This window comes from Vibrio sp. 05-20-BW147, from assembly GCF_013369385.1.
Lineage (GTDB): Bacteria > Pseudomonadota > Gammaproteobacteria > Enterobacterales > Vibrionaceae > Vibrio > Vibrio floridensis.
Genome location: NZ_SZTO01000012.1, coordinates 1 through 57,671, shown reverse-complemented (window position 1 = coordinate 57,671; position 57,671 = coordinate 1). Strand labels below are relative to the sequence as shown.

Sequence of the window (57,671 nt, the reverse complement as noted above, 5' to 3'; positions counted from 1 at the left end):
GCCGTCGTGTTTTCCGGTAATCGCGCACCAGTGAAGAAAAAGCTTGAGCAAATTCATAAAGAAGTTTCAGGACAAGCACTGAAAAAGAAAAATCGCAAAGTTGAAAATACATTGGAGTCCCTTACCCCGATCATGGTGGGGAAAAGTTCGAAGGAGAAAGAAAGCATACGCAGCCAGTTAATGCATGCCGGTTTCCACAATCGAGATGCCTTGACGGTGTTTTACATTATCAAGGCTGTTTTTGCTGTGTTGGGCTTTACTGGTGCGGCGCTGGTTTTCTTTTTGTTGCCTGACATGGACAACAGTTCTATTGCTATCATCGTGTCAATCGCAGGCGGTCTGTATATACCTAATATTGGACTCAACCACTTTGTCAAAAAGCGTCAACGTATGATTCGTGCAGGTGTTCCTGATGCACTGGACTTATTGGTCGTGTGTACCGAATCCGGTTTAGGTTTTAATGCGGCATTGCGAAAAGTGGCCGATGAGTTGGCCATCTCTCACCCTGAGTTTGCCGATGAGTTGGATACGGTATGTGCCAAGATCAAAGCAGGGGTCGAAATGTCGACCGCGTTTGAGGATTTGGTGACTCGCACTGGGCTGACGGAAATCAATGGCCTCGTGACCATGCTGGCTCACGCCTCGAAAATTGGCGGCAGTTTGTCACAAACGTTGCGTGATTATACGGAAGATTTCCGTGACAAACGTAATCAGGAAGTGGAAGAAATTGCAGCAAAAATTCCGACAAAGATGATTTTTCCGCTACTGTTATTTATATGGCCTTGTTTCTTTATTGTTGCCGTTGGGCCAGCATTGTTATCGCTATCGGATGCGCTAGGGTAAGGGGAAAAGGTATGAAAATGACAAAAACGCTACTCGGGTTGCTGGTGGTCGTAACGCTTTATGGATGTGCCAGCCAAGAGCCGAAAGGCCCACAGTATGATCTTAGTTTGTATGATGGTCGCCCCATCGATACATTAACCTCTGATGTGATGCCAGTTTCAGAAACCGAAGCGATCACACGCGGTGATGTGGCATTACGTAACAATAACAATGATCTGGCGCTTTATGAGTACATCCGTGCACTCTCTTTCCCCGATGCACAATATCAAGACAAAACCTTGTACAACATCGGCCGTATTCACGAATCGCGCGGCAATATCGCCTTGGCGGAGAAAGCCTACACCATGGCGGTGGAATACAATCCGGACAATGTGAAAGCGCTGGAACAGTTAGGGGCAATTTACAGCAAACAAGGGCGAGTCGATGAAGGAAAAAGCTATTTCTTGCGTGCCTTGAATGCAGACCAAGTGCGCTTGAAAAATGGTAAAACTTTAGCTGGCGGTTTGATTATGGTGCAAGATATCAACCAGCTTAAAGTCGACAAAGCCTCTCCAGCGATGGCATACATGGGGCTTGGCGTGCTATCGGATGTTGATTCTCAGCACACGTTGGCCGAAGCCTATTACCTTAAAGCATTGGAGATCAAACCCAATTCGATGAAAGGGATGATGAATCTCGGCTATTCCTATTACATGAGCGGCCAGTATGACAAAGCCGAGCGCTACACCTTAGCGGCGCTGGAAAAAGATCCCAATAATCAAAAAGGGCAAAACAACTTAGCTCTGATTTATCTTGGCAAGAACGAAGTGAAGAAAGCCATCAACATTTTCATGCGCAGCATGGGGGCACCGGAAGCGCTGAACAATGTTGGTTACTTCTTGATTCTGCAAGGTAAGCCGGACAAAGCGATTCCCTACTTGCAACAAGCGATTGATAAAAAGCCGTCCTATTACAAGCTGGCGAATGAGAACTTAGAGCGTGCTTTGGCGATGGTTCGTGAAGAGCAAGAAAACGCGCAAGGTGAGGTCTCGACAACCATGGTGAAGCCTTAGCAAGATGATTTGAGGTTTCACTTCATGCCATAGTGGTTATCCTCAAGCAACAAAGCGAGCTCAGGCTCGCTTTGTGTTATCTAAAAACGTGGCATTCGAAGTGGCGCATGCAGCAATTACAGCATGCCCAGCGTGGCTCCTGAGAGCATGAAAAACAGCACCAGAGCCAAGATAGGTACTTTGATCTGCTTTTGCAGATAGAAGCCAATGAGAATCAAGCCCACATCCAGCCCGCTACTCACCGCGCTACTAAAGACAGGTTGATACAATGCGGCGACCAGCAAGCCAACCACCGCAGCATTGACGCCTTGCAACGCTCCTGAAACGCGAGGATTAGCGGCTAACAGCTGCCAGTTTTTCAGCACGCCCAGCATCAACAAGAATCCAGGCAAAAACACCGCCAAAGTCGCGACAATCGCGCCAAGAATGGGCGAACTTGGATGCAGTACATAACCAATATAAGTGGCGAAGGTAAACATCGGCCCCGGAACCGCTTGGGCAGCAGCGTAACCAGTTAGAAACGCATCTTGGCTGATTTGCTCTCCCACGATGTTTTGCAGCAAAGGCAGCACCACATGCCCGCCACCAAACACCAAGCTGCCCGCTTGGTAGAATTCGTTGAACAGTCGTACCAACGGCTGAGCAGTGGTCAGCAGCGGCAACAGCAGCAACAGAGCAGCAAAGATCACCAGTGGGGTCAGTGATGGTGTAAAGCCGTGCTCAGTGGCTTTGTTTTCACCTTTGAGTGCAATCACCCCAATCAGCGCCGCGAGGATCAGCACGGCCATTTGCGTGGCGATGCCTGAGAACACCAACAAGGCGACAGCGGTGGCCACGCAGATGCCAACGGTCAGCGGCGAGCGGCAAAAGTTTTTATACATCCCCCAAGCCGCGTCGGCCACGACCACCACGGCGAGCAGTTTTAAGCCGTGTACGACATTTTGAAATAGTGCGGTGTCGGTCACTTGGCTGCTAACCAGCGCCAGTAGCAACATGATCACCACCGAAGGCAGGGTAAAGCCTAAGAATGCCGCGCAAGCGCCGGGTAGGCCGCCTTTCTTGTAGCCCAAACCAAAACCGACTTGGCTTGAGCCAGGTCCCGGTAGAAACTGGCTCAGTGCAACCAACTGAGCGTATTCTTCGTCGCTAATCCATTTCAATTTTTCAACAAAGGTGTGGCGGAAATAGCCAATGTGCGCCGCAGGACCGCCAAAGCTGATCCAGCCGAGCCAGAAAAAAGTCTTAAAAATTTGCAGCATGTTGTACATCTCAACAAAAAAGTGAGTTCACTCTACGAAAGAACCTATAATGATTCAAATTGATAGTTTTCATGATTTGTATGAATTGTATGGGATGAAGTGTGGACGAGATTAATTGGAAGAACATCGACCTCAATTTGCTGGTGGTGTTCTCTTACCTATACCGTTATCGCAGTGTCAGCGTGGCGGCGGAAAAAAGCTTCGTCAGCCAATCGGCGATGAGCCACAGTCTCAATCGTCTGCGCGGTTTGTTTGATGATGTGCTGTTTGTCCGTAAGGGCCACAAGATGGAGCCCAGTGAGCGAGCGCATCAGGTTGCGCCACAAATTCACCAGCTGCTCAGCGTGATTTCGGGTGAGTTGTTGGCAAAGCCGCCTTTTTCACCTCAGGCGTTTGACGGTGTGTGCCGCATTGGGATGACGGACTATGCCGAGTTTATTTTCGCCCCTAAGCTGTATGATGCGATTCGCCAGCAAGCCCCTAAAGCGCAGGTCAGCTTTATCAACGTCAATCGCAATAACTACGTCAGTTTGATTGAACAGGAAAAGCTCGATGTGGTGATCGGCTCGATTCCTGTACTGGAAGAACCATTTGAGGCGCAACGCTTATACACCGAAAAGCACGTGTGTTTGTGCGATCCCCAGCAAGTGGATGTGACGCGGATGAACATCGAACAGTTTGCCGCTATTGAGCAGGCGTTAGTGAGTCCAGATGGTCAGCTCTCCACTCAAGTGGATAAGCTGCTTGCCAGCCAAGGTTTAAGCCGCCGAGTAACGGTGGCCTCGCGCAACTTTCTTACCATCCGCAACCTGTTATCTCATCGCGCTTTGATTGCCATCGTGCCGGAGAGAATGGCATTGGCACAAGGCTTTGATGATCGTCTAACCTCGTTTGAACCGCCAATTGAGGTGGCAGATTTTGATATCTCGTTGGTGTGGCATAGCGCCACTGGCAACAGCGAAAAGGGTATGTGGTTACGTGAGGTGATTTGCCAGCAAATCCATTAAGGCTGCCAAGGTTTCGCTAAGCAGTTATACCCCAACCAGAATTGCGTTTTGATGATCACCTCGCTGCGGTAAACCGGATAATTGTCCAATCGCTCCAAGGCGCGATAACCGACGGACACACTACAACCGATAGCGACAATCAGTATCACGCCGTGCGCCCACCATGGGTGTGGTTTGTTGGCTGGCAATGGTAATGAAGCAGACGCAAGCGAGCAACGTGACCAAAACAGTGCGCAAGCGACAACCGCCATCAGTTGACTTAAAGGTGAATCGAGCACTCCAGACACCAAGCTGTACGCGATGCCGCTGAGCAGGCTGACGCCAAGCAACTTATTACGTAACGAACGCTGCCTAATGGTGAGGCGCAACAGTGAGGCGATCAACGCTAGGTAACACAGAGCGGCCACCACGCCCCAATGCACCAACACGTTGAGAAGAGAGTTGTGTGGCCGACCGTGGTTGACCTCTTCGCAGACAAACGCATCCCCGCCCAATCCGGTAAAGGTGAAGATTTGCCAAGAGTGTCGCCACAGCGCTAAGCGTCCGGAGCTCTCTGTTCGAATGTTGAGCCACTCAATCGGCCCACCCAAAATCATGCTGGGAAGTGGGGAAAGCAGCGCGAGTTTCACCAATGCGCCAACCACAGCGCTTTGCCACAACAGTCTCCACCAAATAGAGCGCAGATCTCTGGCGCAAAGCATCAGCAGCGTGAATCCACCCAGTATGGCCACCAGTGGTCCTCGCGCATTGGTTGCAAAACAAATGGCGAAATCGATCGCAAGGATCGCTCTGGGCACCACGCCACGTTTGCCGCGTTTCATCGCTATCGCGGCAAGATAAACGACCGGGAAGATGAGCCAAATATGGATCTGGTTGAGAAAACGGGGGTTAGCAAAGCCAAACAGAGTGAAGTTGTTGACGTTCAACTGGTGCACAATGCGGATCCAAAACGCCAATGCAATGCTCAAAAACAGAAACGCACTGAGCCAAAGAGAGTATTCAAACCATCGGGCTTGCCGCTGTTTCACTACATCACGCAGTACAAACAGCATCAAAACCAATCCTGCCAAATAAAACCATTGCAAAACAGCGGCCAGTGGATAGCGAGCAAGCCACGTGGCCAGTAAGCTCGAAGCAATAAAAAGGCTCAGTAAACCTCGGTGGAGGAACGTGAGTGAGCACCAATGATCGATGATGCGCTGCCGTTGTTGAGTAGAAAACAGCACGATAAGCGTGGTGATCTGCAACAGAAACAACACAAACAGGCGTTTACTGTCGTAAAGTGGCAGCAGATCGTTGCGATCGAGAAACGGATTAAAACTAAACGCCACCAATCCTAACAGGAGCAGTGTCAATAAGGCACGCGTGTAAAATGGCGAAGATGGCATCACTCCATAGAGCCCTTTAAAACGATCAGCGATATTTAGAGTCTAGTCTTAGTGACTGGTTTTGCTTGTTTTTTTATAAAAAATGCCCTTAGCTTGGCAGCCAAGGGCATTGTCGCTGGTTGGTTTTAGCTGGCAGTAATACTTATTCAGCAGTAAAGAAATCGTTGTACAGCATGTACAAGTGCGCCGCACTCCAAGAGAAGTTTGGCGCGCCTTGCTGCTCACCCGTGAGCGGGTTGTAGTTCTCACGAATTGGGCCGTCTTGCACTAAGCCGTCAGCATGGTTGAAGAAGGCGCTGGCCATCGCCACCGCATCTTGGTGATAGCCGTATCGCTCCATGCCTTTTAAGCCAAAGTAGAATTGATCGACCCAAACGCGTCCACGCCAGTAAATGTCGGGGCCAAATGCCGGGCTAGACAGCGCCGCCGTACCTAATGGCACATAGCTGTTGAATTCTTGCGGATCTTTCATCACTTTCACCACCGCATCGGCGTGCGCTTGGGTTGCAGCGCCATTAAAGAGCGGTGACCAACCTTCCGGCCCTTTGCCACGCTCGACAATGGGTTGGCCTGCACAACCGTTAGCCAGTGGTTGGTCTTCAATGCGAATGTCGTAAAAGAATCCCGTGCTCTCATCAAACATACAAGTGTTGATGTAGTCAGCAAGCTTGTCTGCTTTGGCGCGAAACGTTTTTGCTTGCTCTGGCTTGCCAAGAAGATCGGCCATTTCCGCCAGATATTGGTTGTCACTGTACATGTAGCTGGCTTGGTCTACCGATTCTTGCAGTAGCGAGTAACCCAGTAAGGTGTCATCTTCCGAGCGGTTTTGCGCGAACTTCACCACCCAATCTGAGCGCTGGCCGCCATTGGCAAGGTAGGTTTCGAGCTGATCTTGGTCGATGAAGCCAAATACTGCCGCATCATCTCGACCCGACTCCCAAGAGGCCGCCGTTTGTGCTGGGCTTTCAATGCGATCGTAATCGCCTTGCTTGAGCACTTTCTCATACGCCGCTTGGCCAGTGATGGTGGTGGTGCGATCGCCTTTGATGACCTCAAAGTACATCTCTCCAGCGGCGTTATTGTGGGCTTTGTCGCGCGCCGCGCCATACTCAGGTACGCCATTGCCATTGTGGTCTCGATTACGTAGCCACCAATCGTGGTAAGCGACCAGTTTCGGGTACATCTCCTCAAGCCACGCTTTGTCTTGGGTCGTCTTGTACACTTCCATCACCGCCCATGCCGCGAGGCTGGGTTTGGTGTTGCGTTCATTCCAGTTGCCGCCATCGCCGCCGCGCTCTGGGCTTAAGTTGTAGGCCAATAGATCCGGCACATAGCCTTCATCCCAAGGGCGAACAGGATCGTCTGCTTGAATTTGATAAGCGAACATTGCGCGAATGTTGTCTTTCGCGACATCTGGGTTGAAGTGCGCCATCGCATAAGCTTGCTTCCATGTGTCCCAAGGCCAAGTTTGGTTGCCGGAGAACCAACGTGCGGTCACCGATGGCGTCACCGAGTCAAACTTCATCGCCCCAGCAACGCCGCGCCAGTTGCCGTTCAATGTTTCCATTGCTTTCACCGCCACGCGTTCTTGCTCTGATGTGGCGTGAGGATTGGTTAAACCTTGGGTGAGATAGCCTTCCCAACGCTGCTCAGAAGCCGAAAGGTACGCTTGTGGATTGGCTAAAATATCTTGAATCTTCGCTTGTTCCGCTTGATTTTCTTTGGCCGTCAGCACATGGGAGTAGGTGGTGTAAATCTTGGTAGAAGCGTTGATTTTCGCCGTCGAAGTAAATTGGTGGCCATTTACTTGAGTGTTCATCTTTACGGACTTGTGGATTTGGTACTCAGACTCACCAGAGGTCAGCAGATCCCAGGTTGAGCGCACTTTGCCAAATGTTACCTTTAAGCCGTCATCCGTCGCGATGATAGTGCGGTTGTAATCTGGGTATTGCTCGTCGATGGTTTTATCGGATTGCGATTTGCCCTCTTTGGCGTGGTATTTTTCAAGCAGTTGCCCATCCCATACGAGCTTAACAGGGGTGTCTGTCGTAATGCTGGTTTCCAACAGAGATGTGCGGTCAGAAGCAAAGCGCAGTGTCATCTCCACAATGACATCATCGGAGATTAGCTTTTGCACCAATGCGCCCGGTAAGCTGTACGCTTCCATTTTGAAGGCGACTTTTTGGTCATCTTTGTACACGCTTAAGCGATCAAAGTAATTGGCCATAAAGTTGATGTATTCTTCCGTCAACAGCGCTGTGCCGGGGAAGCCACCCATGCCTTCTGCATTGTCAGGCAATAGGTGGCCGTGCCATGCGCCCATATCGAAAAATGGATTAAAGCGTTGGTGATCATCAAAGTCGTAATCACGCATGTATTCTGGAGAGCCTGTACGGTCAATCACATTCTGAAATTCGCTCGCTTGCAATGGAGTTTCAGAATGTGTGACGATCTGACACCCAGATAGTGTCACCGCTGAACCAACGGCTAAAGCAATTAGAGTTTTACGTAAAGTCATGTGTGGCTCCTCGGTTTACCAGTAGAAATATTGCATTGCGAAAACTTGAGCATCGCCAGTCACGTTGTCATCACCGACAGCGAAGCGGCTATCAAATGCGGTTGCCCACTTACCATTGCCATATTCCCACCACACACCAGCGTTGATGTAAGAAGTGATTTCGTCTTCAGCGGTGTCTGATTCAAAGTTGGCGTAGTTATAGGCCGCTGATAGATAGACGCCCGGAGCAGCTTCATACCATGCACTGGTCATAAAGCCTGATTCACTGCCATTAGAAACTTGATTGCCTTTATCGGAGTCGTGCCATACACGAGCGGCAACGTTTTTGTATTCCACGCCAAGAAGGAACAGTTCACCACCGTCGTTGTTACGAACTTCGGCGCCACCCATAAGCGTTAAGTGCTCTGTGATATCGTATTGGATGTAACCATTGACCATGGCGTTCTTATCGTTCCATTGATCAGCAAATCGGTCGTATTTGCCAAAGTTGACCCAAGAATCATCTTCCGAAAAATCCGACTCAGGAGCGGCAGAAATGCTGTAGCGGAAATTACCTTCAAGGTTTTGGATTTTTGCGCCTAAGAACAGGTCTCGAGTATTGGAGATTGCGTAGCCATATTCAACCGTTGCATCGCCCCACCATTGAACGTCATCCAGAGAAGAGTCAATACGGCCAATCATAAATTCGGTGTTGCCATCGGTGCGATAGCCTGCGTAGACACGGTTAAAACCACCTTCGAAGCCTCCCCAACCATGGCCTGTCGCCCAAGCATTGCCATCGTCATCGGCTTGAACAGTCCAACCTTCCATATAGGCAAGAGCGAACCAGTTACCGTATTGGACAGCGAGGCCACCTTCGATGTAAGTGCCGTCTGCGTAGCGGCCTTTATTTTCACCTTCTAACGCGACATGACCACCAACGCCTAGTTCGCCGTAGAAGTCGAAGATGACTTCTGCGTCAGATTGAGGAGGTTGAGTAGGGCTATGATTCGCTTGATTTTCAGATGCATGGGCGTTGACAGCAGCAAGAATCAATCCGGACAAAATAGTTTTAGTAAAACAAGTCTTCATTTTAATCACTTCTTAATTGAGTAGAATTTATCGTTTGCTAACCTGGCTGAATTTTTGTGGGGGTGCTCTAAAGGCTTAATGGGCAGCTCGTGTGCAAACTAGGGCTGATGTTATCTTTCTATCCAGAAATAACTAAATAAAAAGTAGTTAAAATGTGATGTTGATTTAGTAAAGTTTTACCTTGGGTATATTTAAATTGTTAGCGTGTATAGGAAGGTTTTCAATCATAGATTTATTAGGTAATTGAACAGGATTAACTGAATTTGTCGGAGCAGTAGACCCTAGTCATCCTTTTCTACTTGTTTTTAGTAAAAAAAAGAGCATCTCGAGGATGCTCCTTAGTGTGATATGTCAGGTTTATGCTTGAGTAATAGGATTGGAAGTTTGCTCTTTAAGCGTCTGCTTCTTCTCAAAGCGAGAGATCCACCACCAAGCGAGGCCTGAGAACACAGCGGTCATAAAGACGTTGATAAAGAAGGCTCTGACTAAGTCAACCCCGGTTGGGAAGGCAGATGCCGTCATGCTGATAACAAAGATGGCAATCAGCACGGATACGATGCTCATCCCCACTTTGCGCGAACCCATGCGGAAATCTCGTGGGGTATCGTCGAACTTCAATCGGAAGACAAAGTACGCCACCATGATGAAAATAGGTGGAAGCATCGCCGTTCCTGCGGTGAGGTTGATCGCTTGATTCATCATGTCTTGCACCGACTCCGAACCAAAGCCATTCACCACCAGCATCACGAACACAAAGGCAAACTGCCACCACGCCGCACGGACAGGAACTCCGTGTTCGTTCAGCTCAGTGGTTTTCTCGCCGTACACGCCTTTTGGAATTTCAGAGAAGTGAATTTTCACCGGAGCGGCGGTCCACATCATCATTGAGCCAAACATCGCAATGAACAAAATGATGCCAACGAAACGGCCAACCAAAGTTGGCGAGATGCCAAAGTAATTCGCCATGCCAGTGAAAATTTCCACCATGCCGCCAGCGTAAGTGAGGTCTTCACGCGCAACAAACACGTTGACCAAGAGCGAGCCGATGGCGTACATCGCACCGATTACTACACCGGCGATGATGATCACTTTGATAAAGGATTTATGGCCGCCTTTGACGTCGTTAAGGTAAGCGGCAGCGGTTTCTGCACCACCTGCGGCTTGGAAAATCCAACACATGATGCCAAGGGTTGCCCAGTTAATGGTTGGGGTCATCGCTTGTAACGTGATGGGCTCGGCGGGTGTGTGGTCACCACCAAGGGCCATCAGCGCGCCTAATACATAAATGGCAAACAAAGCAAACACGCCATAAGCAACCATTTCAGAGATCTTGCCCAACCAGCTCGCGCCTTTGGTAGAGATGTGAGTGGCGACGGCAAACAACACAATCGAGATGAGTGACGTCACCATGGGAGAGAAGCTGTATTCGTAACCCAACATGGCGTAAGACGCATAGGCAATGACGTTAGGCAGTAAGGAAACAAACCAGAACAGGTTCACAAACCAGTAGAGAAACGAGCCCAAATAAGCGGCTTTGCTGCCCAAAGGCTTTTTCAACCAGTCATACATGCCTGATTCTGAGTTCTTATTGGCGGAAACAAATTCGGCAATAATGAACACGAATGGAATGAAATAGACCACGGTTGCTAAGAGAAAAATGGGGGCGGAGCTGAGCCCCAGTTCGATGTTGTTGTTGACGATATTGCGCACGTTAAAAACCGCGGCAAAGGTCATCGACAGCAAGGCAAATTTGCCTATGGTGCCACGCAGTGATTCAGACATAGTTCCTCCCGTATCCGTCTGCAGTAAAACAAAAAAATGGATCAGTGAATGAAAATAATCTGCCAGCCATTAGAGTTGTTATGGGGGCGGGCAGGGTGAAGGGCAGAGCGTTTTTCTCTGCCCAAGTTTTCGGTCATCAACCTAGACTGGTTGAGCGTCATTTATGGAAGGACGGCGCTTGGGCTGGCCTCTTTCGCGCGTTCTTCACTGTTGAGTGACTTTTCGTACTGGCTGTATTTCCACCAAGCAAAGCCAAGGAAAATCACAATGCCGCCAACGTTGTAGAAAATGATGGTCATGATGTCGGCCCCGGTTGGGAAGGTGGATGCCAAGAATCCAACCGTGAAGATGCCAATCAGAATCGAGACTGCGACGATACCCGTCATACGAGAACCCATTTTGAAATCGCGCTCGAGATGGTCGAGCTTGAGACGCAGATTCAGATACGCCAGCATGATGAACAGCGGTGGCAGCATCGACGCAGCGGCAGTCATGTTGATCACGGTGTTCATCAGATCTTGCGCAGTGTCTGAGCCCAATGTTGGGATCACCATGAGCGGTAGAACGATGGCGTATTGAATCCAAGCGGCACGTGCTGGTACGCCGTTTTCATTCAATTCCACCGTTTTCTTACCAAAAATGCCTTCTGGAATCTCAGAGAAGAAGATCTTCACTGGGGTTGCGGTCCACATCAGTAGCGAGCCAAACATCGCGGTGAACGAAACCAAACCAACAAAGCGATTCATCATAATTTCAGGTAAACCAAAGTAGCTCGCTAACCCTTCAAACACTTGCACGGAGCCGCCAGTGAATTTCAGCTCGCTGCTGGAAACAAACACGTTAATCAACACGGAAGCAACCGAGTAAAGCACACCGATGAAGATGCCAGCCACGATGATCACTTTGACGAACGATTTTGAGCCGCCTTTCACATCGTTGACGTAGACCGCGACCGATTCCGCGCCGCCGGCAGCCATGAAGATCCACGTGGTAATGCCGAGGAAGGCCCAGCTAAATTCTGGCACCATCGCTTCCACTGTGATTGGGTCTGCCGGTTGCACGCCACCTAGCAGCGCAGCGCCGGAGAGCAAGATGTAAGAGAGCGTTAGGAGCAGCATCAGTGAAGAGGTTACTGAAGTGATGGGACCCAACATTTTCGCGCCATTGGTGGAGACGTAAGTGGCAAAAGCAAACAACAGCATGCTCAATGCGGTGGTGGCAAATGGGGTAAGAATGTACTCGTAGCCTAAAAACGCGTAAGACGCATAGGCGATGACGCGCGGCAGCAACGAGGTAAAGAAAAACAGGTTAACAAACCAGTAGGTGTAAGCGGAGATGAAAGCCCAGCGGCCGCCCAGTGAACTTTTCACCCAAGCGTAAACCCCCGCTTCGGAGTTTTTATTGAGCGAAACGAATTCCGCGATGATCAAACAGAAAGGGATGAAGTAAAAAATGGTCGCTAAGAAGAACATCGGTGCTGACGCCAGCCCGATCTCGATGTTGTTGTTAATGACGTTATTGAAGCTAAACACAGCGGCAAATGTCAGGGACAATAGGCCGAATTTACCTATGGTGTTCCGTTTAGTATCAGACATGTTTTTTCTCCGAAGAGGCACGTTATTTTGTAGGGTGGAGCGACAGTTCATGCTGTCGCTCTCGTCTTTATTTATCTTTATTGCTCTATTTTCTGCCGTGGCAGAGTTTATTTATTGAGGAAGTAGCCATCCTCGATCGTCACTTTCAGCACCACCTTTTTCACCGCTTGGTTGCCGCAAAAACGGTAGGCTTTGTCGTTTTCAAAAATGGCCACTTGACCTTGTTGTAGCTGGCGCGTTTCTCCTTGGCCTTGCAGTTGCTCGCGATCGGTTTCATCACGATAAGGGGTAACGGTGTCGAGTTCGGATTTGGCGGAAAACTCTACGGTTTCAGTGCCTTCGAGGTAGTAATGCACATCAAAGTAACGACGGTTTCCGGTAAAGGTTTCACCGCTTTGAGAGCTGCCTTCCACCAGCATATAAACCAAGGAATCACCAATCGAATGCATCACCCCAGGTTTGATGTGGTTGAGGTTATTAATCGCTTCCACACAGCGGTTCCATTTACGACCGTTGCGATATACCTGTTTGAATTGCTCTAAGCTGTCTAACACGATCATGGGTTACGCCTCGTTAACGATTTTGGTATCGGTTGAAGTGAAAAATGCGTTGTCGAAATCATGGTTTGCCATGACTTGCGCGCTGCAATCGCCTGCTTGCAATGGCATCAGAGTGAGGCCGTAGCGGAACGCATCCATATACACGCGGTACGAGTCGAGCACTTCACTGCCCCAAGAGTTTGAACCCAAGCCCATCACTTGATGGTCAAGGTTAAGGGTGATGTAGCCACTCTTTTCTAGCTCAATCGTATGTTGCGCTTGATGCAGGTTTTGGTTGGTGTAGAACCACGCGCTCAAGTTGATCTCTTGTTGAGGTTTCACCAATAACCCTGTGCCATGACGGTTGGTGAGTGAGGCCCAGCGCACCTGTTGACGGTTGCCGTTGTTTTGCGGGAACGGGTAGTTCTCGAACATGTCCTCGACAGTGCTGTGGTAAAAATCAATGAGGTTAGCTTGGCGGCTGTCTTGGTAGTTTTCTTCAGGGCCGCGACCGTAGTAACTCACTTGATCAAAGCTGCCGTTAATGCCTAAATCTAAGCCAATCACCGGAATCACGTGAGGGTAGTCGCCGTAGCGCTCGCCACTCAGTTCTACGTTCAAATGCCCTTGCGCGTTGATTTGGTAGCGATAAGTACAACGCATGCCAAAATCAAACACGGGCGGTGCAACAATGCTGGTGGTGGTGATCAGGATGGCATCTTCGCTCGCTTCCACGCTCAGCGTGCGGAAGTGTTCCTGCATGATTTGCAGATGCGCAGGGTGCCACAACCCTTCGTACTCTTGTTTGTGGTTATCAATCATTGGTTTGAAGAAGTTCAATCTTGGCTCTGATTGAATCAACTCTTCACCATTCACACGCCATGAGGTCAGTTTGCCGTTTACTTTCGAGAAAGTGAGCGTGAAGTTATGACCTGTGATCACGTGCTCTAGGCGGCTTTCTTCAAGCACCAATGGTTGAACATTGTGGTTGACTAACGCAGGCAACGTGGCGGTGTTTTCTTTCAGTTGGAACTGGTACACCGCAATGTCGTGGTTGGCCTCGCTATACAAGGTGCGGCTGTCTTTACGTACGGTGAAGTTAATGAAGGCTTCGCGCTCATCCAATTCTGGCAAGTCAATGCTCACTTCACGAGCGCTGTTGGCGGCCAGTGCTTCGACTTTAAACGGCACGCTACGCAAGGTGTCGCCTTCAGCGCGAATTTCAGCAGTGATGGTGTAGTCATCGAGGTTGGTGAACCACAGTTTGTTTTCAACGATGAAGCGGTCATTGCCCCCCTCAACGGCGCGGATTTTCACCGGCGCAATCACTTGCTTGTATTCTTTCAGGCCTGGGCCTGGGGTTTGATCTGGGTAAATCAGCCCATCCATACAGAAGTTGTAGTTGTTTGGGTAATCGCCGTAATCGCCGCCGTATTTGTAGAACTCTTGACCGTGTTCATCACGCGCTAGAATGCCGTGATCACACCATTCCCACACGTAGTGGCCTTGAATGTGGTCATGCGCGTAGAACACGTTTTGGTATTCGGTGAGACCACCCGGCCCGTTACCCATCGCGTGGGCGTATTCGCAGATGATGCGCGGTTTTTCGTGTGGATGCTCACCAAAGTAGTTCATCAGTTGCGCGCGCGAGTACATAGTGGAAATCACATCCACCACTTCGGCATCGCGGTCTTCTTCGTAGTGCACCAAACGGGTGTCATCAAGGGTTTTGGTTGCGGCGTACATGGCGCGGATATTACAACCGTAACCAGACTCATTGCCGAGTGACCACATGATGATCGATGGGTGGTTTTTCTGTGCATGCACATGGCGCACTGCGCGATCAACAAACACCGCTTCCCATGCTGGATCGTTGGTGATGCGGCTGAGGTCGCCAACGTTGGCAAAGCCGTGGGTTTCCACATCGGTTTCTGCCATCACAAACAGGCCGTAAATATCACACAGCTCGTAGAAGCGTGGGTCGTTCGGGTAGTGCGCGGTGCGAACTGAGTTGATGTTGTGCTGCTTCATCAACATCAGATCTTTTTCCACGCGGTCCATGCCTACTGCACGACCTTTTAGGTGGTCGTTGTCATGACGGTTGACACCGTGCAGCATCACGTATTGATTGTTGATGTAGAACAGGCCGTCACGCACTTTGATGTCACGGAAACCCACGCGTTGTGGGATCACTTCCACGACCTTTCCTTGGTGATCTTTTAAGGTGATGAACAAGTGGTAAAGGTAAGGGTTTTCTGCTGTCCAATGCGTTGGGTTCACCATATCAATGGCGAAGCTGGCTGAATGGCGGTTTTGTATCGTCAGTGAATCGCATTGACCACTGGCTACGACAGTGCCTTTGTCATGCAGCGCGTATTCCAGCGTGTAGCCAGACGCGATAGCGGTGGAAAGGTTTTCCAATTCGACTTGAGCACTGAGCGTCGCACTTTGGTAATCGTCGGCGAAATCAGTACGAACAGTCAGATCTTGGACGTGAACCGGCTCTTTGCCGACAAGGTAAACATCACGGAAGATCCCCGCCGTCCACCACATGTCTTGGTCTTCAATGTAAGTCGAATCGGCCCATTGCATCACGCGCACAGAGAGTAAGTTTTCACCTGGTTGTGCGTAGGCAGAAATGTCGAACTCTGCAGTAAGACGGCTGCCTTTACTAAAACCGACATAGTGGCCGTTGACGTACACCTCGAAGTAGGTTTCCACACCATCGAACTTGATGATGGTCTGTTTGTCGTCCCATTGAGGGCCCAAAGTGAAAGTGCGCTGATAAGCGCCCGTTGGGTTGTCGGTGGGTACAAAAGGTACGTCAATTGGGAATGGGAAACCTTCGTCTGTGTATTGAAGATCGCCGTGGCCTTCCATTTGCCACATGTTGGGTACGGTAATGTTCCCCCAATCGCTCATGGTTTGTGAGTAAAACTCATCAGGCACCAGCATTGGGTTGCTAAAATAATGAAATTGCCACTGACCACTTAGCAGCATAAAGCGGCTGCTCAACTCACGCTGAAAGGTTTGAGCTTGTTGAACGGTATCATAGGAGAAGAAGTACGCACGCGGCGCCATTCTGTTCTCATGTAAATGGAGGAAGTTTTCCCAGTTGTTCACGTTTTTTCTCCCCTCGGCGACTTCGATCAAAGGATCCGCCGACGTTCTGTTAAATAGAGATTTGGATATCTGGGAAATATATTAGTAAAACTTTTACTAAATAGAATTGGTGAAAACGTTTTACTTTAACCTGATCACGAATTCTACGTGGGGAAGAGTGAAAGGTGTGATCCGAGTTAAAGAATAATGTTTAACCAGATTGAGCGGCTTTCGCTTGGCTAATGGGGTGTTACGTGAAGAGGAGAAACGGCAGTGAATGAGAAAGGGTTTGAACTTTAGTTGTTGAAAAATAGAGATAAAAAGAAAGCACGCTCAGCGTGCTTTGGATAAAAATGGTGTCACTGCTTTATGCCGCAGCGAAACGAGCGTCCAGCATTGGTGTGAGCACCGAAAGCCATTGCGCGTAAGCGTGCGAGTTGAGGTGTAAGTCATCGCAACTGCAATCAAGAGGCAGTGTCTGCTCTGGGCAGAGCGTGGCGTTGAGATCGATAAAACGCAGTGATTGCGCCTGACATATTTGCCCCAATTGACGATTTAACTCGCTGACCAGTGGGTTCAATGATGACATTCGCTCGCCCACATACAGCGTGGACTGCACCCACACTTCAATGCCCTGTTCTTGCCAAATGGCCAGCATTCGACGGTAATTTTCCACGACTTGCTGCACCGAGTAGCCCTGCGCTAAATCGTTAATCCCTGCCATGATGCACACCAGTTTCGGCTGACAGACCAACGTGGTGTCAATGCGTTCAAGCATGCCTGCGGTGGTGTCCCCCGCGAGCCCGCGATTCGCGACTTGAAAACCAGAAAAAGCATCGTGCCAAGGGCCCCACTCGGTGATGGAATCACCGTACATCACCAGCTCAACCGGTTTACTAAACGCTTTGTGGTTATCTTTGGTTAAAATAAAACGACTCATGCGGTGGGCCCTTTGGTTAAAGTCGAGCGTTTCAACTAAGTGGTCAAACTGCTCTGGTGTCACGGTGTGACCCTTTTGCTCATCGGTGAGACTTCGTTCTTTGGTCAGACTGAGCGCTTTGATCAGAGATTCAATTTCCGTGACGTAAGGAGATAAGCGTGTTGTCAGCCCATGTTGTTTGCGTAACTGGTAAAGCTCCGCCAGCAGAGCGTAAAAGCGCTTATCTGGGTTGGCGTAATAGAGTTTATGCAGATCAAGACAGACGTTTTCTTCCAGCTCGTTAAGCAGTTGCTCGTGGTTCATGCTTGGCTCCTCTCCTGCGTCGTTCCTCTTAGCTTGAGCTTGCTTGGCACATACACTTTAAGCGGCAGTGCTCGGCCATCACGCGCTTTTTCCACCAATAAGTTAACGCCTTGAATACCCATCATTTCTGAGTGAATTCTCACCGTCGAGAGAGGCGGGAAAGTGAATCTGGCGTTGGGAATGTCGTTGACGCTGATCAGCGAAATATCGCGGGGAATGTTGAGCCCATGTTCGAGCAAAGCACGCAGCACGCCAATCGCGATGGAATCGGAAGCGATAAACAGCGCCTTCGGATAGTCGCCCTTTTCCAACATCGCTTGCGCCAGTTTGTAGCCAGAAGCGCTAGAAAAATCACCGCGATAAATGTCGGACTCGTTGACCACGCCTTTGAGTTGCCCATACTCGGCAAACGCCATTTCGCGAATGTCGGCTTGGCCGGGTTCGTCTTGACCGCCAATAAAACCAATGCGATCAAAACCTTGGCTGATAAAGAAATCGGTTACTTCTTTACTGATTTTTACCAGATCAATATCCACGCTGTCGAAGTCGCCGTTGTCATCGCTAAAATCGAGATAGCAGATGTTGTCGGTCATCTTGCTGGCGCGCAACATCGCGGCAGGCGTGGTTTTGCCAACCATAAGGACACCAGTGATCTTTTTTACGTCGGGGTCGATTTTGCTGTCGTAGCAGTTGGTTAAATCGATGCCGAGTTTTTCACACTGGGTTTCAATGCCATGGCGAATGGAGAGATAGTAAGGATCATTAATCTCAGCTTCTGGCTTGTAGTTGTACAATGCTAGGAAATGATGGGCCGGCACGGCGGCAACACTGTTCTTTTTCGCGCTGCTGGTTCGGTATTCCAATTTCTCCGCAATTTCTAAGATGCGGTGTTTGGTCTCTTCTTTGACACTCAGAGTCGGGTCTTCATTGAGCACTCGCGACACCGTGGCCAGGGAAACGCCCGCTTCCGTGGCAATATCTTTTAACGTAGCCATTCTTCTTCCTGTTGGCACAGCGCACTGTGCTGAGTGAATTCATCTGTTCTCTATTGTAATCAAGAGGCTGCGTGATGCATCCGTTTTTTTAGTAAAAATCGAGCCGTGAGTGTTTTTATGATACTGGCACGCGAGGTGTGTGTCGGAATTTCTTTCACTAAATCTCGCTGTAAAAAGGATTGAGTATGAAAATTTGTGGAAACGTTTACACTTTGCGAATTGGATCACGGAACCCGATCCAACATGCTTGGTAAGCTTTTAAACAAGCAAAGCCATTGAGCAAATTTGAGATCAGGAGAGGCAAGGGTGAACGTTTTAGTGACAGGTGGCATGGGTTACATCGGTAGCCATACATGTGTGCAGATGATGGCGGCCGGTATGGAACCGATCATTGTCGACAACTTATGCAATGCAAAGGTGGACGTGTTAAGCCGTATTGAAGCGCTCACGGGTAAGCAACCGACCTTCTACCAAGGTGATATTCGTGACGAAGCCTTTTTGGACTCCGTGTTCGCCAAGCATGATATTCAAGCGGTGATCCACTTTGCTGGCCTCAAAGCGGTTGGCGAATCGGTGGCAAAACCACTCGAGTACTACGACAACAACGTCAATGGCTCGTTGGTATTGGCGCGCTGCATGCGCAAAGCCGGGGTGAAAAGCATTGTCTTCAGTTCATCGGCAACGGTTTACGGTGACCCAGAAATCGTTCCGATTACGGAAGATTCACCAACAGGCGCCACCACCAACCCATACGGACGCAGTAAATACATGGTGGAGCAGTGTCTAAGCGATTTGTTCCACGCAGAAAATGACTGGAGCATCACCTTATTGCGTTACTTCAACCCGGTTGGTGCGCACCCATCAGGCAGCATGGGGGAAGACCCACAAGGCATTCCCAATAACCTGATGCCGTTTATCGCCCAAGTGGCCGTTGGTCGCCGTGAAAAACTCTCGGTATTTGGCAACGACTATCCAACCCCTGACGGCACCGGCGTGCGCGATTACATCCATGTGATGGATCTGGCCGATGGCCACATCGCCGCATTGAAATCGGTGGGGAAAACCTCGGGTTTGCACATTTACAACTTAGGCACAGGCAAAGGCTCGAGCGTGCTTGAGATGGTGGAGGCGTTCGCGGCCGCTTGCGGTAAACCGGTACCGTACGAGTTATGTCCGCGTCGTCCGGGTGACATTGCCGAATGCTGGGCAAGCACAGAAAAAGCCGAGCGTGAACTTGGCTGGAAGGCAACACGCTCGGTGGCGGAAATGACTGCCGATACGTGGAACTGGCAGTCAAATAACCCTAATGGCTATTCCCCTGCGTAATGGCAGCCACCGCGTTGTCATCTGTGCTTCTCACGGTGTTGGGAAGCTGAGTTTGAAGATTTTTGAAGAGTTGAGTAAGTCATATGTCGAATGTTGAGTTTAACCCTGTGGATCACCCACACCGTCGTTTTAATCCACTCACGGGGCAGTGGGTTTTGGTTTCCCCTCATCGTGCAAAACGCCCTTGGAGCGGTGCCGATGAAAAACCGGCCATTGATGAACTGCCAAGTTATGATGAAAAGTGTTTCTTGTGTCCGACCAACGAACGCGTCTCTGGCGATGTTAATCCAGATTACCAAGGCACTTACGTGTTTAAGAACGATTTTGCTGCTTTGATGGTGGACTCACCGGATGCGCCGGAGTCAGACAACCCGCTCTTCAAAACCCAAGGTGTGCGCGGTTTGAGTCGAGTGATTTGCTTCTCTCCAGATCACAGCAAAACCTTACCTGAGCTACCAGTGGAAAAAATCCGCGGCGTGATTGAGACCTGGAACGAACAAATTGAAGAGCTCGGCAAAGAGTACGTTTGGGTTCAAGCATTCGAGAACAAAGGCGAAACCATGGGCTGTTCTCAGCCGCACCCACATGGTCAAATCTGGGCGAACAGCTTCTTACCCAATGAAATTGAGCGCAAAGAGCACAACCTAAAAGCGTATTACCAAGAACACGGCAGCAACTTGCTGGTGGATTACGTGCAAGCAGAACTCAAAGATGGCTCGCGCATCGTGGTGGAAACCGAGCACTGGTTGGCCGTCGTGCCTTACTGGGCGGCGTGGCCATTCGAAACCATGCTGCTGCCGAAAACGCACATTCGCCGTATGAGTGAACTTAGCGATGAGCAACGAGATGATTTAGCGCGAGCGATCAAGAAGCTGACCAGCCGTTACGACAACTTATTCCAGTGCTCATTTCCATACTCAATGGGCTGGCACTACGCGCCGTTTTTTGACCAAGGCACCGACATCGACCATTGGCAACTTCATGCACTTTTCTATCCGCCACTCCTGCGCAGTGCGACGATTCGCAAGTTTATGGTCGGTTACGAAATGCTGGCAGAAAGCCAACGCGATCTCACCGCAGAGCAGGCGGCACAGCGTCTGCGTGATGTGAGTGATGTCCACTACAAAGAATGCTAAGTCTTTAAATTGGACTGATTACGAATAACGGGATAGCGCGATTTTACAGATAGAAGTTAGGCTCAACGCGCTATCCCACAGCAAATTACTATTTTAAGAGAACGTCCCTATGTCTGAACTTATCCAAAATGTGAAAACCGCTTTTGAACAAGTGCTGGGTTACGCGCCAAGCCACATCATTCAAGCGCCTGGTCGTGTCAACCTGATTGGTGAGCACACCGACTACAACGATGGTTTTGTGTTGCCATGTGCCATTAACTACCAAACCGTGGTGGCAGCAGCAAAGCGTGAAGACAATATCGTGCGTGTGGTTTCAGTCGATTACGGCAACGCAGTGGACGAGTTCGATATCACGCAAGCCATTACTTTCCAGCAAGACAAAATGTGGGCGAACTACATTCGCGGCGTGGTGAAGTGCCTTCTTGCACGCGGTTACTCGTTCACAGGAGCGGATATTTCAGTCAGCGGCAACGTGCCTCAAGGTGCGGGTTTGAGCTCATCGGCGGCGTTGGAAGTGGTGATTGGCCAGACGTTCAAAGTGCTGTTCAATCTTGAGATCAGCCAAGCGGAAATCGCGTTAAACGGTCAGCAAGCCGAGAACGAGTTCGTCGGTTGTAACTGCGGCATCATGGACCAAATGATTTCAGCGGAAGGACGTGAAAATCACGCGATGCTATTGGATTGCCGTAGCTTAGAAACGGAATCGGTTTCGATGCCAGAAGAGATGGCTGTCGTGATCATCAACTCGAATAAAAAGCGTGGTTTGGTCGACAGTGAATACAACACTCGTCGTCAGCAATGTGAAGAAGCGGCGCGCATTTTCGGTGTGAAAGCGCTGCGCGATGTGACGATTGAGCAGTTCAACGAGAAAGTTGCTGAGCTGGATGAAATGGTGGCAAAACGTGCCCGTCACGTCATCACAGAAAACGATCGTACAGTGGAAGCGGCGCAAGCGCTGCGAGCACATGACATGAAGCGTATGGGCGAGCTGATGGCTGAGTCTCATGCCTCAATGCGCGATGATTTCGAAATCACGGTAAAAGAGATCGATACGCTGGTGGAGATCGTCAAAGAGGTGATTGGCGACCAAGGCGGTGTGCGCATGACTGGCGGTGGCTTTGGTGGCTGTATCGTGGCACTTGTACCACCAGCGCTGGTTGATGACGTGAAAGCCACCGTTGCAGCGAAATACCAAGCGGCCACAGGCTTAAAAGAATCCATCTACGTGTGCCAAGCCAAAGATGGCGCGGGTTTGGTTGAAGTGCTGTAGGACGGCGGGATGATTGCTCAATTGAACCAAACTATGACTGAGCAGGCAGCCTTTGATGGCCAGCCTGCCCAATTAGTGGAACTGTCAAATCGTGCGGGTATGTCTGTGACCTTAATGGACATTGGCGCGACTTGGCTAAGTTGCCAATTACCGTTGGCGAGCGGGGAGCGAAGAGAAGTTCTGTTAGGCGTGGGGACGATGCAGAACTTCGAGCGTCAGGCAAGTTACATGGGGGTAACCGTCGGGCGTTATGCAAATCGCATCGCCAATGGGCTTTTTTCGATTGATGATATGGCGTACCAAGTTTCGGTAAACCAAGCGGGGAACTGTTTGCATGGTGGAGCGCAAGGTTTTGATAAACGACGTTGGCATATTGAATCGCAATCAAGTAGCGAAGTGACCTTTTCACTCGAATCTCCAAATGGCGATCAGGGATTTCCCGGCCATCTTAGCGTTAACGTGCAGTATCAGTTGACCGACGAGAATCAACTGACTATTCGTTACTGGGCAACAACCGATGCCGTGACGCCAGTGAATCTCACTAACCATGCGTATTTCAATCTAATGGGAGCGGAATCGGGCCATGATTGCTTGCTGCATAAGTTGGTATTAAATGCCCCATGCTATTTGCCGACTAATGACGTTGGCATTCCATTGGGTACGCTGCGAAGGGTTTCTGGCACCAGTTTTGATTTCAATACTAAAAAAACCATTGGTGAAGTTTTGCTACAAGATGAGCAGCAACAATGTGCTAAAGGGTATGATCACAGCTATTTGTTTGAACGAGATCGCGATGTGTCTCTGCCCGTTGCGTGTGTGACCTCGCCTGATAAGTTGATTCGTTTGTCTGTGTGTACCAACAAACCCGCCATTCAGCTCTACACGGGTAATTGGCTGGCAGGCACACCAAACCGCAGTGGTAATGAATATCGAGACTACGCAGGATTGGCGCTAGAGACCCAATTTTTGCCTGATTCGCCGAACCATCCGGATTGGCCACAACCCAGTTGCCTGCTTTCTCCTGGCGAAGAGTATCGTTACTTTACCTCCTATCATTTTGATTTTTAGTCGTTTAAATAAAAGGCTCTGCATGTCGGAGCCTTTTTCATTCTTTCCTCAAAAACAATTAATGCTCTTGGTTGCATATTTTTTAGTGATCCAGTTAACAAACTCAGTGTTGTCAGTGGCAAAGCGTTCCCCCTCTACCATTCTATAAAGAGCAATTATAAAAATAACAAATCTATCAGCCTTGAAAATCTGAGTCAGAATCTCTGTCGGGATGGGTACGTCATGTTGAAGCTAAGAAATATGAAAGTCAGCTATAAGCTGGCAATGATTGTTGCTGTTGGGATTTTAGGATTCCTACTCCTACTGTTTATCTCCGTTAATACTCTCAAAACGAACTTGATTGCTGAGCGTCACGCGCGGTTGAACGCCGTGATCCATACCGTGTTTTCACAAGTGGAATCACTCAGCCAAACATACGCCAAATCAGAGGCGCAAAATCTGGCCAAGGCGTTGATCTCAGCCACACGTTTTGATGAAAACAACTATCTATTTGTCATTGATGAAAATCGCAATACCGTGGTTCATCCGATCAAACCTGAGTTGGTTGGTCAGCAGATGGGCAATGGCAGCGATGGTCAGTTTTGGTTCACCATGGTGGATTTAGGCCGAGCGGGGGGCACAGGCTCACTCACCTATCTTTGGCAAAACAGTCGCGGTCAACCCGCCGACAAACTCTCAGTGGTGCACGGTTTTGCGCCTTGGGGCTGGATCATTGGCTCTGGGATGCTATTGGACGATATCGAAGCGGCGGTGAATCAACAAATTTTGAAAATGGGCATGGCCACTCTTGCGATTGCCTTGGTCATGAGTGCGCTGGGGATGCTGATTAGCCGCGCGGTGATTGAGCCGTTAAACGCCATTCGCCAGAGTATGAAGCAAGTCGCGGCAGGAAATCTAACCGCTCAAGTGGCGGTGTTGGGTAAAGATGAATTTGGCCGCTTGGCACAGGACATCAATCAAAGTATCGGCTCAGTCAGAGAGGCGCTGTTTGAATCGGTTCAATCTGCTTCCGAGGTGGCTGATGCCGCGGTGCGCATTGCATCATCAGCGGAAGAGACCAGCCAAGCGGTGTTGAGCCAGCGAGACCAGTTGAATCAGTTAGCCACGGCAATGAATGAGATGAGCGCGACGGTGGCTGATGTAGCTGGCCACGCAGAAGACACCGCCAGAGATACACTGGATGCGACCAAAGAAGCCAACTTGGGCGATAAAGACGTGCATTCCAGCGTGGACAGCATTAAGTCGCTGTCTGTTGAACTCGAAGTGGCCAATGATCAGGTCGCCAAGCTCAAAGAAGGGGTGATGCAGATCAGCGAATTCACCAATGTGATCAGCAGTATCTCAGAGCAGACCAATTTGCTTGCGCTCAATGCCGCGATAGAGGCGGCAAGGGCAGGTGAGCAAGGGCGTGGTTTTGCGGTGGTGGCTGATGAAGTGCGAAATCTGGCTGGGCGCACCCATCAATCGACCGATGAAATACAAACCACCATCAATAAACTGCAGCAGTTAGCCGTCTCTGCAGTGGAGGCGATGGAGAAAAGCCAATCTCTGGCACAAAGCAGTGTCGCTCGAGCGGAACACGCGGGAGAAGATTTGCAATTGATCGTTGATCACATTCGTCACGTGAGCGATAAAGCAACGCAGATCGCCACTGCAGCGGAAGAACAAAGTGCGGTGGCAGAGGAGATGAATCGCAACGTCAGTGGTATCAATGACGCGGCGATGGAGATGTCGCAAGCGGCCAACTTCTTAGCTGAAGAGAGTGAAACCTTGGCCGATTTGTCGCGCCAGCTTGATCAGAAGATGACGCGATTTAAGCTTTAATGAAGAAAAGACGCTAAGAGAGCTTGGCCACAGAATCTCTTCTTACCAAAGTGGGTGAGAAGATCATGGTGCTGTGGTCGGCTTCTTGCTGGCGAGCCAAATCGATCGCCAGTCTCGCGGCTTTCTCTGCCATCATCTGTATTGGATAGCGCACGGTGGTGAGGCGAGGGCTGACATAGCGAGCAATCAAGCCATCATCGAATCCTATCATTGAGACTTGCTCTGGCACCTTTAAGCCATTTTCATCCAATACCGATAGCGCACCCGCCGCCATGTAGTCGTTGTAAGCCACCACGCCGGTGATCGGCAGAGATTTTGTCAGCAGGTTAGTCATTGCCGTTTCCCCACCATCACTATTGGGCTCGCCTTGTTCGATGTACGCACTGGAGAGCTCGATGTGATTGTCTCTTAATGCGGCAAGGTACCCAGCGATGCGCGCATCGGCGTCTTCAATTTTGTGGCTCGATGAAATGCAGGCAATGTGTTGGTGGCCATGGCGAATCAAATACTCTGTAGCCAAATAGGCCCCTTTGTAGTTATCGAGGGAAATGCAGCGTTGCGCGATTTGTGGAATATGACGATTGATGATCACTAAGCTTGGCACTTCTTGCGCGTATGACAGCAACTCTTCATCGCTCAAGCCTTTCGAATGAATCACCAGTGCATCGCAACGGCTATTGATCAGCAGTTCAATGGCTCTGCGCTCTTCCTCGGCATTGTGATAGCCATTGCCAATCAGTAGATGCTTGCCATTTTCATGGGCCACTTCATCGACGGCTTTGATCAGCGTGCCGAAGAAGGGATCCGATACATCACCAACCAATACGCCCATGGTGTTGGTGCTTTGACTCACCAACGCTTTGGCGGCGGCGTTGGGGCGGTAGCCCAGTTTGGCCATTGCTTGAGTGACGGATTCAATCGACGCTTTACTGGCTTTGGGCGATTTATTAATCACTCGTGAGACGGTGGCGATGGAAACGCCAGCCTCGCGAGCGACATCTTTAATTGTGGCCATGTGTTACCTCATTTCTATGCTTCCCTCATTAAACCTCTGAACTGTAAATTAGGCAAATAACTGCGAGTTTTCATTTTAAAAATGCGATCTTTACCACTTGTAATATCAGGCTCTAATGATAGTGTAAACGTTATCTTTTTAGTAAAACTTTACTGAGGTTATCTTACATGGAAACGATCGCTTACGCTGATTTCGCCAAGCTGGAAATTCGTACTGGGAAAATTATTGAAGTCGCCCGTCATGCGAATGCAGACAAACTCTATATCGTACAAATTGATGTCGGCGAGAAAACACTGCAAACCGTCACTAGCCTAGTGCCGTACTACAGCGAAGAAGAGCTGATGGGCAAACAAGTGGTGGTGTTGTGCAACCTTGCCAAAGCGAAAATGCGTGGAGAAACCTCAGAATGCATGCTGTTGTGCGCAGAAACGGACGATGAAAGCGAAAGTGTTCTCTTAACGCCAGAAAGAGCGATGCCGACGGGGGTGAGAATTGTGTAGTTGATAGGGGAGAATCATGTTCCCTTTTCTACAATGAGGGCGTCATGCAGATCAGTGAGTTTACGAATGTGATCGGTAGCATCTCAGAGCAAACCAACTTGCTTGCACTCAATGCCGCAACAGGAGCGGCGAGAGCGGCTGATCAAGGGCGTGCAGACTGTTCTTGAAAGGGTCATTTATAGTCTGAGTTGAGCGATTCATAGAACAGTAGTTTTCGTCTGTTTATAACTGCAAACTATGTTTTAAGTCGCATTTATTAATTGCTCTATTTGTTGGCTCAATGAAATTCATTATAATCCCCGCGCTGTTTATTGGTTTTAACAGTATGAAATACAAGGAATTATAATGAATAAGATGTTGCCGGTTTTGGCATTGGCTATGGGCGCTGCATTCGGCGCAAATGCAACTGAAGTTGAACAAACGAACTTAGGTCCAAAGCAGGGTTGGTATGTTGGCCTTGAAGTGATTAAGGCGGATGTATCGATCAACGAAGTCAACGAAGTTTCTTACGACCTAGACGCAGGCGTGCAGTTTGCAATTGGCTACGATAAGAAAATTTCAGATTCTTTCTTAATCGGTATTGAGGGTGAGTATGTGCTGTATGGCTCGAAGACATTCGGTCAAGTTGCAGCAAGCTCAACCGCGGGCGTTGTGATGGCAGATGTTGAAGCGTCATTCTCATCGTTTGGTTTGAACATTCGTCCTAAATACTATGTGGCAAACTCGAACTTTTACGTAGGCGGTCTACTAGGCTTTGCATCGACTTCTTACGAGTTTGAGCTGACCAAAGAAGACTTTAAGTCTGCAAGTCTAGATTCCGACAGCAACACTGGTATTAACTACGGTGTTGAAGTGGGTTATGAGTTCGATTCTGGCTGGATGCTGCAAGGTGGCTACCGTGGCGTCGCAACAGAATTTAACGATGTCAATGTAGATATTACCGCGTTATATTTCGGTGGCCGTTACAAGTTCTGATCGGCAACGAGCACGTATTGTTTAAGGGAGCATCATGCTCCCTTTTGTATTATGAGCGCGTCAATCAACGGATAGTGATGTGACTCCACTCCAGCCAAATTGCCATATTTTGGCGCGTGGCGATCGTCTTCTTTAGGAAAATGCCAGCCTACGGTGTATTGCACAAAATGTTGGGCAAACGCTTCGGAGATCTCTAAGCATCCCGCGAGTACCGTATCGACATACGTTTGCATGATCGGGCTCGAAGGACAGGGTGGTTGCGGATCGTCTTTAACATACACCCAAATGGGATAAGCACGATTGAATGAGTGGTCGGTTTCTATCTGATCCGGCGTAATCTCAATGCGATGGTAGCCTCTCTCTCGGCGATCGAACTCAGCGAGTGCACGATCATCAATTTCCAGTAGCACACCATTCACTTGGCTCTCGCCACGGTTTACAACCAACGGTGAGAGAATGTAGCTGTCGTCGACTTTGCCCCAATAGCGCACCAAGCCGTGAGCAATCACCGGGATAGCCTCACCCGTTTGACCCGTCAACTGACGCGACGCAGCATTGATTAAGCTGCCATAACCAAAAATGTACATCTGTATTCCTTGAGCCATATTCCTAATGACCGTTATACCTAAGAGGTAAAATTTTTAAAGTTGTATTTTTAATGCATCTTTAGTGCTACACTGCATTTGTTGTGAATTTGCTCAGCATGTGGAGGGGGCGAAACGTGCTAAATATTACTGACAAAAAAGTGGAAGAAAAAATTCCCGCTTGGCTGAGATTGGGTTTTCGACCTTTCTTTTTATTAGGCTCGGTGTACGCCATTATCGCTATTGCGGTGTGGGTATGGATTTTTCAAACCGGTCAGCCAACACAACTCCAAGTGCCAGGACTTTGGTGGCATGTGCATGAAATGCTATTTGGTTTTGCGATGGCGATTGTGGCTGGGTTCCTGTTAACCGCGGTACAAAACTGGACGGGCATCAACGGCACCAAACATTATCGTTTAGCACTGCTGGTGGCGCTGTGGCTGTTGCCGAGAATTTTGCTTTGGACGCCAGTACCACTGTGGTTAACCTCCAGCATTGAAGCGCTGTTTCTTGCTTTGGTGGCCTTTGAAATCGGTAGCCGAGTGGTGCAGGCCAAAGGTTGGCGTAATCTCTTTTTCGTCCCACTGTTTTTGTTGGCAATCGGTGCTAATTTTGCCAGCTACGCGACAATAAAAGGCATGCCACCATTTACCTCTTCGGCGGTTTGGCAAGCGATGCTCTGGTGGTTCACCTTGCTGCTGTCGGTGATGGGGGCTCGAGTGATTCCATTCTTTACCGCGCGTCGTTTTAACTTTGAAAAAGCCAATCCGATTGTTTGGCTCGATTGGGCGGCAAACTTACCTTTGGTGATGCTGTTTTTGCTCAGCTTTTTCCCAGTGACCATGGCACAGCTTGGCCAGCCGTTGATGGTGATCGCGGGTGTCGCGCAACTGGTGCGCTTTATCCGTTGGAAACCTTGGCTGACCCTAAGTGAGCCGTTGGTTTGGTCGTTGCACGCCGCTTATCTGTGTTTACCGTTGAGTCTGCTGTTGCGCGGTTTGCTGAATAATCCGTTCGCGTCACACAACCTGATCCACTTGTTTGCGATTGGGGCTTTGGCTGGGCTTATTCTGGCGATGATTGCACGTGTCACCATGGGACACACCGGACGAATGATTTACCAAGGGCCGAATATGAGTCTGGCGTTTGGCGCACTCTTCCTCGCGGCTTTGTTGCGCAGTTTTGGTGTCATTTTTGCGCCAGCACAACTGTTTATCTGGATCGACATCAGTGCCGCGCTGTGGGTATTCGCGTTTACACTGTTTGTCTGGAAGTTTGGTTATATGCTCGTGACGCCGAGAGCCGATGGCCACCCGGGCTAAGCTCTGCATGATATAAACAGCAAAGCCACTCACGAGGAGTGGCTTTGTGTTATTAAAAGCGTTTAAAAGCGTTTAAAAGCGTATTGACGTTGGATGTTAGAACCCGCGCATTTGAATGCGACGCAAGAACTCGGTCATCACGCGGTCATAGAGTAAATCGCCAAGGAAAGCATCTTCAACATGATGATCAATACTTGGGTTGTCGTTCACCTCAATGACATACACTTGGCCATCCACTTCCTTAAGATCGACGCCATACAGACCATTACCAATCAAGTTAGCGGCTTTTAGCGCCACATCAACCACGTTTTTTGGCACTTGTTTCAAATCCAAGGTTTCAAAACCACCGGACGACACTCGGCCACTATTGTGGTGTTGGTAGATCTGCCAATGGCCGCGGCTCATCATGTATTTACAGCTGAAAATCGCTTGGCGGTTCAAAATGCCAATGCGCCAGTCAAAGTCGGTTGGCATAAAGGCTTGCGCCAAAATCAGTTCACTTTTTTCAAACAGCGCTGCGGCTTCTTTTTCCAACTCTTCTTCGTTACGCACCTTCACCACGCCACGTGAGAATGCGCCGTCTGGAATCTTCAACACCATCGGGAAATCCAGCTCATTGAGCAGATCACTTTTCCATTCTGGGTCAAAGTTTTTCAAAATAACGCTCGCTGGCGCGGGCACTTTGTTGTTTTTCAGCAACTCAGTGAGAAAGACTTTGTTGGTACATTTCATGATCGACTCAGAATCATCCATCACGATTAAGCCTAGCTTTTCTGCTGTTTTGGCAAAACGATAGGTGAAGTTACTGATGTTGGTGGTGCTGCGAATAAACAAACCGTCAAACTCACCCAAACGAGAAATCTCATCTTTGGAGATGGTTTCTAAGTTCATCCCCAAACGCGATGCCGCTCGTTTAAAGCGTTTCAGCGCTTGAGGGCACGAAGGGGGCATTTTTTCCTCTTCATCGATCAGCATCGCGATGTCGTAGCGATACTTTTTCTCTTGTTTGGGTTTACGCCAAACCTTGTTGGAGAACATCTCCAACGACTCAATAAAGAAGTTTTCTTCTGTATCGCTGAGCTCTTGGAAAGGAAATGGCGCGACGGAGTCGATTTGCCAGTGGTGCTGATTTTTGGTCATTTTTAATTCAATGACGGGCACCATAAATTGTTCAAACAGACGACGGGCGAGTTTCTCTAAGCCTTTGTGTTCGGTACGGCCAAAGTAGATTTTACAGCTGATGCTGTCTTGATCTTTGGCTAACTTGTTGAGCTTGAGGAATCCAGATGAAATCAGCAGCGGTTGAGTGATGTCATTAATGGCGGTCACTGTCGGGATGACGCGGTGGCCACGTGCCCCCGCCATCAGCGAACAATAGTAACCGCTGCTCATGTAACCATAATCGCGACACAGGTTCACCACCTGCACGCTACGTTGATTGTGTTGCCAATCACTGTCGAGATATTGGGCAACATCAACCACTTGTTCAGATGGGAAATACTGCTGCCAATCGCTAGCTTGGTCAGTCACAATTAAAAGATTTGCCATCTATTTCTTTCCTTAATAAACGAGCTATGATGAGGGGAAATAATCAGTCCTTGAAGGTGTTACATGGATTTTCGTATTGCGAAAATGTCTGATCTTGATGCACTAAATCGTTTGGAAAGAGAGCTCTTTACTGGTGACAGAATTGCACCAAGACAAATGAAGCGTTTTATCCAATCTGAACATGCCGTTTTATTCGTCGCTACTAATGAGCTAGAGCTAGCAGGATATGCTCTTGTTTTATTTCACCAAGGAACACAACTCTCAAGGTTATATTCGATTGCAGTTAGACCTGAATTTCGTGGCCAAAGGATAGCTCAATCTCTTATTGAGATCTGTGAGCAGTTCGCCATTGAACAGGGTTTCACTACATTACGCTTAGAAGTTCGTGAAGACAATAGTGCCGCAATAAATTTGTATAAAAAGCTGGGTTATCAAAAGCTTAAAATCCTTATTCACTATTATGACGATTTAAGCGATGGCATCCGGATGCAGAAGCGTTTGGCACACTATGGGCCTAAAACTTTGCTGCCTATGCCGCTCTATGTGCAGACCACCCCTTTTACTTGTGGCGCGGCTTGTTTGCTGATGGCGTTTGCCCATCACGACGCCAGTTTTCAGCCATCGCGTAAGCAGGAGTTGCAGCTTTGGCGCGAAGCAACCACCATTTTTATGGCGGCCGGACATGGCGGGTGCAGTGGGCATGGTTTGGCGTTAGCGGCTGCACGCCGAGGTTACACGGTAGAGCTGTGGAGCCATGCGAAATCGACACCGTTTATTGACAGCGTACGTGATGAAAATAAGAAGCAAGTGATTGAAATTGTGCATCAGGATTTCTGTCAGCAGTTAGAAGAATACCCTGTGAGCACCATTGAAGCGCCGCCATCACAAAGCCAGCTGGAAGAGTGGGTCGGTATGGGCGCGAGCGTGTTGCTGCTGATCAGCACCTATCGATTTAATGGCAGTAAAGAGCCGCACTGGGTGCTGCTAAGTGGCATGAGTGAGCGTTTCTTCTTCATTCACGATCCTCACGCGGAATCAGAAGAAGAGGCGATGGCATCAGCGCACGTGACGGTGAGTAAAAAAGCATTAGCGCAGATCATCGGCTTTGGTAAACAGAAACACACGGCCTGTGTCGTCATTCACCCAGACCGCGTAAAAGTGTAAGCATTACCAGAATTTGAGCCGCTTGAGCAGCAAAACTTCGGCGGCAAAAATGACAACCAACCCAACACAAAACCACAAGAAGGCGACTGGGGACTCGACTCCCGGTATGCCACCGATATTGATACCAAGCAAGCCAGTGAGAAAACTGGTGGGTAGGAAAATACTGGCGATTAATGTAAACAGATAGCTGTTGCGGCTGATTTTGTCTTCGCGCAACTGCTGAATTTGTTCTTTGAGAAGTGCGAGCTCGCCAAGAAAGAACTCTATGGTTTCGTTAATGCGAGTAATATTACTCAGTGCATAATTGACCATTAAGGTTTTATTGGTCAAAAGAGCGACTTCAGAGCTCGAAAAATCAGCAATAGCATACTGCTGCGGGCGAATAAAGCGTTTGATTCTTAAAAGCGCTTTTTGTACCTCAATGATCTCGCCAATTTGCTCGGTGTCGAGCTCAAACTGTTCGATTTGCTCCTCTATATCTTGAAGATATTGCTGCATTTTCCCGGTCAATCCATCGATGATGGTCAGGAGCAGATCGGCGATGCTATTGGGGCCTTTTCTATCGGCAAGAGAGGCTCTGATTTCTGAGATGGCTTTCGAGGAGGTTTTACGTGTCGAAATTAAGGCCCCTTTGTAATAAAGGATACGGATACTAAGCATATCTTCAGGTATCGCGTTGTCGTTCATATTGATTCCGCGAAGAATCAACATAAAGCTATCATCGTCATAATGATGAAAAGAAGGACGAGTTTCATCCGCAAGAAGGTGATTAACTGTGCTCAGTGGTACTTGATTTTCGAGCAGCCAAGCGCGGATATGTGGATGGTGTCGCTCACAGTGATACCAGTGACTGGCTTGTATGTGCTGAAAGTTGTTTTCATATCGAGTCGCTGGAGAGGTAGAGAAGTCCCAGTGGTCAATTAAAAATCCCATAATAGTCAGTTACCTTTATTCGTAAGTATCGTCATCAAGTTACTCGACTTGATGACGTTTGGCTACTGACTTTATGAAGATTGAACAAGGGGGCAAGCAGTTCAACAGACTTGTTTTAGTGCCAGGGCTTTAAAGCACTTTTTTATGACGTAATTATCGACATCAAGCACTTGCTCTGGTGTGAGATAAAGTCCTAGTTTGCTTCGACGCCATAAAATGTCTTCACTGCACTGCGCAAATTCATGCGTCATCAGATAATCCAATTCTCGTTGGTAAACCTCTGGAGCAAGTTCGATGCCCATCGCTGATACCTCTTCAGCCCCCGCGAGCAATTGGCGTGCATCGCTGCCGTATTGGCAGACATAACGGTAGGCTAAGGTTGCACTCAACCAAGGGTATTGTTGGCGCAACGCGTGGGCGAGCTGGTCTCGTGTACAGCTAAAATCACCGCCGGGGAGCGTTTGTTGCGCCGTCCACGGTGCGCCCATATGGTCGAAATAGGGCGCGAGTTTACGCATGGCAGACTCCGCCAACTTGCGATATGTCGTCAGTTTGCCACCGAAAATAGAGATCAGCGGTGCTTGGTCAAGTTCTTGCTCCAGCTCGATGGTGTAATCACGCGTGATGGCTTGGGGTGAATCAGATTCATCATCACACAGCGGTCGTACGCCGCTGTAAGTCCACACCACATCTTGTTTGCTCAGTTGATGGACAAAATGCTGATTAACAATGTCAATTAAGTAGTCAACTTCCTGTTCTGAAATCGCCACATGGCGAGGGTCACCGGTGTATTCGACATCCGTTGTGCCGACAATTGAAAATTTATCCAAGTAAGGAATCACAAACACAATCCGCCCATCGTTGTTTTGTAGGATGTAAGCTTGCGGATCGGGATGTACGCGCGGCACGACAATGTGTGAACCTTTGATCAAACGAATGTTGCGTGGTGATGGGCCATCTAAACTGTCATCATAAAATTGTTTCACCCAAGGGCCCGCCGCGTTAACCAAGGCTTTGGCGTAACGCACAAACTGTTCACCATTTTGCTGATCTTCAATAGTCACTTTCCAAAGGTCGTCAACACGCTCAGCTTTGCTTACTTTGCAGTAATTACGCACTTCTGCGCCATTGCGTTTGGCACTGATGGCATTCAGTAACGTGAGGCGAGCATCGTCGACCCAACAATCGGAATACTCAAAGCCAATTTTCATTTCTTCTTTCAGCAGCCCGGTTTCGGCAAGGTTCACCTTATGGCTGCTAGGCAGTGTGGTGCGCTTACCTAAGTGATCATACAAAAACAGCCCGCAACGAATCATCCACGCGGGGCGAAGATAGGAGCGGTGCGGCAGGCGAAAACGCATGGGAAAGGCAATGTGCGGCGCTTTTTTGATCAGCACTTCGCGCTCCGCCAGAGCTTCGGAGACCAAACGGAACTCATAATGTTCCAAATAGCGCAAACCACCATGGATCAGTTTCGAGCTGGCTGAAGAGGTCGCCGAGGCAAAATCTTTGGCTTCAAAAAGTGCGACGCTAAGGCCACGTCCTGCCGCATCTGCTGCGATGCCTGCGCCATTGATACCACCCCCGACAACCAAGATGTCGAGTACCGAGAGCGTTGTGGACGATGCAGTAATCATTTGTACGGCTCCAATGTCATCTTGCTAAAACAAGCAGTTTGAAACTAAGGTGAACTTAGTTTACTCGTCAATCTCACGCAATTCGGCCCAAGTTTGTGCGCATTTAACCGCGCGTTTCCAGCCTTTATAGCGTCGGCTGCGTTTTTCTTCATCTTGATGAGGAAGGAAGCGACGATCGAGCTCTGCTTTGTTTTTCAGCTCATCTATGCTGTTCCAGTAACCCACGGCCAAACCTGCGAGGTACGCCGCGCCCAGCGCGGTCACTTCGGTCACTTTTGGACGATGCACTTCGGTATCAAGCACGTCAGATTGGAACTGCATGAGGAAGTTGTTGGCCACTGCGCCGCCATCAACGCGTAGGGCTGAGAGCTTAATGCCAGAGTCCGCTTGCATGGCGTCCAGTACATCACGGGTTTGGTAGGCAATGCCTTCTAAGGTTGCGCGGATGATGTGGTTTGAGTTGACACCACGAGTGAGACCAACAATGGTACCGCGAGCATAGGCATCCCAGTACGGTGCACCTAAACCAGTAAAGGCAGGCACCACATACACGCCGTTTGAACTGTCCACTTTGGTGGCGAAGTATTCGGAATCGTGCGCATCGGAAATCAGTTTCAGCTCATCGCGCAGCCACTGAATCGCCGCACCAGCCATAAATACCGCGCCTTCGAGTGCGTAGGCTGGCTCACCTTTTGGTCCACACGCTAAGGTGGTCAACAGCCCGTTTTGTGAGGTCACTTTCTCTTGTCCGGTGTTCATCAGCAAGAAGCAGCCGGTTCCATAAGTATTTTTCGCTTGGCCTGCTTCGACACACATTTGGCCATACAGCGCCGCTTGTTGGTCACCCGCAATGCCTGAGATAGGGATACGCGTACCACCTTTACCACCAATGTTGGTTTGGCCGTAAATTTGCGATGAGCGTTTTACTTGCGGCATCATCGATGCTGGGATGCCCATTTCTTCGAGCAGTTTGCTATCCCAACATAGCTCATTGATGTTGAACAGCATGGTGCGGGAGGCGTTGGTGTAGTCGGTGACGTGCACACGGCCTTGGGTCATCTTCCACACCAGCCAAGTATCGACAGTACCGAACAGCAGTTTGCCCGCTTCGGCGTCTTCACGTGCGCCTGCAACATTATCGAGAATCCATTTCACTTTGGTGCCCGAGAAGTAAGGATCAAGCACAAGGCCGGTGTTTTCGCGAATGTAAGATTCCAATCCGCGCGATTTTAGGTCCTCACAGATTTCGGCGGTACGACGGCACTGCCACACAATGGCGTTGTAAACCGGTTTGCCCGTTTCTTTGTTCCAAACGATGGTGGTTTCACGTTGGTTGGTAATACCGATGGCCGCCACTTGATCACTGCTGATGCCTTTTTTGCCCAGAGCTTCAACGAGTGTAGAGCTTTGAGTGGCGTAAATTTCCATGGGATCATGTTCTACCCAGCCTGCTTGCGGGTAAATCTGAGTGAACTCGCGCTGGGAGACAGAAACGATGTTCGCGTCGTGATCTAAAACCACAGCACGAGAGCTGGTGGTACCTTGGTCCAGTGCAACGATGTACTTCTGCTCAGTCATGATCCGCTCCTTTTGTTTCGTTATCTTTATTTTAGTAAATTCCGTAGCACTTATTGAATGAAATTATTAGCTTATTGGCAAACGTGGTGGGCAAAGTGCCGACAAAGAAAAGCCCTTCATTGATGAAGGGCTCGAACTAACGCTATCTCAGAATGTTCGAGATTAGTTGTTTTTGTGCAGCTCGCTGTTGAGCTCTACCGCAGTTTTGTTCGCCAAGCATTCAATTTGGCCGGTCACTGAGTTGCGACGGAACAGTAGGTCAGATACGCCTGCTAAATCGCGCGCTTTAACCATTTCAACTTCTTGGCCTGTGGAATCAAGCATGCGTACTTTAGAGCCAGCGGTGACGTAAAGGCCAGATTCTACTGTACAGCGATCACCCAGTGGGAAACCAAGACCTGCGTTTGCGCCAAGCAGTGAGTTTTCACCAATAGACACAACCACTTTACCGCCGCCAGATAGGGTACCCATGATCGACGCGCCGCCACCAATGTCAGAGCCGTTACCGACAACAACGCCCGCAGAGATTCGGCCTTCAACCATGCTCACGCCTGTGGTGCCCGCGTTGAAGTTAATGAAGCCTTCGTGCATGACGGTTGTGCCTTCACCAACGTGAGCACCAAGACGCACGCGAGAAGTGTCTGCGATACGCACGCCTGTTGGTACCACGTAATCCACCATTTTAGGGAACTTGTCGACGCAATCGACAGTAAGTACACGGCCAGCTAAACGCGCTTCGATTTGGCGTTCTGCCAGTTCAGGCAGATCGATTGGACCTTCGTTAGTCCATGCAATGTTGTGCAGTAGACCGAAGATGCCGTCTAGTACGGTACCGTGTGGTTGAACTAGGCGGTTAGAGATGAGTTGCAGTTTTAGGAAACCTTCAGCAACGCTTTGTGGCTGCTCGTCAGTAGCAAGAATAACCAGTACCAGTGGTTGTGTTGACTCTGCCGCTTTTGCTGCGAAAGAGGCGTTTGCTGCATCACCATTTGCTTGGAACGCCGCTGCCAGTTCGGCACTTTGCGCCGCAGAGATCTCGATAGCTTGGTTGCCTTGCTCGTAGCCCGCAACGGCTGCTAGAGCGTTGACTAGTGCCTCGCTTGGGTTAAGAACAGGGTTTGGAAAAAACGCTTCGATGATTTTGCCGTCGCGGTTTTTGGTTGCCGTACCAAAGGCGAGAGAAAAGAAAGCCATAGTTGATCTCCATGTGTTGAGTCTTTGTCACGCGCCATTCACTGGCAAGCGCTGGAATTAAGTTATAGCCATCATAAAGAGACAAAAAAAGACTTTAAACCCCTCAAAGGGAGAAAGTCTGTAGATGGATACCCTTTGTCTTTTTAACGATATGTTTCTTCGTTTGGCTATTTTGTATTTTGTCGCCAAAATCAAAACCGCCGCACAGGGCGACGGTTTTATTCGACATGGGTTGCGAAGATTAAGCGGCGTCTTCTGCTGATTCGTCTTCGTCGGCTGCGTTATCCGCAACCGCTGCTAGTTTCTTTTCTTTCTTCGGCGTTGGGCGGCGTTTTGCGCCTAGCGCGTAAAGAAGCTCTTCTTTGTTCTGAGCGAGGAACATCGCCAAGTCTTCTTGTTTACCTTCATCTTCAAGAAGATCGCTTTTACCTAGTAAGTCGAAAAGCTCATCTGCCATATCCAGCATTTTGTCGTATGCGTCAGCTTCCGCTTTAGAGGTAAAAGTCATTTTCTCTTCTCCGTTGCGTTCTACCACGTACTTGACGATAACAGCCATGGTTAATCCTCTAAGTTAAATAGTCCAGAATTTGTACTGTGTGTTTATACAGCTTTTCATCAGTAATGTCCATTGACTCGCGTCAAAATGAGAGCTGAATTCCGCTATCGTTCGGGATGCCAATGATGGCAAAAATCGATAAAGGCTTTAAGTAACGGACTTTGATACTTTTCTTTGTGCACCAGCAGCCAAAAGCGGCGCTTCATATCGAGCGGCATCGGGATCATTTTCACGCGACCATCTCGCACGGCATGGTCAGCCGAGAGACGAGATAAGCAACCAAGCCCAAGTCCGGCGGAAACCGAATTGATCAACGCTTCGGTGGTGTTGAGCTGGAAGGCTTCATGCCAATGTTCAATGCGTGGCGCGATGACTCGATGGAAAAACTCACGCGAGCCAGAGCCGGCTTCGCGCAAAATCCACTGACTGTTCTCCAGCTCAGTGAGTGAAATTGAGCCATTCAGTTCAAGGGGAAAATCGGGCGGACAAATCACACACATTTCGTCCTCGCTAAACTGGGTCGCATTCAGCTCGGGATGCAGTGTTTTGCCTTCAATCAGGGCGATATCAAGCTCGTAATCCACCAACATATCGCAGATCTGCGCCGAATTAGAAATGAACAGGCTCTGTGCTTGATGCTGGGTGTGGCGGCGAAAATCGCTGAGTAAATAAGGCGCAACTTGGTTGCCGATGGTGTCGCTGGCGCCAATGCGAAGTTGGCCTGACAGTGTCATATCTTGATCAAACAGCGACTCAATCGCGCTGGCTCGGCTCAACAGCTCATCGGCCAATGGCAACAGTTTTTGCCCTTCTTGATTGAGAATCAAACGGTTATTAACGCGATCAAACAGATGATGACCAATTTGCTTCTCCAACTCGGACAGCGCCATGCTCACTGCCGCTTTGGAAAGAAAGAGACTTTCCGACGCGGCGGTGAGCGTGTTGTGCTGAGTGATGGTGGTAAACACTTTGAGTTGTTTCAGAGAAATGTGACTTGCCATGCTCTCTCGTTAAATAATTTTGAACGTTGGTTCTAAATAATTAGATATCTTCAAACATTAAGCAAGCATAAAATAGCGCCATACAAAGATAGCCTTGTTGAGGTCGTGATGATTCAAAGAACAAAAGCAAAAGTAATGGGCGCTCCAACACCGATGGCAGGTTTGGCGCTTGGTATTGCGAGCTTAGGCTGGAGTTGGGAAAACTTGGCAACATTAAACGGCTATGGACAGTGGATAAGTGCGGCAATTGCCAGCGGTTTGCTGGTTATCTTGGCGGTGAAATTTCTCTTTCATCACCACTTATTGAGACAAGATTTGGCCCATCCAGTGGTGGGCAGTGTGGTGCCGACATTCGCCATGGCGACCATGGTGGTTTCCAATTCGATTGGCCACTTTTCCCCGTTGCTGGGGGATACGATCTGGTCAGTGGCGGTGGCATTGCACATCGTATTTTTACTCAGTTTTGTCTATCACCGTGCAAAAGATTTCGAACTTCATCATATGGTGCCAAGTTGGTTTGTGCCCCCGGTCGGTATTATCGTTGCTGATGTTTCTTTCTCAGGCAACCCAGTGCTTGCCCCTGTTGCGCACGGTGCTTTGGTGTTTGGTATGGTGGCCTACGCGGTGATGTTACCAATCATGATCTACCGCTTTATGTTTACTCATGAAGTGCCTGATGCGGCTAAACCAACGATGGCGATCATGGCCGCACCAGCAAGCCTTTCATTGGCCGGTTATTTAACTGTGACGGCTCAACCTTCGCCAGTGATTATTGCGTTGCTATTTGGTATTGCCGTGCTGATGACGGCGATTATTTACCTCGCGTTTGTTAAGTTGCTTCGTTTGCCTTTTAGCCCTGGCTATGCGGCGTTTACTTTCCCTATGGTAATTGGTGCCACTGCGCTGTTTAAAATGGCCAACTGGATGCAACACGCAGGTTTGGGCAGCCACTATGTTGAACAAGTGAGAATGCTGGCTGGCGTCGAGCTATTGGTGGCCACGGTTGTGGTGGGATACGTCGCGGTGCAATATTTCTACAATTTAGTGGTGTTGCCAAAACGCAGCGTGCTTGGAAAATTCGCCTAGTGTCGAATGGTGTCGAAGAGAAAAAACGCCTCGCAGTTCATCATGCGAGGCGTTTTTGTTTAGCGGCGAGAAAAACGGTCGTTAGCCCTTGTGATAGAAGCGCGACATCAGTTCCAGTGATTGCTGAATCACATTGACAGGTACTTTGTGGTCTTTAACCAGCTTCAATTGGTTGTTGAGCTGTTTTGAGTTCCCTGCGGGGTTAACCACCATCATCATCTCTTGGCCGACGAGTGCATAGTTGTAGTAGCTCCCCGCGATAAACCAATCTCGAGATTTGGTCGCGTCGAACAAGTTGTCGCCGACGCTGAAATCTGCGGTATTAATTTTATTATCAAAGAGCATTTCCATCAGCGTGGGCACCACATCAAAGTGGGTGGTGCGATAATCGTAAGTCTTGGCGGTTTGGCCAGGTGCATAGATGTACAACGGCACGTGGATTTGCGCTTGGCTGTAATTGCCAGAATGCCCCCAATAGTTCATGCGATTATCGTTAAACTCTTCACCATGATCCGAGGTGATGACCACGATGGTGTTCTCCAAATCAATCTTGCTCAGTACTTTGCCGATTAAGCCATCAATGTAGTAGAGCGAATTCTTATAGCGATTATGGTACAGCTCAGCATCAAAATCGTTGTTGAGCAAGATATGATCCACGCGTTCCCAATACGGTGTGAATTTCGCACCTTCTGGTTCAGGAAATTCGGTGCCATGGGCAGAGTCGTAGAACAGAAAACCGAAATAGGGCAGATCACTTGGCTGCGCTTCAAAGGCGATAAAATCTTCAGTAATACGCGCGTCGCGTTCAACTTGTGTTGTTCCTGGCGTCTTCAAGCGCAGATCTTTGACGTTTTTAAAGACAGTGCGTGACAAAGGAGGGCTGGTCAGCGACGCTGAACCGAAGATCCCCATGCGATATCCGGCGCTTTGCAGGCTATCCATAAACACTGGGGCGGTTTGACTGGCGTAAAAGCTACTCCAATAGGTGGCTGGCAGGCTGTAGAACAGGCTAAACATGCCCGCTTGGGTGGAGTTGCCGCCACTCATGTGCTGCGAAAAGTTGGCCGTCTTTTGTGCAAATTGGCTGACATTGGGCATGATTTCTGCCGTAGCGTCACTGTGTCGCCAAGCGTCCACTAAGATAAACAGCACGTTGGGTTGTTTTGTTTGTGTCGGTAAGCTGACGGGCTCAAGTGGGTAGTCCAGTTGACTGCCCTCGACGTTTTTCAACTCAACGCGATTTTGCGCTGCAATCTTTTCATCGACAAAGCCGTTTTTATACATGAAAGAGCGGGCGGTGAGTGGGTAATAAAGCGGCCAGTTATTGGTAAATTGGCTGACTTCATTGTCGTACAACGCATTTTTATACGCATGCACCAATTGGCTGCTCAGCAACATCACAAACCATAATGCGACAAAAGCGAATTTAAGTTTGCTGTTGGCTAGAAGCTTGCTGAGCCATACCGCGATGGCGAGGCCAATGAACAGCACCGCAATCTCCGAGATGAAAATCAACCAACTCAGCCAAGAGATATTGAAGACTTCGTTCCCGCCGTCAAAAAACATGCGGATCAGCAAGCCGTTGATATGAAATTTATAGTGTTGGAAAACCGTGATATCGATCTTCAGTGCAATCACTAACAGAGCGGCAAGTGTGATGACGATGCCTTTGAACAGGAGAGTTGGCAACAGCGTCAGCGGAAGACTGAGCAGCATGATGGGTAAGCTGAGTAAACCGAGCCAGCCCAACTGGGTTGCAATAAGATAGAAGCTTTGTAGTCCCGACAGATCTTGAGAGGGATCGGACGAAAGTACAAATGGGTAACAGGCGATGGACAGATAAACCGTGAAGCAAGCAAAAAAAGCAATCAGCCACGCGCTATTGGAGGAGAGTTTTCGCAACATCTTTCTGAATTCCATAGCGAGTTATAAATACAATTGATGAAAACGGGTGGAATTATAAAACAGTGTTTTTTAACTTTAAAGGCGTGAGGCGTGTCACGTTTGGTACGGAAGTGTAATTTTGCCCTGACAATGTCGTTTGCTGACAAACTGACCAAGAATCGCTACCGATATAACCTTTCTGGAAATCAGTGAGTTAGAACTATGTGGCCACTCAGCGAGCTGTGCTAAGCTAACGCTTAGTGATTGTCTTTCCGGAAGCTAACTCGTGTTTACTGTCTATCACTCCAATCAAGTGGATGTGCTCAAATCTCTGTTGGTGGAACTGATTCGCCTCAATCCTTTGCAAAATCCCTTCGACAAAGAGCAGATCTTGGTGCAAAGCCCAGGCATGTCTCAATGGTTGAAAATGGAACTGGCGAAAGAGTTTGGCGTGGCAGCAAACATCGAATTTCCGCTACCCGCGACATTTATCTGGGATATGTTTACTCACGTTTTGGCGGATGTGCCAAAACGCAGTGCTTTTAACAAAGAAGCGATGACGTGGAAGCTGATGCATTTGTTGCCGCAGCAACTTGCACTGGCGGAGTTCTCGCCTTTAGCTCGCTATCTTCAAGACGATGAAGAAGGCGCCAAGCTTTACCAACTGTCGGAAAAAATTGCCGATATTTTTGATGGTTATTTGGTGTATCGCCCTGAATGGATACGTGATTGGGAAGCGGGGAAGGCTGTGGCTGAGATTGGTGATGAGCATCCTTGGCAGCCCATGTTGTGGCAAGCACTGTATGACCATACCGTCGCGCTTGGGCAATCGCCGTACCATCGCGCCAACCTATACGAACACTTCATTGATAGCTTAGAAAACTACACTGGCCAGTTTGAACACTTGCCGCAGCGCTTGTTTGTTTTCGGTATCACCTCACTGCCTCCACGTTATATGGACGCGCTTAAAGCGCTCGGTCAGCATATTGACGTGCATCTGATGTTTACCAACCCGTGTCGATACTATTGGGGTGAAGTACGCGATCGAAAATTTCTTGCTCGTTTGGCGGCAAAGCAGCGTCAGCACCTTGTGTGGCAACAAGATCATTCGCAGCTTCAGGGCCAAAGTGAGCAATTGAAAGGCAGTATTGAAGACAATCTTGCCGATGAACTGCACACCGAGGTGGTGGGCAACAGCTTGCTGGCTTCGATGGGCAAACTTGGCCGTGACAACATGTACTTGTTGTCACAATTGGAATCGCATGAGATTGAAGCGTTTGTCGATATCGAACCTGACTCGCTATTGCATCAACTGCAAGCAGACATCCTCAACTTGGAAGAGCACCAAGATGACGACCACATCGAGAGCAGCCATCATAAACCGCTCATCGAGGCGAATGATCGCTCTTTGAGCTTGCACGTTTGCCACAGCCCAATGCGTGAAGTGGAAGTGCTGCACGATCAATTGCTGGCGATGTTCGATGCCGACCCAACCCTTAAGCCGCGCGATATTATCGTGATGGTGGCGGACATCAATGCCTACAGCCCTGCGATTCAAGCGGTATTTGGTAACGCGCCGGGTGAACGATTCATCCCCTATTCCATTTCAGATCGAACCGCCGATCAAGAAAGCCCGATTCTCAACGCGTTTTTGACGTTGGTGAATCTGCCACAAATGCGCTGTTTGGCGTCAGAGCTGTTGGAACTGCTAGAAACCCCCGCGATTTTGCAGAAGTTCTCCTTGAGTGAAACGGAGTTCCTGCAAGCAAAACAATGGGTGGAAGCGTCAGGTATCCGTTGGGGGCTGGATGAGCAAACTGGATGTGAGTTTGAGCTACCGCAGACAAGACAAAACACCTGGCAGTTTGGTATTCAACGCATGTTACTTGGCTACGCCATGCCAGAATCGGCTGGTTTGTTCCAAAGCGGTGAGGAATGGCTTGCTCCTTACAACGAAGTTCAGGGAATGGGAGCGGAGCTGGCGGGCAAACTGAGCTACTTCATTGAAAAGGTGCGCTGCTATCGCCACGCCTTAGCTCAAGCGCAAAACATTGACGCATGGCGACAACAATTACACGGTGTCTTGGCGGATTTCTTCGCCGTCGACTTAGAAGGCGAAGTGGCATTGAAATCGATTCGCGATACGTTGGGACAGTTAAAAGAACAGTTGAGTGATGCGGCATTTGAGGCGGAATTGTCACCGAGTGTGATTCGTCAATATCTACTCAATAAACTGTCCGGTAGCCGTGTAAGCCAGCGTTTTCTTGCCGGACAAGTGAATTTTTGTACCTTGATGCCGATGCGTTCGATTCCATTTCGCACCGTCTGTTTATTAGGGATGAACGATGGCGTCTATCCACGCAGTGTGGCGCCGGAAGGATTCGATTTAATTCATGGCCGCGCCAGAGCGGGTGACCGCTCTCGCCGCGACGATGACCGCTACTTGTTCCTTGAAGCTCTGTTGTCTGCGCAGCAAAGTGTTTACATCAGCTATGTCGGACGTTCCGTGCAAGACAACACCGAGAAAGTACCGTCGGTGCTGGTGGCTGAATTGATGGAGTATTGTCAGCAAAACTACTGTTTAGCGGGGGATGAGCATCTGGGTGTGGATGAATCCGGTGCGCACCTATTAAAGGCGATCACCAGCGAGCATCCCATGGTGCCATTTAGCCCCAAAGCTTTTTTAGGTGAACCTCCGAGCAACGCGAAAAGCTATGCCAAAGAGTGGATTCCAGCGGCCCAGCAGCAGAGCGAAGGCCAAGTGCCATCGCAGCAAAGTGTGCCATTTTATCAAGCCCTTGACGATTATTTACTGGGTGCCACGTTCCCGCTTGAACTGGATTTGGTTGAACTGCAACGTTTCTGGCGACTGCCAGTGCAGTACTTCTTCAATCGCCGTTTGAAAGTTGTTTTCGAGCCGCCAATGGCCGTGATGGCAGATGAAGAACCGTTTATTTTGGATGGACTCAACAGCTTCCAATTGCGTGAACAGTTGCTGCATCGTCTCTTATCGGATGAAAACCGCACGCCTGGTATGGTACAGCCGCTGATTGAGGGCGTACGCAGTGAAATGCGTGCACAGGGCAAGTTGCCGATCGGCGCCTTTGGTGAGTTGGAATTTGACACCAATCGTGTGCAAGCTGAAGCATTACTGGAAAAACTAACCGGGCTATCTCACGTTTCTTTGGATGATCTCGAAGTGGATCTGACTTTTACACCAGTAGGTGAAGGTAAAACGATTCATTTGAGCGGTTGGTTAACGCAGCACTATCAATCGGGTCTATTACGTTATCGCAGTGGCAAAATTCGCTCACAAGATTACTTAGCAGGTTGGATTGATCATCTTTCGATGTCGGCCATGGGCGTTGCCAAAGTGACGCATTTGATTGGCTACGACAAGAAAGAGGGGGTTGTGCACCTCAAATACCCGGCGATGGCGGATGCTGGCCAAGCCAAATCGTTGCTTAACGAATTGATCCGCCTGTATATCGAAGGTATGACCCAGCCTTTGGCGTATTTCCCCAAAACCGCATTGGCGGCCATCGAAGCTGGCATAAGCCGCGGGCAATGGAATGATGACGAAGAGAAAGCGTTGAAAAAAATGGCGGACACCTTCAATGATGGATTCTTGGGCGCAGGGGAAGGCGCTGACAGCTACATTAGTCGTATTTGGCCAAAATGGAATGAACAACTGGCCCATCAAGTACGTTTGATGAGTAGTTTGGTGCTGCAAGGGGCAAGATTGTCCGTCGTGGATGCGTCAGAGGAAGCATAAACGATGCCCTTCAAAGTCAACAATGGGATAAAAAAAGCGCTGCAATGGAGAGGAAGTAGGGTGGCCGCCAGAAAATCATTATCGTGTAGGGCGTTTGCTGTACGGCCACAAGGTCAGAGGGACCATGATTCGGTTGAGTGGTTCGTGTCGAACCCTTTGAACTCGTGAGGCGCATACTACCCAGTGCGGCGAGGATGTTCCGTGAGTCAGATCCCACAACATCCTAATATTTAAACACTTTAGACAAATTGATAGCGTTTTTGATGTTTGATCACAGTTCAAACAGCAGATGATCCGGAGAAATTGAGCAAGATGACGCACAAGCCCGAGCCAACCCCGTTACAAACCATGACCTTTCCATTGCATGGCGCAAGGTTAATTGAAGCGTCGGCGGGGACAGGTAAAACTTTCACCATTGCTGGATTGTATTTACGCTTACTGCTTGGGCATGGCAGTGAAGAGACGCGTCATCAAGTCCCACTGACTGTGGATCAAATCTTGGTCGTGACCTTTACCGAAGCCGCAACAGGTGAGTTGCGTGATCGCATTCGTGCGCGTATTCACGATGCGCGTTTGGCATTTGCTCGAGGAGAAAGCCAAGATCCCGTCATTGAGCCGCTGCTGCGTGACTTTCCCGATCACAAGCAGGCCGCCGCCATTTTGCTGCAAGCCGAAAGGCAAATGGACGAAGCGGCGGTGTTCACCATTCACGGTTTTTGCCAACGGATGCTCACGCAAAATGCGTTTGAATCCGGCAGCCGTTTTAACAACGAATTTGTCACCGATGAGAGCCAGCTAAAAGCACAAGTGGTGGCCGATTATTGGCGACGCAATTTCTATCCCTTGCCCACCGCATTGGCAGGTGAGGTGCGCCAGATTTGGGGCTCACCCGCAGCGTTGTTGAGCGACATTGGCCGCTATCTCACTGGTGCGCCATTGGCGCTGAGCGTCAACGCGATGAGTGGCGATCTCGCGGCGTTGCATCAAGACAACCTGCAAAAAATTACGCAACTAAAAAGTGCTTGGCGAGCGGCGCAGCCTGAATTGCAAACGCTCATAGAACAATCTGATATCAACAAACGCAGTTACACCAAAAAATCCCTACCGGATTGGTTGGAAACGGTTAACCAGTGGGCAGAGAGCGAAACCTTTGATTACCACTACCCAGATAAGCTGGCCAAATTTGCACAAAGCGAGCTGCTGGCCAAAACAGCCAAAGGCACTGCGCCAACGCATCCGCTATTTGAGCAAATTGACGCGTTTTTGGCCAATCCGGCCAGCTTGAAAGCCCCTTTGTTGGCACACGCGATTGAGCAATGTCGCGTATGGCTGGCGAAAGCCAAAGAGCAGAAACAGCGTTTGTCGTTTGACGATTTGTTAACGCGTTTGTCCGCGGCGATCGATCAAGATGAAGCGCAGTTATTGGCAAGTCGAATTCGTACGCTTTATCCCGTTGCCATGATTGACGAGTTCCAAGATACCGACCCTTTGCAATACAGCATCTTTAGCCGTATTTATTTGGATCACCCACAAACTGGGCTGTTTATGATCGGCGACCCGAAGCAGGCAATTTACGGCTTCCGTGGGGCGGATATCTTCACTTACATCAAAGCGCGTAACCAAGTGAGTGCCCACTACACCTTGGGAACAAACTGGCGCTCCAGTGCTGAGATGGTTTCAGCGGTGAACCAGATATTTCAGCAGCCTGATAGCCCGTTCATCTATGATCAAGACATCCCTTTCTTGCCTGTCAACGCTAGCCCCAAAGCGGATCAGCGCATTTGGAACATGGCAGGCCAAAAGCAGCCAGCCCTGACCTACTGGTTACAAGAGTGCGAAGAAAAACCCGTGGCGAAAGGGGAATATCAGCAAGCGATGGCCGAGGCGACCGCCAGTCAGATTCAGCAGATTCTGACGCTCTCACAGCAAGGTCAGGCGTCATTCCAGCAAGGTGAGCAACAGCACGCTATTCAAGCGGGTGACATTGCGGTGTTGGTACGAACCGGCAGCGAAGGGCGATTGATTAAGCAAACTCTCGCTAAGCAAGGCATCGCCAGTGTCTATCTCTCGAACCGCGACAGCGTTTTTCTCAGCCCCGTCGCGCAAGATGTTCAGCGCATATTGCAAGCGGTGCTCACCAGTGAAGACGACCGTGCATTGCGGGCGGCGTTGGCTTGTGAGCTGTTTGCCCTTGATGCCGCCAGTCTGGATAAATTGAATAACGATGAAAATGCGTGGGAAAAAGCGCTCAGTGAGTTTAAAGAATACCGCAAGCTGTGGCTTTCTCGTGGTGTGATGCCGATGCTCCGAGCAGTGATGGCCAAACGCCATATTGCGGAGCGACTGCTGACTCAGCAAGAAGGTGAGCGCACACTCACTGACCTGATGCATTTGGCGGAACTGCTGCAGCAAGCAAGCAATGAGATCGACAGCGACCACGGTTTGTTGCGTTGGTTTGCTCAAGCCATCAGCGATGCGCACAATGGTATTGGCGGCAGCGATGAGCAGATCCAACGCCTCGAATCGGAACGGAACTTGGTGCAGATCGTCACCATCCACAAATCAAAAGGGCTTGAGTACGATTTGGTTTTTCTCCCGTTTGTCTTTGCTCATCGCGAAGCCAGCGAAGCGAAGTTTTACGATGCGCAAACCGATCGCACCGTGTTAGATATCACCGCCAGTGATGCTGCGTTGCAACAAGCGGACAAAGAACGATTGGCGGAAGACTTACGCCTTATTTATGTGGCGCTCACTCGCGCCGTTTATGGCTGTTTCATTGGCGCGGCGCCACTGCGCAACGGTCGCTCCACGAAAGAGCCAACGGGCGTGCATCGCAGTGCTATGGGGTATTTGGTGCAAAATGGTCAAGAAGGGGGAATTGCCACGCTGCAACAAGCGTTGGCAGGACAGCAAACGCAGTCAGACAGCATTGTCGTTACCTCACCACCAACCTTGCCAGATGAGCAATATCAACCTATCACAACGCCCGCGTTGGCGCTCTCTGCGCAAGAGCTGGCCACGCCTATCGATCGTTTATGGCGCATTACCAGTTACTCCGGCTTGGTCAAGCAAGGGATCCATCAAAGCGACTACGATGCCAGTTTAGAGGTGGTGGGGTTTGATATCGACTCTTCCGCCGAAGATCCGCAAGCGCCAGTTCAAGAAGTGGAGAAATCGATTTTTACCTTCCCCCGTGGTGCCAGCGCCGGTACGTTTTTGCACTCGCTGTTTGAAGAGGTGGAGTTTACTCAAGCGGCGGACTCTGAACAGAATCGTCAAGTGATCAGCGATCTGATGGAAAAAAACTTGATCGACCTTGAATGGTTGCCCGTTTTACAGCAGCTGGTGGATACCGTGTTGTCGACGCCACTTGATGGTAAACATCTGTACCTTAACCAGAAAACGCCTTCACAGCGTCTGGTGGAAATGGAGTTCTTATTGCCGATAGAAGTGCTCAGCGCCGCCAGTTTAAACCAAGTCATTCAGCGCCATGACCCCCTCTCGGCTCGTGCGGGGGATCTGGGTTTCCAAACGGTGCAAGGCATGCTCAAAGGCTTTATTGATTTGGTGTTTGAACACCAAGGCAAATATTACGTATTGGACTGGAAATCCAACCATCTAGGGGATGCTGTACATTTCTATCACGGTGAGGCATTGCAAGGGGCGATGGTGGATCATCGCTACGATTTGCAATACCAAATCTATGCGTTGGCGCTACACCGTTTTCTGCGCAGCCGTTTGGCCAGCTATGATTATCAGCATCATTTTGGTGGCGTCTATTATCTGTTTCTTCGTGGTATGGATGGCGAAAGTGAACACGGTATTTTTTCTGCCAAGCCTTCGTTGGATTTATTAACGGAAATGGACCGTTTGATTGACGGTCTTGAGCCTCAACCTAGATCGACCCAAGGTGGTCAGATGGAGTTACTATGATGTTGAATGGGTCACTCCAAGCGACGCTGTTGATGCTTGAACAGCAAGCCCAACAAGGCTACCTGCGCTTATTGGATTATCAATTTGCGCGCTTTATTGGCGAGCAGAGTCAGCACAGCGGATTAGCGCTGTTGGCCGCTGCGGTCAGTGCTGAGTTAGGCAAAGGGCATATTTGCTTGCCTCTGTTTGATGAACTTGGCCAAGTCTGTGAATTGGCCAGCAAAATTGGCCTGTTTGGTGAGGCGGCCACAGAGCTGAACGCCCAGTTTCAGCTGATCGACTGGCGAGCGTTGCTGCAAACCAGTGGCTTGGTCGGCACGCAAGGGGAAGCGGTGCCCTTGATGTTCGATGGTGAACGAGTTTATCTGCATCGCTATTGGCACTATGAAGTCGTTTTGGCGCAAACACTTAATCAATTAAGCCACGGTGTTGAGCTTAATGCCAGCTCGGCGGCATCGTTGTCAGCGCTGCTGGATCGATTGTTCGCGCGCGATTACCGCTTTTTGTTCGACACGCTGATTGCCGCGCAAGTGAGCGGCAGTACCCAAGTGCAGCGACAGCAATGGGTGTGTGATTTTCTCGACGTGGTTGAAGAGCACCGTTTGGATTGGACGGCGATTGAACAAGTGCTTAGCCAAGTAAGCAAAGTCTCAGATCTCAACGCGCTGGATCATCTTGTGCCTCATGCGGCCTGCATTAATTGGCAAAAGGTAGCTGCCGCAGTGGCGTTGACGCGTCGTTTTGCCGTGATCTCTGGGGGGCCGGGAACAGGCAAAACCACCACCGTCACGAAATTGTTGGCGGCGCTGATTGAGCAAGCTGGAGCGCAAACGCCCACCATTCGTTTGGTGGCGCCAACGGGTAAAGCGGCGGCGCGTTTGACCGAATCCATCGGCAAAGCGGTGCAATCTTTGGCTGTAGAGCCGAGTTTAAAGGCGTTGATTCCCACTGAAGCCTCAACGTTACATCGCTTGTTAGGCGCGATCCCCGGCAGTGCCGAGTTTCGTCATCACAGTCAAAACCCGCTGCATTTGGATGTGCTGGTCGTGGACGAAGCTTCAATGGTCGATCTTTCGATGATGTATAAAGTGATTGACGCGCTGCCTAAACATGCTCGTTTGATTTTACTCGGTGATAAAGATCAGTTGGCCTCCGTTGAAGCGGGGGCGGTGCTGGGGGATATCTGCGCATTTTCTGCTTCCGGATACAGCGCAGAGCAAGCGGCAACGCTCGCGAAGTTAACGGGTTATCAAGCGCTGCCAAAGAGTGCCAGCCGTTTAGCACCAGTTGCAGATAGCTTGTGTATGTTGCAAAAGAGCTATCGTTTTGACGCTCGCTCAGGGATTGGCCAATTGGCAAAAGCGATCAATGCAGGTTCAGTGGCGGCGTTAGAGAGTGTATGGCAGCGAGAGTTTAGCGATATCGCGCATCATCCATTGGATGCCAGCCATTACAACCATATGTTGCAAACACTAGTGAGTGAGTACTCACATTATCTTGCTCGCATTGCCTTAACTCAGCAGCATCTTGAACCCAAAGAGAGAGAAAGCAGTGCTGATCGAGCCAAAGCGGGACTGAATTTGTTTCATCGTTGCCGGTTACTTTGTGCCGTACGTGAAGGGAATTTTGGTGTGGCCGGGCTTAACCTTCGCATTGAAAGAGCCTTAGCTGCGCGGAATTTGATTAAAGTGAAGGACGAGATTTGGTATCACGGCAGGCCTGTGATGGTGACGCGTAATGACTACGCGCTTGGGCTTTACAACGGCGACATTGGCATCTGCATGTGGGATGACACTGATGAAGACCCGCGTCTAAAAGTCTATTTTGAGTTGGCTGACGGCAGCGTTAAAGCGGTATTACCAAGCCGAGTACCAGAACATGAAACAGCCTATGCGATGACAATACATAAATCGCAAGGCAGCGAATTTGATTTTACCTTAATGATTTTGCCTGCCGATTTCAGCCCAATACTGACGCGAGAGCTGATCTACACGGGCATTACTCGAGCGAAAAAGCGTTTAGCGCTGTATGTCGATCTCCAAGTTCTGAAACGGGGTATCAAGATAAAAACCCAGCGAGCGAGCGGCCTGCCTAAGCGTCTTGGGCTGATTGGGTAGACAAGATAATGGAAAGAAAAAAGGCTAGAAGTAGGTCACTTCCAGCCTTTCACATTCTAACTAGCGTTGAAATGCTTGCGTAAAAGTAATGCTGCGAATGTGGTATTGCTCTTTGTAGTTCAAAATGAACTCTCGAAGTGCTTCTGTTACTGGGAAGACGCAATGAACATCTAGCCCCTCAAGAAACTGGTTATCAGCCATGTCCCAAAAGCTTTGCAGCGAATTACAAATAATCGTTCTCATAGTAATGCTCTTTGATTGCTTAATCCCAGCTTACTGGGTAAGTAATGAATCGAGCAGTCCGTGCGGTGTCTCGTCACCAAGTTCCTTGGCTCGGGTTAACCCCGATTTGCGCAGGATTATAGACGAGTCGCTTGATGAAAAAAAGCGCAAATTATGGTCAATTTAAATGTAATGCATTGCATATGGTGTTCACCTCGCTAATCAGCATGAAGTTCTAGGCAATAACCTATATAGGTAACGCTAAAATTTTTGAGCGACGTTGATAGTTGTACAAATTCTTCTTCGCCATTGGCAGCGAATCAACGCCAATCTCATAGAAACCTTGTTCACGGAACCAGTGCACACTGTGCGTGGTGAGAACAAAAATCTGATCAATGCCAATGGATTTCGAGCGGTGCTTCATGTAGTTAAGCAAGAGCAGCCCTCGGTTTCCGTCGCGGTAATCTTGATGGATCGCCACACAAGCCATTTCTGCCATTCGTTCGTCTATGTAGGGGTAGAGTGCCGCGCAGCCGATGATCAGACCATCCTTTTCGATAATAGTGAAACGCTCAACTTCTTGCTCTAACTGCTCGCGTGAGCGACGCACCAAAATACCTTGTTCCTCGAGAGGGCGGATCAACTCAAGAATGCCACCAATATCATCAATGCACGCTTGACGAACTTGTTCTGCACTGGCCATGACCACTTGCGTGCCGATACCGTCAAACGAAAACAGCTCTTGGATCAACGCACCATCGATCTTGTAACTGATGAGATGGCTACGGGGAACGCCTGCGCGGCAAGCGGAAACAGCGCCTTTGAGAAAGCGCAATGTACCGGAGTGGAAGTCACTTTCTGGATCCACGTCAATCGAGAGCTTTTGAATGAACTTCTCTGCGTCGCTAGGAAACAGCTCGGCAACGGCGTTGCCATTGTCGTCAATGACCCCTTGCTCCGAACAAAAACCAATCAACTTGTCGGCTTTGAGTTTGATCGCCACTTGAGTCGCGACTTCTTCAGAAAGCAAGTTAAAGCATTCACCAGTCACCGAGCTGGCAATCGGCCCCAGCAGCACGATGGAGCCTTGATCCAAAGTACGATTAATGGCCTCGGTATCAATGCGACGAATACGGCCACTGTGGCAGTAATCGACACCTTCATCTATACCTAATGGTTGAGCGATGACAAAATTTCCACTGACCACATTGAGGTGCGTTCCTGCCATCGGTGTATTATTCAAGCTCATGGAGAGGCTGGCGGTGATCGCCAGTTGTAGCTGTCCGGCAGCTTGCATAACTATTGAAAGTGAGTTTTCGTCAGTGACACGAATATGTTTATGGTAAGGTGTTTGACTCGACTGCTTATCAAGCAGTTGATTGATTTGTGGTCTGGCACCATACACCAAAACTATTTTCACCCCTAAACTGTGCATAAGAGCAATATCATTAATGATATTGCTGAAGTTTTTGTCAGCGATTGCTTCTCCGCCAAGGAGAATAACCATGGTTTTGCCACGGTGCGCGTTCACGTATGGGGTGGATTGTCTAAAACCTTTAACTAATGCAGTGCTGCGAATCTTCACAATTGACTTCCTTGTGATTATTTATGCTGAAATTTTGTCTTTTTATTCTTTTGTTGGCAAGCGGTTTTTCATCAATTAAGAAGAATCTGTATCGAAGCTATTTCCATCACTGTTGATCTCAGTGAGTTGTTTGCTTTGACCAGCGGTGTAACATAGGCGGCTTGTAAACATGAACGAGAAAAAAATGCCTTCTTCTGCCAGTAAAAAGTCAGTGACCAGCAACCCGGCGATCATCGAGGAACTGCGTCGTAAAAAGCGCAAATTACTAGAGCGGGTTCTCATGAGTATCGCCCTTGTTGGAACGGTGATTGTCTTATTGATGTATGGCGATTTAATTACGCGCTTAGTGAATCCGCCAATGCCCAAGAGCATGATTTATGGCAAATGGGTTGAACAGGATGTGGCGCCTTATGCCCGAGAAGTCTTGTTGTTGAACGAGAATGGGGTCACTGTTAATGGCTCCTTGGTGACCACGACATTCGATTTTGATGGCAAGTACTTTGAGTATCGCTCAGGAGGGGAAACACGTCGCTTCCGTTTTGTTGGTCAGCACTACATTGAAATGAAGCTTGACGATGATGCTCACTACCAGCCCGTTTTCCAATTGGAAGGCAAACAGAGCCTTTCGCTTCGATAAGCGCAGAAAAGCTGCGTGACCAGGCTCCCAAACCGATGGTTTTGCATACAAATTAGGTCATTTTTTTGTAAGGGACTGCAATCGCATCCCTTTTTCATTTGCACTTAAAATTCGACTTTGTCATGCTGCTGCAAACTCTAATTCATGGACAACCATTCCTAATGAAAGCGTATTTCCCGCTGTTAGCCTCTGTTCTTTTGTTCGGCTGTGCTCAGCCAACCGATCGTGCACAGCAGTATCTCGACAATGAGTTCAGTGATGTGCTCAATCGAGTCGATGTTGTGAGATCGGACAAACCTCGCGACTTCACCGAATTTCAACGTCAATCTGAAGCGGTGATCAGCAATTCACCTAGTCTGGCCAACTTGTATCAACCGCTTTATGAGCGTTTAAATGAGTGGGTACTGCAAAGTGGTGACCCGAGCGAACTCGGTGCTTATGGCATCGAAACGGCCCAGTTAGGCGGGGGAGATAAGCAAGGTAACGTGCTGTTTACTGGCTATTTTTCACCAGTAATGGAGCTGCGCCATCAAGCCGATGAACGTTTTAAATACCCAGTTTACGCGAAACCCGATTGCAGTGAAGATTGCCCGACGCGAGCTCAGATCTACGATGGGGCACTCGATGGCTTAGGGCTCGAACTGGGCTATGCAGAGAATATGATTGACCCGTTTATCATGGAAGTGCAGGGCAGCGGCTTTGTTCATTTTGAAGATGACGATACATTGGAATACTTCGCCTACGCGGGAAAAAATAACAAAGCCTATGTGAGTATTGGCCGCGTGTTGATTGAACGCGATCAAGTCGCAAGAGAGAAGATGTCGTTGAAAGCGATCAAAGATTGGGTGCTTGCAAACGATGAAGCTACCGTTCAAGAACTGCTCGAGCAAAATCCCTCTTTTGTGTTCTTTGAACCTCGCGCTGCCGCGCCGGTAACGGGGAGTGCAGGTATCCCGCTATTACCTATGGCTTCTGTGGCGGGCGATCGCACAATTTTCCCAATGGGGACGCCGATCTTGGCGGAAGTGCCATTGCTGAATGCGGACGGTACTTGGAGTGGTGCGCATCAACTGCGTTTGTTAATCGTGCTCGATACCGGTGGCGCGGTAAAACAGAATCATCTCGACCTCTACCACGGAATGGGTCCACGAGCGGGCACCGAAGCGGGCCATTACAAACACTTTGGCCGTGTGTGGAAATTGGGCTTGGAAAACTCTCCAACGCAAGCGCCTTGGGCTTTGCCACCAGAAAAGCTACAATAGCGTTTCTCTATCTGGACATTTTGTTGAAGAGTGCGTATAAATCGCACTCTTTGTTTTTCTGGCGACTTTGGAATCATCACTATGCGCGAACTTGATACTCCTGCTTCTGATAGCTACAACCAACGTTTTGGTGGTACGCGCCGTCTATACGGCAACAGCGAAGTCGAGATTCTTCGTGCAGCCCATGTCTGTGTGATTGGCATTGGTGGTGTTGGCTCTTGGGCGGTAGAAGCCCTTGCCCGCACAGGTATCGGCGAACTGACGCTCATCGATATGGATGACGTGTGTGTGACCAATATTAACCGTCAAATTCATGCGATGACGGGAACGGTCGGCCAAAGCAAGATTGAAGTGATGGCAGAGCGCGTCAAACTCATTAACCCAGAGTGTAAAGTGAATCTGATTGACGATTTCATCACACCTGACAATCAACACGAATACCTCAGCAAAGAGTTTGATTATGTACTAGATGCCATTGACAGCGTCAAAGCAAAAGCTTCTTTACTGGCTTACTGTCGCAGTAACAAAATCAAAGTGATCACCGTCGGTGGTGCTGGGGGGCAAGTGGACCCGACACAAATCCAAGTGGCGGATTTGACTAAAACCATCCAAGATCCACTGGCGAAGAAGATCAAGGATACCTTGCGTCGCCATCATAACTTTCCAAAAAATCCTGCACGAAAGTTTGGTATTGACTGTGTCTTTTCCACTGAGCAGCTAAAATACCCACAAGCGGATGGTTCCGTTTGTAACGTAAAATCAACGGCGGAAGGTCCAAAGCGCATGGATTGTGCCAGCGGTTTTGGTGCCGCGACAGTAGTGACCGCGACCTTTGGTTTTGTCGCGGTGGCGCGTATCGTTGAAAAGCTGATCCAAAAGCATAAAAACTAACAGCCTCTAATACCAAGCGGTTTTCTGACGCCGCTTTATCTCATCATCACTTTTAATCCCTATTGTGTAGGAGCCTAGCCATGTCGAATTTGCCAGCCTCGCCATTTGGTAACGAGATTACCAGTGCGGATATCGTCGCAACCATGCAGCAATTCAAAGGTTGGGAAGACCGCTATCGCCAGGTGATTCAATGGGGTAAAAAATTGCCAGTGATGCCTGATGCGTTGAAATCTGAGCAGGTTATGGTTGCAGGCTGCGAAAGCCAAGTTTGGTTAGTGGCAGAACAAGACGGCGGAATGTGGACGTTTTGTGCCGACTCAGACGCGAGAATCGTTCGTGGTTTAATTGCTTTAGTCTTAGCTGCCTACAACGGTAAAACGGCAGAGCAGGTCCAAGCCTTTGATATTGAAGCTTACTTTGAGCAGTTAGGCTTAATTGCCCACTTGAGTCCATCACGCGGCAATGGCCTTAAAGCGATTGTTGAGCAGATTAAAAATATCGCGAGCTAGTTTTAGTTGTTGAAGGCGTAGCGAGCATCTATGTCGGTTTTCGCACGCCTGCCCTGTTCTGACATTTCTTATTTTCCCCTCTTTTTCTATCTCTATTCTTTCTCATCACTTTCGCCTTTCTGATGGCTTTCATTTGGCCTGTCATTCTTGCCTCTGCGGGCAGCGACCGAATTCATCTCGCTTTTGCTTCTCGTCCTCGCGAACGCGGGGACACATTTTAAAGCGAGAGGATGTTTTGAGTCGATTAAACCGACGAAAAGCGTGCGCTCAGCGCTTGCTGAGGAATGGATTCCCGCCTGCGCGGGAATGACGGATATAGAAAGTAACGAGATTTCTTATCGCCCTTGGCTTTTGCTTGTCATCTTCGCGAACGCGGGGACCCATTTTAAAGCGAGAGGATGTTTTGAGTTGATTAAACCGACGAAAAGCGTGTGCTCAGCGCTTGCTGAGAAATGGATTCCCGCCTGCGCGGGAATGACGGATATAGAAAGTAACGAGATTTCTTATCGCCCTCGCTTTTACTTGTCATCCTCGCGAACGCGGGGAGCCATTTAAAGCGAGAGGATGTTTGTGAGGTGATTTAACTGACGAAAAGCGTGCGCTCAGCGCTTGCTGAGAAATGGATTCCCGCCTGCGCGGGAATGACGGACATAGAAAGTAACGAGATTTCTTATCGCCCTTGGCTTTTGCTTGTCATCTTCGCGAACGCGGGGACCCATTTAAAGCGAGAGGATGTTTTGAGTCG

General features: G+C 49.2%; 43 protein-coding genes (1 of these 43 running past the window's edge). 21 read left to right on the top strand and 22 right to left on the bottom strand.

From position 1 onward, the window contains the following. Window positions 1-843: the 3' portion of a type II secretion system F family protein gene (locus FC652_RS12745; protein WP_176298871.1), read on the top strand. The gene continues 102 nt to the left of window position 1, outside the view; the window shows 843 of its 945 coding nt (coding positions 103-945); its start codon lies beyond the left edge, outside the window; it ends in the stop codon at window positions 841-843. Window positions 844-854: 11 nt separating this feature from the next. Then, complete coding sequence (locus tag FC652_RS12740; RefSeq protein ID WP_176298870.1) at window positions 855-1,895, top strand: lipopolysaccharide assembly protein LapB; 1,041 nt, start codon at window positions 855-857, stop codon at window positions 1,893-1,895. 116 nt (window positions 1,896-2,011) lie between these two features. Here the strand turns inward: FC652_RS12740 and chrA are convergent, their stop codons facing one another. After that, window positions 2,012-3,154, bottom strand: coding sequence for a chromate efflux transporter (gene chrA, locus FC652_RS12735; protein ID WP_139784349.1), 1,143 nt, complete (start codon window positions 3,152-3,154; stop codon window positions 2,012-2,014). A 101-nt stretch (window positions 3,155-3,255) separates the two neighbouring features. Between chrA and FC652_RS12730 the strand changes: the two genes are divergently transcribed. After that, entirely contained in the window at window positions 3,256-4,161 is a 906-nt protein-coding gene (locus FC652_RS12730; protein WP_176298869.1) for a LysR family transcriptional regulator, read from the top strand. On the opposite strand, the gene FC652_RS12725 is transcribed toward FC652_RS12730, so the two are convergent. The 9 genes from FC652_RS12725 to ebgR all read right to left on the bottom strand — a co-directional run bounded on the left by FC652_RS12725 (window position 4,158) and on the right by ebgR (window position 18,394). Continuing rightward, window positions 4,158-5,549 (bottom strand): O-antigen ligase, encoded by a 1,392-nt coding sequence (locus FC652_RS12725; protein ID WP_176298868.1) that lies wholly within the window; start codon window positions 5,547-5,549, stop codon window positions 4,158-4,160. The two genes, FC652_RS12730 and FC652_RS12725, sit on opposite strands and share 4 nt — an antisense overlap. 142 nt (window positions 5,550-5,691) lie before the next feature. Next, entirely contained in the window at window positions 5,692-8,067 is a 2,376-nt protein-coding gene (ygjK, locus tag FC652_RS12720; protein ID WP_176298867.1) for an alpha-glucosidase, read from the bottom strand. Window positions 8,068-8,082: 15 nt separating this feature from the next. Then, window positions 8,083-9,138, bottom strand: coding sequence for a protein YgjJ (ygjJ, locus tag FC652_RS12715; RefSeq protein WP_176298866.1), 1,056 nt, complete (start codon window positions 9,136-9,138; stop codon window positions 8,083-8,085). Between the two features lie 357 nt (window positions 9,139-9,495). Further along, complete coding sequence (locus FC652_RS12710; RefSeq protein WP_176298865.1) at window positions 9,496-10,920, bottom strand: amino acid permease; 1,425 nt, start codon at window positions 10,918-10,920, stop codon at window positions 9,496-9,498. A gap of 161 nt (window positions 10,921-11,081) precedes the next feature. Beyond that, window positions 11,082-12,515, bottom strand: a complete 1,434-nt coding sequence (locus tag FC652_RS12705; RefSeq protein WP_011079676.1) for an amino acid permease — start codon at window positions 12,513-12,515, stop codon at window positions 11,082-11,084. 107 nt (window positions 12,516-12,622) lie between these two features. Continuing rightward, on the bottom strand, window positions 12,623-13,075 hold the full coding sequence (locus FC652_RS12700) for a beta-galactosidase subunit beta (RefSeq protein WP_176298864.1): 453 nt from the start codon (window positions 13,073-13,075) through the stop codon (window positions 12,623-12,625). A gap of 3 nt (window positions 13,076-13,078) precedes the next feature. Next, a complete protein-coding gene (gene ebgA / locus FC652_RS12695; protein ID WP_176298863.1) occupies window positions 13,079-16,177 on the bottom strand; it encodes a beta-galactosidase subunit alpha in 3,099 nt (1,032 codons plus the stop codon). A gap of 346 nt (window positions 16,178-16,523) precedes the next feature. Next, window positions 16,524-17,399: an SGNH/GDSL hydrolase family protein gene (locus FC652_RS12690; RefSeq protein ID WP_176298862.1), complete on the bottom strand. Its 876-nt coding sequence runs from the start codon at window positions 17,397-17,399 to the stop codon at window positions 16,524-16,526. Beyond that, entirely contained in the window at window positions 17,396-18,394 is a 999-nt protein-coding gene (ebgR, locus tag FC652_RS12685) for a transcriptional regulator EbgR (protein ID WP_176298861.1), read from the bottom strand. Before ebgR ends, FC652_RS12690 begins: the two co-directional genes overlap by 4 nt. Before the next feature lie 306 nt (window positions 18,395-18,700). On the opposite strand from ebgR, the gene galE reads away from it, so the two are divergent. The 5 genes from galE (at window position 18,701) to FC652_RS12660 (ending at window position 25,018) form a co-directional block, all read left to right on the top strand. After that, on the top strand, window positions 18,701-19,720 hold the full coding sequence (gene galE / locus FC652_RS12680; RefSeq protein ID WP_045623270.1) for a UDP-glucose 4-epimerase GalE: 1,020 nt from the start codon (window positions 18,701-18,703) through the stop codon (window positions 19,718-19,720). Between the two features lie 83 nt (window positions 19,721-19,803). Further along, window positions 19,804-20,856 carry a UDP-glucose--hexose-1-phosphate uridylyltransferase gene (locus tag FC652_RS12675; RefSeq protein ID WP_130252690.1) on the top strand — a complete coding sequence of 351 codons (1,053 nt, stop codon included), beginning with the start codon at window positions 19,804-19,806 and terminating at the stop codon, window positions 20,854-20,856. Between the two features lie 109 nt (window positions 20,857-20,965). Further along, window positions 20,966-22,126 carry a galactokinase gene (gene galK / locus FC652_RS12670; protein WP_080536584.1) on the top strand — a complete coding sequence of 387 codons (1,161 nt, stop codon included), beginning with the start codon at window positions 20,966-20,968 and terminating at the stop codon, window positions 22,124-22,126. Window positions 22,127-22,135: 9 nt separating this feature from the next. Then, window positions 22,136-23,194 (top strand): galactose-1-epimerase, encoded by a 1,059-nt coding sequence (galM, locus tag FC652_RS12665; protein WP_176298860.1) that lies wholly within the window; start codon window positions 22,136-22,138, stop codon window positions 23,192-23,194. Window positions 23,195-23,416: 222 nt separating this feature from the next. Further along, window positions 23,417-25,018, top strand: coding sequence for a methyl-accepting chemotaxis protein (locus FC652_RS12660; RefSeq protein ID WP_061058860.1), 1,602 nt, complete (start codon window positions 23,417-23,419; stop codon window positions 25,016-25,018). Window positions 25,019-25,031: 13 nt separating this feature from the next. On the opposite strand, the gene FC652_RS12655 is transcribed toward FC652_RS12660, so the two are convergent. Beyond that, window positions 25,032-26,033: a substrate-binding domain-containing protein gene (locus FC652_RS12655; RefSeq protein ID WP_011151022.1), complete on the bottom strand. Its 1,002-nt coding sequence runs from the start codon at window positions 26,031-26,033 to the stop codon at window positions 25,032-25,034. A 167-nt stretch (window positions 26,034-26,200) separates the two neighbouring features. Between FC652_RS12655 and FC652_RS12650 the strand changes: the two genes are divergently transcribed. From FC652_RS12650 to FC652_RS12640, 3 genes are all read left to right on the top strand, one after another. Continuing rightward, window positions 26,201-26,533, top strand: coding sequence for a tRNA-binding protein (locus tag FC652_RS12650; RefSeq protein ID WP_011151020.1), 333 nt, complete (start codon window positions 26,201-26,203; stop codon window positions 26,531-26,533). Between the two features lie 44 nt (window positions 26,534-26,577). After that, complete coding sequence (locus FC652_RS12645; RefSeq protein WP_272909858.1) at window positions 26,578-26,700, top strand: methyl-accepting chemotaxis protein; 123 nt, start codon at window positions 26,578-26,580, stop codon at window positions 26,698-26,700. A 178-nt stretch (window positions 26,701-26,878) separates the two neighbouring features. Next, window positions 26,879-27,508: an outer membrane beta-barrel protein gene (locus FC652_RS12640; protein WP_176298859.1), complete on the top strand. Its 630-nt coding sequence runs from the start codon at window positions 26,879-26,881 to the stop codon at window positions 27,506-27,508. Window positions 27,509-27,540: 32 nt separating this feature from the next. On the opposite strand, the gene FC652_RS12635 is transcribed toward FC652_RS12640, so the two are convergent. After that, window positions 27,541-28,095, bottom strand: coding sequence for a gamma-glutamylcyclotransferase family protein (locus FC652_RS12635; protein ID WP_176298858.1), 555 nt, complete (start codon window positions 28,093-28,095; stop codon window positions 27,541-27,543). A gap of 134 nt (window positions 28,096-28,229) precedes the next feature. On the opposite strand from FC652_RS12635, the gene FC652_RS12630 reads away from it, so the two are divergent. Next, on the top strand, window positions 28,230-29,414 hold the full coding sequence (locus tag FC652_RS12630; RefSeq protein ID WP_176298857.1) for an NnrS family protein: 1,185 nt from the start codon (window positions 28,230-28,232) through the stop codon (window positions 29,412-29,414). A gap of 96 nt (window positions 29,415-29,510) precedes the next feature. Here the strand turns inward: FC652_RS12630 and FC652_RS12625 are convergent, their stop codons facing one another. Then, window positions 29,511-30,962 carry a RimK family protein gene (locus tag FC652_RS12625; protein ID WP_176298856.1) on the bottom strand — a complete coding sequence of 484 codons (1,452 nt, stop codon included), beginning with the start codon at window positions 30,960-30,962 and terminating at the stop codon, window positions 29,511-29,513. 63 nt (window positions 30,963-31,025) lie between these two features. Here FC652_RS12625 and FC652_RS12620 point away from each other — a divergent pair, with 63 nt between their 5' ends. Continuing rightward, window positions 31,026-32,126, top strand: coding sequence for a GNAT family N-acetyltransferase/peptidase C39 family protein (locus FC652_RS12620; protein ID WP_176298855.1), 1,101 nt, complete (start codon window positions 31,026-31,028; stop codon window positions 32,124-32,126). 3 nt (window positions 32,127-32,129) lie between these two features. Here FC652_RS12620 and FC652_RS12615 read toward each other — a convergent pair whose 3' ends face one another. The 6 genes from FC652_RS12615 to FC652_RS12590 form a co-directional block, all read right to left on the bottom strand. Continuing rightward, window positions 32,130-33,059 (bottom strand): zinc transporter ZntB, encoded by a 930-nt coding sequence (locus FC652_RS12615; RefSeq protein WP_176298854.1) that lies wholly within the window; start codon window positions 33,057-33,059, stop codon window positions 32,130-32,132. Window positions 33,060-33,160: 101 nt separating this feature from the next. Next, entirely contained in the window at window positions 33,161-34,696 is a 1,536-nt protein-coding gene (gene glpD / locus FC652_RS12610; protein WP_176298853.1) for a glycerol-3-phosphate dehydrogenase, read from the bottom strand. Window positions 34,697-34,756: 60 nt separating this feature from the next. Beyond that, window positions 34,757-36,274, bottom strand: coding sequence for a glycerol kinase GlpK (glpK, locus tag FC652_RS12605; protein WP_176298852.1), 1,518 nt, complete (start codon window positions 36,272-36,274; stop codon window positions 34,757-34,759). A 162-nt stretch (window positions 36,275-36,436) separates the two neighbouring features. Next, window positions 36,437-37,468 (bottom strand): 2,3,4,5-tetrahydropyridine-2,6-dicarboxylate N-succinyltransferase, encoded by a 1,032-nt coding sequence (dapD, locus tag FC652_RS12600; protein WP_013571228.1) that lies wholly within the window; start codon window positions 37,466-37,468, stop codon window positions 36,437-36,439. 241 nt (window positions 37,469-37,709) lie between these two features. Next, on the bottom strand, window positions 37,710-38,024 hold the full coding sequence (locus tag FC652_RS12595) for a YebG family protein (RefSeq protein WP_011079699.1): 315 nt from the start codon (window positions 38,022-38,024) through the stop codon (window positions 37,710-37,712). Window positions 38,025-38,128: 104 nt separating this feature from the next. Next, window positions 38,129-39,025 (bottom strand): LysR substrate-binding domain-containing protein, encoded by an 897-nt coding sequence (locus FC652_RS12590; protein ID WP_011079700.1) that lies wholly within the window; start codon window positions 39,023-39,025, stop codon window positions 38,129-38,131. Between the two features lie 108 nt (window positions 39,026-39,133). On the opposite strand from FC652_RS12590, the gene FC652_RS12585 reads away from it, so the two are divergent. Beyond that, entirely contained in the window at window positions 39,134-40,111 is a 978-nt protein-coding gene (locus tag FC652_RS12585) for a TDT family transporter (protein WP_039554489.1), read from the top strand. An 81-nt stretch (window positions 40,112-40,192) separates the two neighbouring features. Here FC652_RS12585 and FC652_RS12580 read toward each other — a convergent pair whose 3' ends face one another. After that, the gene (locus FC652_RS12580; protein ID WP_176298851.1) at window positions 40,193-42,016 is read right to left on the bottom strand and encodes a DUF3413 domain-containing protein; all 1,824 of its coding nucleotides are present in this window, start codon (window positions 42,014-42,016) and stop codon (window positions 40,193-40,195) included. Window positions 42,017-42,281: 265 nt separating this feature from the next. Here FC652_RS12580 and recC point away from each other — a divergent pair, with 265 nt between their 5' ends. The 3 genes from recC (at window position 42,282) to recD (ending at window position 51,820) form a co-directional block, all read left to right on the top strand. Next, window positions 42,282-45,770, top strand: a complete 3,489-nt coding sequence (recC, locus tag FC652_RS12575) for an exodeoxyribonuclease V subunit gamma (RefSeq protein ID WP_176298850.1) — start codon at window positions 42,282-42,284, stop codon at window positions 45,768-45,770. Window positions 45,771-46,082: 312 nt separating this feature from the next. Continuing rightward, on the top strand, window positions 46,083-49,703 hold the full coding sequence (gene recB, locus FC652_RS12570; protein ID WP_176298849.1) for an exodeoxyribonuclease V subunit beta: 3,621 nt from the start codon (window positions 46,083-46,085) through the stop codon (window positions 49,701-49,703). Continuing rightward, window positions 49,700-51,820, top strand: coding sequence for an exodeoxyribonuclease V subunit alpha (gene recD / locus FC652_RS12565; RefSeq protein ID WP_176298848.1), 2,121 nt, complete (start codon window positions 49,700-49,702; stop codon window positions 51,818-51,820). Before recB ends, recD begins: the two co-directional genes overlap by 4 nt. Window positions 51,821-51,880: 60 nt before the next feature. Here the strand turns inward: recD and FC652_RS12560 are convergent, their stop codons facing one another. Both FC652_RS12560 and argA read right to left on the bottom strand, forming a co-directional pair. Then, entirely contained in the window at window positions 51,881-52,063 is a 183-nt protein-coding gene (locus FC652_RS12560; RefSeq protein WP_011079706.1) for a hypothetical protein, read from the bottom strand. 226 nt (window positions 52,064-52,289) lie between these two features. Next, window positions 52,290-53,627, bottom strand: coding sequence for an amino-acid N-acetyltransferase (gene argA / locus FC652_RS12555; RefSeq protein WP_176298847.1), 1,338 nt, complete (start codon window positions 53,625-53,627; stop codon window positions 52,290-52,292). Between the two features lie 169 nt (window positions 53,628-53,796). Between argA and FC652_RS12550 the strand changes: the two genes are divergently transcribed. The 4 genes from FC652_RS12550 to csdE all read left to right on the top strand — a co-directional run bounded on the left by FC652_RS12550 (window position 53,797) and on the right by csdE (window position 56,926). After that, entirely contained in the window at window positions 53,797-54,264 is a 468-nt protein-coding gene (locus tag FC652_RS12550) for a DUF2850 domain-containing protein (RefSeq protein WP_176298846.1), read from the top strand. Between the two features lie 161 nt (window positions 54,265-54,425). Next, the gene (gene mltA / locus FC652_RS12545; protein ID WP_176298915.1) at window positions 54,426-55,526 is read left to right on the top strand and encodes a murein transglycosylase A; all 1,101 of its coding nucleotides are present in this window, start codon (window positions 54,426-54,428) and stop codon (window positions 55,524-55,526) included. An 81-nt stretch (window positions 55,527-55,607) separates the two neighbouring features. Further along, complete coding sequence (tcdA, locus tag FC652_RS12540) at window positions 55,608-56,417, top strand: tRNA cyclic N6-threonylcarbamoyladenosine(37) synthase TcdA (protein ID WP_043877295.1); 810 nt, start codon at window positions 55,608-55,610, stop codon at window positions 56,415-56,417. Window positions 56,418-56,497: 80 nt separating this feature from the next. Next, window positions 56,498-56,926 (top strand): cysteine desulfurase sulfur acceptor subunit CsdE, encoded by a 429-nt coding sequence (csdE, locus tag FC652_RS12535; protein WP_176298845.1) that lies wholly within the window; start codon window positions 56,498-56,500, stop codon window positions 56,924-56,926. Window positions 56,927-57,671: the final 745 nt, after the last annotated feature.

Bases quoted from the DNA above. Each gene is read 5' to 3' on its own strand.
- ebgR (WP_176298861.1), bottom strand. From the start codon at position 18,394: ATGGCTACGTTAAAAGATATTGCCACGGAAGCGGGCGTTTCCCTGGCC.
- FC652_RS12645 (WP_272909858.1), top strand. From the start codon at position 26,578: ATGCAGATCAGTGAGTTTACGAATGTGATCGGTAGCATCTCAGAGCAA.
- recB (WP_176298849.1), top strand. From the start codon at position 46,083: ATGACGCACAAGCCCGAGCCAACCCCGTTACAAACCATGACCTTTCCA.
- FC652_RS12595 (WP_011079699.1), bottom strand. From the start codon at position 38,024: ATGGCTGTTATCGTCAAGTACGTGGTAGAACGCAACGGAGAAGAGAAA.
- FC652_RS12700 (WP_176298864.1), bottom strand. From the start codon at position 13,075: ATGATCGTGTTAGACAGCTTAGAGCAATTCAAACAGGTATATCGCAAC.
- FC652_RS12740 (WP_176298870.1), top strand. From the start codon at position 855: ATGAAAATGACAAAAACGCTACTCGGGTTGCTGGTGGTCGTAACGCTT.
- FC652_RS12675 (WP_130252690.1), top strand. From the start codon at position 19,804: ATGTCGAATGTTGAGTTTAACCCTGTGGATCACCCACACCGTCGTTTT.
- FC652_RS12625 (WP_176298856.1), bottom strand. From the start codon at position 30,962: ATGGCAAATCTTTTAATTGTGACTGACCAAGCTAGCGATTGGCAGCAG.
- FC652_RS12560 (WP_011079706.1), bottom strand. From the start codon at position 52,063: ATGAGAACGATTATTTGTAATTCGCTGCAAAGCTTTTGGGACATGGCT.
- ygjJ (WP_176298866.1), bottom strand. From the start codon at position 9,138: ATGAAGACTTGTTTTACTAAAACTATTTTGTCCGGATTGATTCTTGCT.
- FC652_RS12710 (WP_176298865.1), bottom strand. From the start codon at position 10,920: ATGTCTGAATCACTGCGTGGCACCATAGGCAAATTTGCCTTGCTGTCG.
- csdE (WP_176298845.1), top strand. From the start codon at position 56,498: ATGTCGAATTTGCCAGCCTCGCCATTTGGTAACGAGATTACCAGTGCG.
- mltA (WP_176298915.1), top strand. From the start codon at position 54,426: ATGAAAGCGTATTTCCCGCTGTTAGCCTCTGTTCTTTTGTTCGGCTGT.
- ygjK (WP_176298867.1), bottom strand. From the start codon at position 8,067: ATGACTTTACGTAAAACTCTAATTGCTTTAGCCGTTGGTTCAGCGGTG.
- FC652_RS12585 (WP_039554489.1), top strand. From the start codon at position 39,134: ATGATTCAAAGAACAAAAGCAAAAGTAATGGGCGCTCCAACACCGATG.
- glpD (WP_176298853.1), bottom strand. From the start codon at position 34,696: ATGATTACTGCATCGTCCACAACGCTCTCGGTACTCGACATCTTGGTT.
- tcdA (WP_043877295.1), top strand. From the start codon at position 55,608: ATGCGCGAACTTGATACTCCTGCTTCTGATAGCTACAACCAACGTTTT.
- FC652_RS12550 (WP_176298846.1), top strand. From the start codon at position 53,797: ATGAACGAGAAAAAAATGCCTTCTTCTGCCAGTAAAAAGTCAGTGACC.
- FC652_RS12705 (WP_011079676.1), bottom strand. From the start codon at position 12,515: ATGTCTGATACTAAACGGAACACCATAGGTAAATTCGGCCTATTGTCC.
- FC652_RS12640 (WP_176298859.1), top strand. From the start codon at position 26,879: ATGAATAAGATGTTGCCGGTTTTGGCATTGGCTATGGGCGCTGCATTC.
- FC652_RS12690 (WP_176298862.1), bottom strand. From the start codon at position 17,399: ATGAACCACGAGCAACTGCTTAACGAGCTGGAAGAAAACGTCTGTCTT.
- FC652_RS12590 (WP_011079700.1), bottom strand. From the start codon at position 39,025: ATGGCAAGTCACATTTCTCTGAAACAACTCAAAGTGTTTACCACCATC.
- galM (WP_176298860.1), top strand. From the start codon at position 22,136: ATGATTGCTCAATTGAACCAAACTATGACTGAGCAGGCAGCCTTTGAT.
- FC652_RS12655 (WP_011151022.1), bottom strand. From the start codon at position 26,033: ATGGCCACAATTAAAGATGTCGCTCGCGAGGCTGGCGTTTCCATCGCC.
- chrA (WP_139784349.1), bottom strand. From the start codon at position 3,154: ATGCTGCAAATTTTTAAGACTTTTTTCTGGCTCGGCTGGATCAGCTTT.
- recD (WP_176298848.1), top strand. From the start codon at position 49,700: ATGATGTTGAATGGGTCACTCCAAGCGACGCTGTTGATGCTTGAACAG.
- FC652_RS12725 (WP_176298868.1), bottom strand. From the start codon at position 5,549: ATGCCATCTTCGCCATTTTACACGCGTGCCTTATTGACACTGCTCCTG.
- FC652_RS12620 (WP_176298855.1), top strand. From the start codon at position 31,026: ATGGATTTTCGTATTGCGAAAATGTCTGATCTTGATGCACTAAATCGT.
- FC652_RS12650 (WP_011151020.1), top strand. From the start codon at position 26,201: ATGGAAACGATCGCTTACGCTGATTTCGCCAAGCTGGAAATTCGTACT.
- FC652_RS12660 (WP_061058860.1), top strand. From the start codon at position 23,417: ATGTTGAAGCTAAGAAATATGAAAGTCAGCTATAAGCTGGCAATGATT.
- FC652_RS12635 (WP_176298858.1), bottom strand. From the start codon at position 28,095: ATGTACATTTTTGGTTATGGCAGCTTAATCAATGCTGCGTCGCGTCAG.
- dapD (WP_013571228.1), bottom strand. From the start codon at position 37,468: ATGGCTTTCTTTTCTCTCGCCTTTGGTACGGCAACCAAAAACCGCGAC.
- FC652_RS12615 (WP_176298854.1), bottom strand. From the start codon at position 33,059: ATGGGATTTTTAATTGACCACTGGGACTTCTCTACCTCTCCAGCGACT.
- galK (WP_080536584.1), top strand. From the start codon at position 20,966: ATGTCTGAACTTATCCAAAATGTGAAAACCGCTTTTGAACAAGTGCTG.
- glpK (WP_176298852.1), bottom strand. From the start codon at position 36,274: ATGACTGAGCAGAAGTACATCGTTGCACTGGACCAAGGTACCACCAGC.
- FC652_RS12580 (WP_176298851.1), bottom strand. From the start codon at position 42,016: ATGTTGCGAAAACTCTCCTCCAATAGCGCGTGGCTGATTGCTTTTTTT.